This window comes from Microvirga yunnanensis (genome assembly GCF_025460875.1).
The window spans coordinates 1-56,140 of sequence record NZ_JAMXFI010000045.1; the positions used below are offsets into that span (position 1 = coordinate 1).

At 66.9% G+C, this 56,140-nt stretch carries 53 protein-coding genes and 1 tRNA gene (1 of these 54 cut by a window edge); 28 read left to right on the forward strand and 26 right to left on the reverse strand.

The annotated features are described in order from the left end of the window. Positions 1-1,043 (forward strand): ATP-dependent helicase C-terminal domain-containing protein (locus tag NF876_RS21315; protein ID WP_315975061.1); only part of this gene is annotated, 1,043 nt, incomplete at its 5' end. Positions 1,044-1,248: 205 nt separating this feature from the next. Here NF876_RS21315 and NF876_RS21320 read toward each other — a convergent pair. The 4 genes from NF876_RS21320 to aroA all read right to left on the reverse strand — a co-directional run bounded on the left by NF876_RS21320 (position 1,249) and on the right by aroA (position 4,900). Beyond that, positions 1,249-1,626 (reverse strand): methylglyoxal synthase, encoded by a 378-nt coding sequence (locus NF876_RS21320; protein WP_262270644.1) that lies wholly within the window; start codon positions 1,624-1,626, stop codon positions 1,249-1,251. Between the two features lie 12 nt (positions 1,627-1,638). Continuing rightward, positions 1,639-2,442, reverse strand: coding sequence for a DUF1194 domain-containing protein (locus tag NF876_RS21325; protein ID WP_262270645.1), 804 nt, complete (start codon positions 2,440-2,442; stop codon positions 1,639-1,641). A gap of 458 nt (positions 2,443-2,900) precedes the next feature. Next, the gene (gene cmk, locus NF876_RS21330) at positions 2,901-3,542 is read right to left on the reverse strand and encodes a (d)CMP kinase (protein WP_262270646.1); all 642 of its coding nucleotides are present in this window, start codon (positions 3,540-3,542) and stop codon (positions 2,901-2,903) included. 8 nt (positions 3,543-3,550) lie between these two features. Then, complete coding sequence (gene aroA / locus NF876_RS21335) at positions 3,551-4,900, reverse strand: 3-phosphoshikimate 1-carboxyvinyltransferase (RefSeq protein ID WP_262270647.1); 1,350 nt, start codon at positions 4,898-4,900, stop codon at positions 3,551-3,553. A 185-nt stretch (positions 4,901-5,085) separates the two neighbouring features. Here aroA and NF876_RS21340 point away from each other — a divergent pair, with 185 nt between their 5' ends. From NF876_RS21340 to NF876_RS21350, 3 genes are all read left to right on the forward strand, one after another. Continuing rightward, positions 5,086-5,472 (forward strand): TIGR02300 family protein, encoded by a 387-nt coding sequence (locus NF876_RS21340; protein WP_262270648.1) that lies wholly within the window; start codon positions 5,086-5,088, stop codon positions 5,470-5,472. 80 nt (positions 5,473-5,552) lie between these two features. Further along, a tRNA-Ala gene (locus NF876_RS21345) sits at positions 5,553-5,628 on the forward strand. A gap of 194 nt (positions 5,629-5,822) precedes the next feature. After that, entirely contained in the window at positions 5,823-8,030 is a 2,208-nt protein-coding gene (locus NF876_RS21350; protein WP_262270649.1) for a malate synthase G, read from the forward strand. 37 nt (positions 8,031-8,067) lie between these two features. On the opposite strand, the gene NF876_RS21355 is transcribed toward NF876_RS21350, so the two are convergent. Next, positions 8,068-9,102: a 5-oxoprolinase subunit C family protein gene (locus NF876_RS21355; protein ID WP_262270650.1), complete on the reverse strand. Its 1,035-nt coding sequence runs from the start codon at positions 9,100-9,102 to the stop codon at positions 8,068-8,070. Continuing rightward, positions 9,099-9,860 carry a 5-oxoprolinase subunit PxpB gene (gene pxpB / locus NF876_RS21360; protein ID WP_262270690.1) on the reverse strand — a complete coding sequence of 254 codons (762 nt, stop codon included), beginning with the start codon at positions 9,858-9,860 and terminating at the stop codon, positions 9,099-9,101. The genes NF876_RS21355 and pxpB overlap by 4 nt, the downstream gene beginning before the upstream one ends. Before the next feature lie 343 nt (positions 9,861-10,203). Here pxpB and NF876_RS21365 point away from each other — a divergent pair, with 343 nt between their 5' ends. Then, positions 10,204-10,989: a 3-hydroxybutyrate dehydrogenase gene (locus NF876_RS21365; protein WP_262270651.1), complete on the forward strand. Its 786-nt coding sequence runs from the start codon at positions 10,204-10,206 to the stop codon at positions 10,987-10,989. Positions 10,990-11,201: 212 nt separating this feature from the next. Here NF876_RS21365 and pip read toward each other — a convergent pair whose 3' ends face one another. Continuing rightward, positions 11,202-12,146 carry a prolyl aminopeptidase gene (pip, locus tag NF876_RS21370; RefSeq protein WP_262270652.1) on the reverse strand — a complete coding sequence of 315 codons (945 nt, stop codon included), beginning with the start codon at positions 12,144-12,146 and terminating at the stop codon, positions 11,202-11,204. 171 nt (positions 12,147-12,317) lie between these two features. On the opposite strand from pip, the gene NF876_RS21375 reads away from it, so the two are divergent. The 4 genes from NF876_RS21375 (at position 12,318) to NF876_RS21390 (ending at position 16,368) form a co-directional block, all read left to right on the forward strand. Further along, positions 12,318-13,391, forward strand: coding sequence for an extracellular solute-binding protein (locus NF876_RS21375; RefSeq protein ID WP_262270653.1), 1,074 nt, complete (start codon positions 12,318-12,320; stop codon positions 13,389-13,391). A gap of 169 nt (positions 13,392-13,560) precedes the next feature. Continuing rightward, entirely contained in the window at positions 13,561-14,658 is a 1,098-nt protein-coding gene (locus NF876_RS21380) for an ABC transporter ATP-binding protein (RefSeq protein ID WP_262270654.1), read from the forward strand. Then, a complete protein-coding gene (locus tag NF876_RS21385) occupies positions 14,655-15,524 on the forward strand; it encodes an ABC transporter permease (protein ID WP_262270655.1) in 870 nt (289 codons plus the stop codon). Before NF876_RS21380 ends, NF876_RS21385 begins: the two co-directional genes overlap by 4 nt. Before the next feature lie 4 nt (positions 15,525-15,528). Further along, positions 15,529-16,368, forward strand: a complete 840-nt coding sequence (locus tag NF876_RS21390) for an ABC transporter permease (RefSeq protein ID WP_262270656.1) — start codon at positions 15,529-15,531, stop codon at positions 16,366-16,368. A gap of 144 nt (positions 16,369-16,512) precedes the next feature. On the opposite strand, the gene NF876_RS21395 is transcribed toward NF876_RS21390, so the two are convergent. The 6 genes from NF876_RS21395 to NF876_RS21420 are packed head-to-tail and all read right to left on the reverse strand — an operon-like array spanning position 16,513 to position 22,843. Next, positions 16,513-17,580 (reverse strand): dipeptidase, encoded by a 1,068-nt coding sequence (locus NF876_RS21395; protein ID WP_262270657.1) that lies wholly within the window; start codon positions 17,578-17,580, stop codon positions 16,513-16,515. Between the two features lie 35 nt (positions 17,581-17,615). Beyond that, positions 17,616-18,395, reverse strand: a complete 780-nt coding sequence (locus tag NF876_RS21400; RefSeq protein WP_262270658.1) for an ABC transporter ATP-binding protein — start codon at positions 18,393-18,395, stop codon at positions 17,616-17,618. Positions 18,396-18,410: 15 nt separating this feature from the next. Next, on the reverse strand, positions 18,411-19,247 hold the full coding sequence (locus NF876_RS21405; RefSeq protein ID WP_262270659.1) for an ABC transporter ATP-binding protein: 837 nt from the start codon (positions 19,245-19,247) through the stop codon (positions 18,411-18,413). Next, entirely contained in the window at positions 19,244-20,176 is a 933-nt protein-coding gene (locus NF876_RS21410) for an ABC transporter permease (RefSeq protein ID WP_262270660.1), read from the reverse strand. Before NF876_RS21410 ends, NF876_RS21405 begins: the two co-directional genes overlap by 4 nt. Then, positions 20,176-21,234, reverse strand: a complete 1,059-nt coding sequence (locus NF876_RS21415; protein ID WP_373696700.1) for an ABC transporter permease — start codon at positions 21,232-21,234, stop codon at positions 20,176-20,178. Before NF876_RS21415 ends, NF876_RS21410 begins: the two co-directional genes overlap by 1 nt. A gap of 7 nt (positions 21,235-21,241) precedes the next feature. Then, complete coding sequence (locus NF876_RS21420) at positions 21,242-22,843, reverse strand: ABC transporter substrate-binding protein (protein WP_262270661.1); 1,602 nt, start codon at positions 22,841-22,843, stop codon at positions 21,242-21,244. Positions 22,844-23,077: 234 nt separating this feature from the next. Here NF876_RS21420 and argH point away from each other — a divergent pair, with 234 nt between their 5' ends. The 3 genes from argH (at position 23,078) to NF876_RS21435 (ending at position 25,343) form a co-directional block, all read left to right on the forward strand. Continuing rightward, complete coding sequence (gene argH, locus NF876_RS21425) at positions 23,078-24,442, forward strand: argininosuccinate lyase (RefSeq protein WP_262270692.1); 1,365 nt, start codon at positions 23,078-23,080, stop codon at positions 24,440-24,442. Positions 24,443-24,616: 174 nt separating this feature from the next. Continuing rightward, entirely contained in the window at positions 24,617-25,051 is a 435-nt protein-coding gene (locus NF876_RS21430) for an Hsp20 family protein (protein ID WP_262029997.1), read from the forward strand. 25 nt (positions 25,052-25,076) lie between these two features. Beyond that, positions 25,077-25,343 (forward strand): BQ00720 family protein, encoded by a 267-nt coding sequence (locus tag NF876_RS21435; RefSeq protein WP_262270662.1) that lies wholly within the window; start codon positions 25,077-25,079, stop codon positions 25,341-25,343. Positions 25,344-25,364: 21 nt separating this feature from the next. On the opposite strand, the gene NF876_RS21440 is transcribed toward NF876_RS21435, so the two are convergent. Beyond that, a complete protein-coding gene (locus NF876_RS21440) occupies positions 25,365-26,120 on the reverse strand; it encodes an alpha/beta hydrolase (protein ID WP_262270663.1) in 756 nt (251 codons plus the stop codon). 121 nt (positions 26,121-26,241) lie between these two features. On the opposite strand from NF876_RS21440, the gene NF876_RS21445 reads away from it, so the two are divergent. The 6 genes from NF876_RS21445 to pheT all read left to right on the forward strand — a co-directional run bounded on the left by NF876_RS21445 (position 26,242) and on the right by pheT (position 32,593). Then, positions 26,242-27,435, forward strand: coding sequence for a glycosyltransferase family 4 protein (locus tag NF876_RS21445; protein WP_262270664.1), 1,194 nt, complete (start codon positions 26,242-26,244; stop codon positions 27,433-27,435). A 136-nt stretch (positions 27,436-27,571) separates the two neighbouring features. Then, a complete protein-coding gene (infC, locus tag NF876_RS21450; RefSeq protein ID WP_245435431.1) occupies positions 27,572-28,093 on the forward strand; it encodes a translation initiation factor IF-3 in 522 nt (173 codons plus the stop codon). A gap of 200 nt (positions 28,094-28,293) precedes the next feature. After that, positions 28,294-28,494 carry a 50S ribosomal protein L35 gene (rpmI, locus tag NF876_RS21455; RefSeq protein WP_047187697.1) on the forward strand — a complete coding sequence of 67 codons (201 nt, stop codon included), beginning with the start codon at positions 28,294-28,296 and terminating at the stop codon, positions 28,492-28,494. A 43-nt stretch (positions 28,495-28,537) separates the two neighbouring features. Further along, entirely contained in the window at positions 28,538-28,906 is a 369-nt protein-coding gene (rplT, locus tag NF876_RS21460; protein WP_009494554.1) for a 50S ribosomal protein L20, read from the forward strand. 179 nt (positions 28,907-29,085) lie between these two features. Then, on the forward strand, positions 29,086-30,168 hold the full coding sequence (gene pheS / locus NF876_RS21465; RefSeq protein WP_262270665.1) for a phenylalanine--tRNA ligase subunit alpha: 1,083 nt from the start codon (positions 29,086-29,088) through the stop codon (positions 30,166-30,168). 13 nt (positions 30,169-30,181) lie between these two features. Continuing rightward, on the forward strand, positions 30,182-32,593 hold the full coding sequence (pheT, locus tag NF876_RS21470; protein WP_262270666.1) for a phenylalanine--tRNA ligase subunit beta: 2,412 nt from the start codon (positions 30,182-30,184) through the stop codon (positions 32,591-32,593). 23 nt (positions 32,594-32,616) lie between these two features. On the opposite strand, the gene NF876_RS21475 is transcribed toward pheT, so the two are convergent. Beyond that, positions 32,617-33,405 (reverse strand): HesA/MoeB/ThiF family protein, encoded by a 789-nt coding sequence (locus tag NF876_RS21475; RefSeq protein WP_262270667.1) that lies wholly within the window; start codon positions 33,403-33,405, stop codon positions 32,617-32,619. A gap of 152 nt (positions 33,406-33,557) precedes the next feature. Between NF876_RS21475 and NF876_RS21480 the strand changes: the two genes are divergently transcribed. From NF876_RS21480 to NF876_RS21525, 10 genes are all read left to right on the forward strand, one after another. Further along, positions 33,558-34,562, forward strand: coding sequence for a BMP family lipoprotein (locus NF876_RS21480; RefSeq protein ID WP_262270668.1), 1,005 nt, complete (start codon positions 33,558-33,560; stop codon positions 34,560-34,562). 123 nt (positions 34,563-34,685) lie between these two features. Beyond that, positions 34,686-36,209, forward strand: a complete 1,524-nt coding sequence (locus tag NF876_RS21485) for an ABC transporter ATP-binding protein (RefSeq protein WP_262270669.1) — start codon at positions 34,686-34,688, stop codon at positions 36,207-36,209. Then, entirely contained in the window at positions 36,209-36,643 is a 435-nt protein-coding gene (locus NF876_RS21490; RefSeq protein ID WP_262270670.1) for a VOC family protein, read from the forward strand. The genes NF876_RS21485 and NF876_RS21490 overlap by 1 nt, the downstream gene beginning before the upstream one ends. Further along, a complete protein-coding gene (locus NF876_RS21495) occupies positions 36,640-37,743 on the forward strand; it encodes an ABC transporter permease (protein ID WP_262270671.1) in 1,104 nt (367 codons plus the stop codon). The genes NF876_RS21490 and NF876_RS21495 overlap by 4 nt, the downstream gene beginning before the upstream one ends. 3 nt (positions 37,744-37,746) lie before the next feature. Further along, positions 37,747-38,652 (forward strand): ABC transporter permease, encoded by a 906-nt coding sequence (locus tag NF876_RS21500; RefSeq protein ID WP_262270672.1) that lies wholly within the window; start codon positions 37,747-37,749, stop codon positions 38,650-38,652. Between the two features lie 2 nt (positions 38,653-38,654). Continuing rightward, positions 38,655-39,059, forward strand: a complete 405-nt coding sequence (locus tag NF876_RS21505) for a cytidine deaminase (RefSeq protein ID WP_262270673.1) — start codon at positions 38,655-38,657, stop codon at positions 39,057-39,059. Between the two features lie 59 nt (positions 39,060-39,118). After that, the gene (locus NF876_RS21510; RefSeq protein ID WP_262270674.1) at positions 39,119-39,940 is read left to right on the forward strand and encodes a purine-nucleoside phosphorylase; all 822 of its coding nucleotides are present in this window, start codon (positions 39,119-39,121) and stop codon (positions 39,938-39,940) included. Next, on the forward strand, positions 39,933-40,694 hold the full coding sequence (deoC, locus tag NF876_RS21515; protein WP_262270675.1) for a deoxyribose-phosphate aldolase: 762 nt from the start codon (positions 39,933-39,935) through the stop codon (positions 40,692-40,694). The genes NF876_RS21510 and deoC overlap by 8 nt, the downstream gene beginning before the upstream one ends. A gap of 1 nt (position 40,695) precedes the next feature. Next, positions 40,696-42,018 carry a thymidine phosphorylase gene (deoA, locus tag NF876_RS21520; RefSeq protein WP_262270676.1) on the forward strand — a complete coding sequence of 441 codons (1,323 nt, stop codon included), beginning with the start codon at positions 40,696-40,698 and terminating at the stop codon, positions 42,016-42,018. Further along, the gene (locus tag NF876_RS21525; protein ID WP_262270677.1) at positions 42,015-42,956 is read left to right on the forward strand and encodes a 2-hydroxyacid dehydrogenase; all 942 of its coding nucleotides are present in this window, start codon (positions 42,015-42,017) and stop codon (positions 42,954-42,956) included. The genes deoA and NF876_RS21525 overlap by 4 nt, the downstream gene beginning before the upstream one ends. A gap of 241 nt (positions 42,957-43,197) precedes the next feature. Here the strand turns inward: NF876_RS21525 and NF876_RS21530 are convergent, their stop codons facing one another. The 11 genes from NF876_RS21530 to NF876_RS21580 all read right to left on the reverse strand — a co-directional run. After that, positions 43,198-44,049, reverse strand: a complete 852-nt coding sequence (locus NF876_RS21530; protein WP_262270678.1) for a C40 family peptidase — start codon at positions 44,047-44,049, stop codon at positions 43,198-43,200. A 62-nt stretch (positions 44,050-44,111) separates the two neighbouring features. Then, positions 44,112-45,494, reverse strand: coding sequence for a leucyl aminopeptidase family protein (locus NF876_RS21535; RefSeq protein WP_262270679.1), 1,383 nt, complete (start codon positions 45,492-45,494; stop codon positions 44,112-44,114). Between the two features lie 358 nt (positions 45,495-45,852). Continuing rightward, complete coding sequence (locus NF876_RS21540; RefSeq protein ID WP_262270680.1) at positions 45,853-46,755, reverse strand: 2-dehydro-3-deoxygalactonokinase; 903 nt, start codon at positions 46,753-46,755, stop codon at positions 45,853-45,855. Between the two features lie 16 nt (positions 46,756-46,771). Beyond that, positions 46,772-47,401 (reverse strand): uracil phosphoribosyltransferase, encoded by a 630-nt coding sequence (gene upp / locus NF876_RS21545; protein ID WP_262270693.1) that lies wholly within the window; start codon positions 47,399-47,401, stop codon positions 46,772-46,774. 36 nt (positions 47,402-47,437) lie between these two features. Next, positions 47,438-48,691 (reverse strand): URC4/urg3 family protein, encoded by a 1,254-nt coding sequence (locus NF876_RS21550; protein WP_262270681.1) that lies wholly within the window; start codon positions 48,689-48,691, stop codon positions 47,438-47,440. Between the two features lie 101 nt (positions 48,692-48,792). After that, positions 48,793-50,055, reverse strand: a complete 1,263-nt coding sequence (locus tag NF876_RS21555; protein ID WP_262270682.1) for a GTP cyclohydrolase II — start codon at positions 50,053-50,055, stop codon at positions 48,793-48,795. 275 nt (positions 50,056-50,330) lie between these two features. Next, complete coding sequence (locus NF876_RS21560) at positions 50,331-51,551, reverse strand: phosphopentomutase (RefSeq protein WP_262270683.1); 1,221 nt, start codon at positions 51,549-51,551, stop codon at positions 50,331-50,333. A 68-nt stretch (positions 51,552-51,619) separates the two neighbouring features. Next, positions 51,620-52,630: a cation diffusion facilitator family transporter gene (locus tag NF876_RS21565; protein WP_262270684.1), complete on the reverse strand. Its 1,011-nt coding sequence runs from the start codon at positions 52,628-52,630 to the stop codon at positions 51,620-51,622. 19 nt (positions 52,631-52,649) lie between these two features. Next, entirely contained in the window at positions 52,650-54,278 is a 1,629-nt protein-coding gene (locus tag NF876_RS21570; protein ID WP_262270685.1) for an ABC transporter ATP-binding protein, read from the reverse strand. Continuing rightward, positions 54,275-55,438 carry an ABC transporter permease gene (locus tag NF876_RS21575; RefSeq protein ID WP_262270686.1) on the reverse strand — a complete coding sequence of 388 codons (1,164 nt, stop codon included), beginning with the start codon at positions 55,436-55,438 and terminating at the stop codon, positions 54,275-54,277. The genes NF876_RS21570 and NF876_RS21575 overlap by 4 nt, the downstream gene beginning before the upstream one ends. Position 55,439: 1 nt before the next feature. After that, positions 55,440-56,140, reverse strand: the 3' portion of a protein-coding gene (locus tag NF876_RS21580; RefSeq protein ID WP_262270687.1) for a microcin C ABC transporter permease YejB. Its footprint extends 409 nt past the window's final position; the window shows 701 of its 1,110 coding nt (coding positions 410-1,110); its start codon lies off the right edge, out of view; its stop codon occupies positions 55,440-55,442.

Below are 56,140 nucleotides of genomic sequence, written 5' to 3' on the forward strand. Positions count from 1 at the left end.
AAGGGGACCCGGCTTTCGGGAGCAATTCGAAGCCGAGCAAACCGAGCGGCGTGGCACGGCCCTCGGACGAGCCGCATTCTCTCGGCGCCCTGCTGACGCTGGCTTTTCCCGACCGGATCGCGAAGGCGCGGGGCAAGCCGGGCGAGTACCTCATGGCCAATGGGCGCGGCGCCGCGCTCGAGGCGCATGAGCGGCTGGCCCGGGAGCCTTATCTCGCCGTTGCCGAAATCGCCGGCGGCGCCGCGTCGGCGCGCATTCTGGCGGCCGCCGCCCTGTCGCCCGAAGAGATCGAGAGCCTGTTCGGCGAGACGATCGAGCAGCGCGACGAGGTCGCCTTCGACCGGCAGGCCAGGGCCCTGCGAGCGCGCGGCGTCCGCCGTCTCGGGGCCCTGCTCCTGAACGAACGGCCTCTGAAAGTACCGGCGACCGACGAGGCGGCACGGGCCCTGGCCGAAGGTCTCGCGTCCCTGGGGCTCGATGCCCTGCCGTGGTCGAAGGCGCTCGCGCAATGGCGCGAACGCGTGATGTTCCTCCGCAAGGCCGAGGGCGAGGAATGGCCCGATCTGTCCGACGAAGCCCTGATCCGGACGGCCGAGGAGTGGCTGGCTCCCCATCTCATCGGCAGAACCGGCTTGAACGACATCGGTCCCGATCTCCTGAGCGAGGCCCTGCGCGCGCTCCTGCCCTGGAACCTGCAGCGGCGTCTCGACACGGAGGCCCCGACCCATGTGGAAGTGCCGACCGGATCGCAGATCCCGATCGATTACGGAGCCGAGGAAGGGCCCGTTCTGGCCGTGCGCGTACAGGAGCTGTTCGGCCTCGACAAGCATCCGACCATCGCGGCCGGGCGGGCGCCGCTCATCCTGCACCTGCTGTCGCCGGCCCAACGCCCGATTCAGATCACCCGTGACCTGCCGGGCTTCTGGCGCGGCTCCTGGGCGGCCGTGCGCGCGGACATGCGCGGGCAGTATCCCAAGCATCCCTGGCCCGAGGATCCGCTGACGGCTCCGCCGACGCGGCGCGCCAAGCCGCGCGGGACCTAAAGCATCGGACCCAAAAGTGGACTTGCACTTTTGGGATCCATCCGATGCATTCTTCTTGAATGAGAGCATCGGTCAGAACGGAAAACCGGATCCACTTTTCACTGGCGTGGCCCTTCGGGTCGCTGACGCGGCCCTCTGGGTCCGTCCGATGCTCTAGAGCATCGATCCCAAAAGGGGACCCACATTTGGGGTCGGATCCGGTGCTCTAATGCCGGAACGACTCGATCAGCCGCTCCGCCGTGGCGGGGTTCAGCGCCATGGGGATGTTGTAGACGAGGGCGAGGCGCATCAACGCCTTCACGTCCACGTCGTGGGGATGGGGCGAGAGCGGATCGACGAAGAAGAAGAGGGCGTCGATCTTTCCCTCGGCGATCAGGGCGCCGATCTGCTGGTCGCCGCCGAGCGGGCCGCTCTTCAACCGCGTGACCGAGAGGGATGGGCAGCGCTCCATGACACGCCCGCCGGTGGTGCCGGTGGCGAACAGGACGAAGGGCCGGATGTCGTTCTCATACCTGGCCACGAAATCGGCCATGGCGTCCTTCTTGGCGTCGTGGGCCACGAGCGCCAGCGTCAGTTGCTTCATGGGCAGGGCCGCTCAATTGCTCCAGCGGTCACGCCACTGCATCTCGCCGGCCATGCAGTTGGTGCGCGGAGGGGACTGGATACGCTCGATCAGCGGCTGGGCGGGCATCAGGTTGGCAACTTCCAGCAGGATCTTGGTCTTGATCGCCTCGATGAACTGGTCGCGCTCCCGCACCGGAACGGTGAACGAGCCCTGGCCGCCGATGACGCAGTCCCTGTAATAGATGTCGAGATCCGGAATGTCGAGATAGCCGGGCTGGCGCAGCATGATCGGCAGGCCGTTGATGGTGATGCCCTTGGCGAGGGCCGCGTCCCGTGCCTCGATCACGAGCCGCCCCTGATTGTTGGGGCCGTCCCCCGACACGTCGATGACCCGCCGGGTCGCGTTGAGGCCGCTCTCCTCGAGAAGCTTCACGCTGAAATCGATGGCGCTCGAGATCGAGGTCCTCTGCGCCCGGCGCAGGGGCGTGGACGAGATCCTGTCCGCAAAGGCCATCAGGCTCTCGGAATTGTCGAGAACCGTCCAGGGAACGATCACCTTCTGGTCCGGCGAGCCGGCCCATTCCATGTAGGTGACGGCGATCCTGCCCAGCATCCCGCCGCGGATCGCATCATGGACGAGCTTGGACCGGAACGCCTGGGCGAAGCCCTCCCGCTGCAGGGCCTGCTCGTCCGTATCCATGGAGAAGGAGATGTCGACGGCCAGAACGAGGGCCAGGTCGACCTCGGTCTCCGGCTGCGCCCGGGCCGGAAGAGCCAGAAACGCGCAGAGACAGGCCAGCCCTGCGGCGAGGCGGATGAAGCCGGAACGAACCATCGGTGTCTCCTTCTCGGAGCCGGATTGGTCATGAAAGTGTGCCAGCTTCTGAAAGTAAGGCAAGGGCGGGCCCGGACCAGAGGTCGGACTTGGGCATGACGTGGAGGGTGGCGTCACCCGGTGATGGCAGCCTCCACGTCATGGCCGGCCGGCTATCACTCGCCTCGTGCCGGCCATCCCGATGGCTTGAAGCGCGGCGCCTCTCAAAAGCGGGATCACCGGGACGAGCCCGGTGATGACGTGGTGTGTATGTGACCCGCTCCTGCCACCCTCCGCACGTCATGGCCGGCCAGTCATCGCCCGGCTCTCGCCGGCCATCCCGATCTTTTGGGGCGCGGCGCTTCACCGTATCGGGATCACCGGGACAAGCCCGGTGATGACGTGGAGGGTGTGTGACCTAGTGATGCCACCCCCTCACGTCATGGCCGGCCTTGGGCCGGTGATGACACGGGACGGGCTTATGCGCGGGTCGTCGACGCTCGCCGGCTCTCCACCAGGTCAAGGGCGGCCTGGAAGGCGCCATCGGCATCCAGATGCGTCGTGTCCAGGGTCATGGCGTCGGCGGCCGCCTTCAGGGGGGCGGTGCTGCGGTTCATGTCCCGCTCGTCCCGGCGGCGGATATCCACCAGGATCGTCTCGTATTCCGCCTGCTCGCCCCGGCCCAGCAGCTCCCGGTGACGCCGCCGCGCCCGCTCCTCGGGGGTGGCCGTGATGAAGAGCTTCACGTCCGCGTCGGGGCAGACCACGGTGCCGATGTCCCGGCCGTCGAGCACCGCACCCGGCTCCTTTGCGCCGAACTGGCGCTGGAAGGCCAGCAGGGCATCCCGGACCGGCTGGTAGGCCGACACCACGGAGGCGGATTCGCCCATGGCGGCGCCGCGCAGGCGGGCATCGTCCTCCAGGTGACCGACGTCGAGGTTGCGGGCCACCTCCGCGGCCGCGTCCCGGTCGGTGAGCGGGATGTCCCGGTCCATGAGCACGCGGGCGACCGCCCGGTAGAGGAGGCCGGTGTCGAGATGGGCGAAGCCGTAATGCTCGGCCAGGCGCCGGCCCAGGGTTCCCTTGCCCGAGGCGGCGGGGCCGTCGATGGCGATGATCATGGGCTCCCTCAATCCTGGATCGTGGCGCCGAGCTCGCGCATGAGCGGGATGAAGGAGGGGAAGCTCGTCGCGATCATGGCGCCGTCGTCCACGGTCACCGGCTGGGCCGTCGCCAGGCCCATGACCAGGAACGCCATGGCGATGCGATGATCGAGATGGGTCGCCACCGGATTGCCGCCGCCGCGGACCTTGCCGTTCGAGCCGTGAACGAGGAGGTCGTCGCCCTGGATCTCGTGCTCGACCCCGGCCTCCGCGAGGCCTGCGGCCACGGCCGCGAGCCGGTCGGATTCCTTGACGCGCAGCTCGTGCAGCCCCTGCATCCGGGTCGTGCCCTGGGCAAAGGAGGCCGCGACCGCCAGGATCGGGTACTCGTCGATCATGGCCGGCGCGCGGGCATGGGGGACCGTGACGCCGGTGAGGCGGCTGTGGCGGACGCGCAGGTCCGCAACCGTCTCGCCGCCCTCGTCGCGCTCGTTCAGGCGCTCGATGGAGGCGCCCATCTCGATCAGGGTCGTGATGAGGCCGGTGCGCAGGGGGTTCATCATCACGCCCTCGAGCACCACGTCCGAACCCGGCGTGATCAGGGCCGCCACCAGGGGGAAGGCCGCCGAGGAGGGGTCGGCCGGCACCACGATGTCGGTGCCCCGCAGCTCCGGCTGGCCCTGGAGCGTGATGGCGCGGCCGTCGGCCCCGTGAGGGGTGATTTCGACGCTCGCCCCGAAATGGCCCAGCATCCGTTCCGTGTGGTCGCGGGTCGCCTCGCACTCGATCACCGTGGTCCGGCCGGGCGAGTTGAGGCCGGCGAGCAGGACCGCCGACTTGATCTGGGCCGAGGCCGCCGGGGTCTCGTAGGTGATCGGGATCGTCTCCCGCGGGCCGCGCAGGGTCAGCGGGACCCGCCCGCCCTCGGCCTCGCTCACCACGGTCACGCCCATCTGGACGAGCGGATCGAGAATTCGGCGCATGGGACGCTTGCGCAGGGAGGCGTCGCCGTCGAAGGTCGAGGTGATCGGGTGGCTTCCGGCCACGCCCATCATCAGGCGCGAGCCGGTGCCCGCATTGCCGAAATCGAGCACGTCCTTGGGTTCGGTCAGGCCGCCGACCCCCACGCCCGTGATCCGCCACCGGCCGGGCGCCTCGCGGGTGATGGCGGCTCCGAGCACCCGGCAGGCTTCCGCGGTGCGCAGCACGTCGTCGCCCTCGAGCAGCCCCTCGACCCGGGTCTCGCCGATGGACAGGAGGCCGAAGATCATGGAGCGGTGGGAGATCGACTTGTCGCCCGGAACGCGGATGCGCCCCTTCAGGGGCGTTCCAGGCCTGCTGGCGACCGGTGACGGCGATCCGTGCGCGTGCGACATTCTCGGTTCCTTGCTCGGGTTCCTTGAGACTTCTGATCAGGGCGGGCTCCTAACACGCGGTTTTCCCGCCGTCACGCGCAAGCTGGCGCGGGCCCGGGGCTCTCTTGCAATTTCCTATTTGACAAGGCATCCCCTCACGACTAACGGAGCGTTCCCGACCATTCACACTCACAAGGCAATCACCCGTGGCCAAACCGGAACTCGGCTTGAAGCGCCAGTGCATGAGCTGCGGCGCGAAATTCTACGATCTCAACAAGGACCCGGCCGTCTGCCCGAAATGCGGCACCGTCTTCCAGGCCGTGGCCATGAGCCGGGTGGCCGCTCCCGTGGTGGCGCGCGCCGCCGCACCCGATGACGACGACGAGACCGAGCTCGAGGCGACCGGGCCGGAGATGGTCTCCCTCGACGAGGTCGAGGCCGGCGAGAACGAGAAGGACATCCCGGTCGACGACGACATCGACGTGGGCGACGACGTGGCCGACGACGACACCTTCCTCGAGGATGAGGAAGAGGGCGACGACGACGTGTCGGATCTGATCGACAGCGATCTGGAAGACGACGAAGAGGCTTGAACCTCGCAGCAGAGGCGACTATAGAGACGCCTCTGCCGAACACGGCAGACCCCGCGGTGCCCGGCACCGCGGATCGAGATGGGGCCATAGCTCAGCTGGGAGAGCGCTTGCATGGCATGCAAGAGGTCGGCGGTTCGATCCCGCCTGGCTCCACCAATTCCCCAAAACAGCCGCCGCCCAGGCGGCTTTTTTGTTGCGGGACCGGCCCGGATCGCCGGCATCTACATCTAAAGCATAGGAATCGGGGCCGATTCTTCGCCCTTTTTCTCATGGATGTGGCGGCGATCTTCATTTTTAGTCGCAGTGCCTTAAGCTAAGGCAATGTCCTTTTGCCACCGAAAGCGGGAACGATGACGCGCGTCCAGACGAACGGCCTCCAGGTTGCATCGGTTCTTCACGATTTCATCGAGCGGGAGGCGATTGCCGGCACGGGCCTGTCGAGCGCCGTCTTCTGGGGCGGCCTGGCCGGGCTCGTCCGGGACTTCGCGCCCCGCGACCGCGAGCTGCTCGCAATCCGGGACAGGATCCAGGGACAGATCGACGAATATCACCGGGACCGGGCCGGCAAGGCCTTCGACCAGGCGGATTACGAGCGCTTCCTGCGCGACATCGGCTACCTGCTGCCCGAGCCCGAGGATTTCACCGTCCAGACCCAGCACGTGGACGACGAGATCGCCCGGATCGCCGGGCCGCAACTGGTGGTGCCGGTCTCCAACGCCCGCTATGCGCTCAACGCCGCCAATGCCCGCTGGGGCAGCCTCTATGACGCGCTCTACGGCACCGACGCCATCCCGGAGGAGGACGGAGCGACCCGGTCCGGCGGCTACAACAAGGCCCGCGGCGCCAAGGTGGTCGAGCGCGCCCGCGAGGTGCTGGACCGGGCCGCACCGCTCGCCGCCGGCAGCCACCGGGATGCGGTCTCCTATGCCGACCAGGGCGGGGCCCTCGTCGTCACCCTGCAGGACGGCACCGAGACCGGCCTGATCGATCCGACCCAGTTCATCGGCTACCAGGGCGAGGCCGCCAGCCCGACCTCCGTGCTCCTGCGCCACAACAACCTGCACCTGGACATCCGCATCGACCGCTCGCATCCGATCGGCGCCGAGGACCCGGCCGGCATCGCCGACGTGGTGATGGAATCGGCCGTCTCCACCATCATGGACCTGGAGGACTCGGTCGCCGCGGTGGACGCCGAGGACAAGGTGCAGGTCTATCGCACCTGGCTCGGGCTGATGAAGGGCGACCTCGTGGAGAGCTTCGAGAAGGGGGGCAGGACCGTCGAGCGCCGTCTCAATCCGGACCGGGTCTACAGGATGCCCAACAGCGGCGAACTGCGCCTGCACGGGCGCAGCCTCATGCTGGTGCGCAATGTCGGCCACCACATGTTCACCGATGCGGTGCTCGACGAGGAAGGCCGCGAGATCCCCGAGACCATCCTCGACGCGGCCGTCACGTCGCTGATCGCCATCCACGACCTCAAGGGCTCCGGGCCGATCCGCAACAGCCGCGCGGGCTCGGTCTATATCGTGAAGCCCAAGATGCACGGGCCCGACGAGGTGGCCTTCGCGAACGACCTCTTCGGCGCCGTCGAGGACATGCTGAATCTCTCCCGCAACACGCTGAAAATGGGCATCATGGACGAGGAGCGGCGCACCACCGTCAACCTCAAGGCCTGCATCAAGGCGGCGGCCGAGCGCATCGTGTTCATCAACACGGGCTTCCTCGATCGCACCGGCGACGAGATCCATACCTCGATGGAAGCCGGCCCGATGGTCCGCAAGAACGACATGAAGGCGACCGCCTGGATCAAGGCCTACGAGGACAACAACGTCGATGTGGGCCTCCTCTGCGGCCTGCCCGGCAAGGCGCAGATCGGCAAGGGCATGTGGGCGGCGCCCGACAAGATGGCCGACATGCTGGCGCAGAAGATCGGTCATCCGCAGGCCGGCGCCAACACCGCCTGGGTGCCGTCGCCCACGGCCGCGACGCTCCATGCGCTGCATTACCACGAGATCGACGTTCCCGTGCGCCAGGAGGAGCTGAGGGAGCGTCCGCGCGCGAAGCTCACCGACATCCTGACCATTCCGGTCTCGCAATCGAACTGGGCGCCCGACGCGGTGCAGCAGGAGCTCGACAACAACTGCCAGGGCATTCTCGGATACGTGGTGCGCTGGATCGACCAAGGCGTCGGCTGCTCCAAGGTGCCGGACATCCACGATGTCGGCCTGATGGAGGACCGCGCCACCCTGCGCATCTCGAGCCAGCACATCGCCAACTGGCTGCGTCACAGCATCGTGTCGAAGGACCAGGTGATGGAGACCCTGCGCCGCATGGCTGCCGTGGTGGACCGGCAGAACGGGGGCGATCCGCTCTACCGTCCGATGACGCCGAAATTCGAGGGTCCGGCCTGGAACGCGGCCTGCGACCTGATCTTCAAGGGCGCCGAGCAGCCCAACGGCTATACCGAATGGATCCTGCACGCCCGTCGTCGCGAGGCGAAGGCCGGTGGAGCACCCGACCGCAGCGAGGAAAGCGGCGTCAAGACAAAAGCCAAATAAGAGGAACCGGGCGTCGCGGGTGCGGCGCCCCGTTCGTTCAATCGTCCCGGTCGGCCGGGCCAAGCGCGAGCGCGTTGACCGTGCCGCCGATCAGGTTGCGGCTCAACAGGTGCTCGGTCGTGAGCGCGAAGCGCACAGGCGTCAGGCTCGCCGGCAGGGCCGCGATCCAGTCCTTGAGCCGGCGTGCGGCCGCGACGGCCTCGTCCCGCTCGACCGCCTTGAAGCGCAGGCTCATGCCCGGGCGCAGCTGCGCGAAACGGGCGAGATCGGCGCTGATCACCGTGGCGATCTTCGGGTAGCCCCCGGCCGTCTGCCGGTCGCGCATCAGCACGATGGGCTGGCCGCTGCCCGGCACCTGGATATGGCCGTCCACGATCCCGTCCGACACGATGTTGAATCCCCGGGCATGCGCGAGGCGCGGCCCGGTGAGCTGGAAGCCCATGCGGTCGGCCTGCGGGCTGACGGTGAATTCACTTTCCAGGAGCAACGAAATGGTTTCCGGCGTGAAGTAATCGTCCTGCGGGCCGAGCATGACCCGGATCGGCCCCGCCTCCTCGAGGGGGTCGAGACCGAGCTGCATGGGCTCGCGGTCCTGCGCTTCGGGGCGGCAGGGAAGGCGGTCGCCGGCCTTCAGCGGAGCGCCTTTCAGCCCGCCGAGCCGCGAGCGGAGATGGAACGAGAGGCTTCCGAGTTCAGGCTCGACGGCGATTCCTCCGGCGATGGCGAGATACGCGAAGGTGCCGGTGCGCGGATGCCCCACCTCGAGGCTCTGCCCCTCCTTGAGCACGACGGAAGTCTGCGGGGCGACGGGCGTCCCGTCGATGCTCAGCGAGCATCCGGCGCCCGCGAGCGCCACGTGCAGGTCCCCGCCCTCGCAGGTGAACGCGCCGCCGAGGTTCATGAACTCGATGGCCGCCATGTCGGGCGGGTTGCCGACGAGGGCGTTCGCCATGGCCAGGGCGCGCCGGTCCATGGCTCCGGACGGAGAGACGCCGAAGCCCTGATAGCCGATGCGTCCGCGATCCTGCAGGGACGTCATGGGGCCGCAGGACGTGATGACGAGATCGCTCATGGGCTCACCTCCTCGGCGACCGGTTCTCCGGCCCGGACGGCCTTCTCGAGAGCCTCCCAGCGCGAGGCGTCGACGGGCTCGAACACGATCTCGTCGCCGGCCGCGAACAGGAAGACCGGATCGCGCCCGGGCGCATAGGGCCGGACGGGCGTCAGGCCGAGATTGTGCCAGCCGCTCGGCATGTCCATGGGGGCGATCCCCGCCTGCTCGCCGCCGATCATGATCGTGCCGGCCGGGATCTTGGCCCGGGGATGGAGCCGCCGCGACGTGGCGATCCGCTTGTCGAGGCCGCCGAGATAGGTGAAGCCCGGCAGGAAGCCGATCATGTAGATCCGGTAGACGGCCGAGGAATGGATCTCGATCACCTGGTTGGGAGTCAGGCCGTGCAGGCTCGCCACCTCGTCGAGATCGACGCCGTACTCGCCGCCGTAGACCACCGGCACGCGCCAGCGCCGTCCGACCGCCCTGCGCGGGGCCAGATCCTTCGTCGCCTCGCCCAGGAGCCCGGTGAGGGCGTCATAATCCATCGTCGCGGGATCGAACTGGATCGTGAGGGAGCGGTAGGTCGGCACCGTCTCGATCAGGCCGGCCGGAGCCTGCGCCCGCACGATGGCGTCCAGCGCCAGAACCATCCCGTTGATGTCCGGGTCGATCGTCTCTCCGAACTCGACGGTCACGGCGCTGTCGCCGCAGGGGAGTATTTTCGGTGTCGGCACAAGGCACCTGTTGACAATCCGGGACGGCCAGACAACCCGCATCTCATATTGCAGCCGATCCGGCAACGGGGCGGCGATCCCCGGCGCCATGCGCCGGAAGCAGACGAGGGCCTTGCCCGGGGATCATCCCGGCATGCTTCTTTTTGCTAAAGCATTGGACGTGAAAAGTGGACTTGCACTTTTGGGATCCATCCGATGCTTTCTTCTTGAATGAGAGCATCGGTCAGAACGGAAAACCGGGGCCACTTTTCACTGGCGTGGCCCTTCGGGTCGCTGACGCGGCCCTCTGGGTCCGTCCGATGCTCTAGGCTCACCCTCACGGCGCCCTCCGTGGTATGCCACCCTTGCAATGATGCCTGGAGCCCAGGCTTTGATGGAGGAGATCATGACTTTGACATCCAGGACGGCCGTCGTGACCGGCTCGACCAGCGGCATCGGCCTCGCCATCGCCCGGGCCTTCGCCAAGGAAGGCGCCAACGTGGTTATCAACGGCTTCGGCGACGCGGAGGCCATCGAGAAGGAGCGCGCCGGCATCGAGCGCGAGTTCGGCGTCAAGGCGATCCATTCGCCGGCCGACATGTCGAAGCCGCACGAGATCGAGGAGATGATCCGGCTTGCCGAGCGGACCTTCGGGGGCGTCGACATCCTGGTCAACAATGCGGGCATCCAGTTCGTCTCGCCGGTGGAGAACTTCCCGGTCGAGAAATGGGACCAGATCATCGCGATCAACCTCTCGTCCGCCTTCCATGCCATCCGGGCCGCCGTGCCCGGCATGAAGGCGCGCCGATGGGGCCGCATCATCAACACGGCCTCGGCCCATTCCCTGGTCGCCTCGCCGTTCAAGTCGGCCTATGTGGCGGCCAAGCACGGCATCGCGGGCCTCACCAAGACGGTGGCCCTGGAGGTGGCCACCGACGGCATCACGGTCAACTGCATCAGCCCCGGCTATGTCTGGACGCCGCTGGTCGAGAAGCAGATTCCCGACACCATGAAGGCGCGCAACCTGACCAAGGAGCAGGTGATCAACGACGTGCTTCTGGAGGCCCAGCCCACCAAGCAGTTCGTCACCGTCGATCAGGTGGCGGCGCTCGCCGTCTTCCTGTGCTCGGACGCGGCGAGCCAGATCTCGGGCGCCAACCTGTCCATGGATGGCGGCTGGACGGCGAAGTAAGGGCAGCAATGCCCTTCCGGGTCTCGCTTCGCTCCGCCCGACCCGTCCCGTCATCACCGGGCTTGTCCCGGTGATCCCGCTGGCTTGAGATGCCGCGCTCTTCCGATCGAGATGGCCGGCACGAGGCCGGCCATGACGGGAGAGGGTGCGCGAATGGCCCCGACGGGCCAGGCCATGACGGGAAGGCCGCATCCCCTCGGACGGTGTCCGCCCTAAGCTCGCGCGAACGCGTCGGTCGCTTCGATGAGATGATGCGTGATGCCCGGCTCGCTCACCGCGTGGCCGGCATCCGGCACCATGATGAACCGGGCTTCCGGCCAGGCCTTGTGCAGCTCCCAGGCGGTCTTTGGCGGCGTGGCGATGTCGTAGCGGCCCTGGACGATCACGCCGGGAATGTCTTTCAGGCGGTGGGCGTTGCGGATGAGCTGCCCGTCCTCGAACCAGCCCTCATGGACGAAGTAGTGGTTCTCGATCCGGGCGAACGCGACCGCGTAATGCTCGTCGCCGAACTGGTCGCTGTACTCCTGGTTGTGCAGGAGCGTGATCGTCTCGCCCTCCCACAGGCTCCAGGCCCGGGCGGCCTTCGCCCGGACGGCGGGGTCGGGATCGACCAGGCGCCTGCGGTAGGCGGCCATCAGGTCGCCGCGCTCCTCTTCCGGGATCGGCGCCAGGAAGCCCTCCCACTTGTCCGGGAAGATCCAGGAGGCGCCCTCCTGGTAGTACCAGAGCAGCTCCGGGCGACGCAGGGTGAAGATCCCGCGCAGCACCAGCTCGGTCACGCGGTCCGGATGGGTCTCCGCATAGGCGAGCGCCAGGGTCGAGCCCCAGGAGCCGCCGAACACCATCCACTTGTCCACACCGATCATGGCGCGCAGGCGCTCGATATCGGCCACGAGATGCCAGGTGGTGTTGGCCTCCAGGCTCGCATAGGGGGTCGAGCGGCCGCAGCCGCGCTGGTCGAAGAGCAGGATCCGGTATTTCTCCGGGTCGAACAGCCGGCGCTGAGTCGGCGTGCAGCCGCCGCCCGGCCCGCCGTGCAGGAAAACCACGGGTTTCCCTTTCGGATTTCCGCACAATTCCCAATAGACCCGGTGGCCGTCGCCGACATCGAGCATGCCGTGATCGTAGGGTTCTATTTCGGGGTAGAAGGTGCGCATCGCGAGAGCTCCATCAAGGGAAGCCTCACCCATAGCCGGGCGAGGGGAGGCTGTCAGCCGTCGAAGGGTTTGTGAGCCGGCTTCGAACCCCCTAGCGCGTCGTTCAACTGTCATATAGTTTTGCAACTGGGGAACAAGGGTAAAAATGCCCAACCACATTGGAGGACGAGGATGTTGACGAAACGCGCCAGCCTGAAGCTGGCTACGGCACTGGCCGCTCTCATGGTCGTCGGTTCGGCTCAGGCCGCCGAGAAGCTGCGGCTCCTGACCTGGGCCGATTACGTCCCGAAGGACGTGATGGATCAGTTCACCAAGGAAACCGGCATTGAGGTCGAGGTCACGCTCTCGAACAACGAGGAGATGATCTCGAAGCTGCGCGCCACGCAGGGCGCCGGGTTCGATCTCGTCCAGCCGAGCCAGGACCGCATCGCCGGCCCGCAGGCGGAGTTCGGCATCTACAAGCCGCTCGACCTGTCCAAGCTCAAGTCGGACCAATTCATCGCATCCATGCTGGAAGCGACCAAGAAGAACACCACCGTCGAGGGCAAGGTCTACGGCGTTCCCCACATCTGGGGCACGGATGGTCTCATCGTGAACACCAAGGCCGCCCCGAAGGTCGCCGATTACAACGATCTCTGCGATCAGGCGCTTGCCGGCAAGACCAGCTTCCGCGCCAAGCGCCCGGCGCTCATCGCCTTCGCGTTCGCCAACGGCATGGACCCCTTCGCGTCCTACAACGACCCGAAGGCCTACACGGCCATGATGGAGAAGGTCGGCGCCAAGCTCGCCGAGTGCAAGAAGAGCGTGAAGTTCTTCTGGGACGGCAAGGACCAGCTCCTCAACGCCCTGCGGTCCGGCGAAGTGGTGGCCGCCATGGCCTGGGACACGGGCGGCTGGAAGCTCAACTCCGAGAACCCCGACATCAAGTTCATCGCGCCCAAGTCCGGCGCCCTGGGCTGGGTCGACACCTTCGCGATCCCGGCCAAGGGCCGCAACGACGACGCGGCCTACAAGTGGATCAACTTCAACATGAAGCCCGAGGTGGCCGCGAAGGTCGCCGCATCGGCGGGCAACTTCACGGCGTCCAACGGGGCCGACAAGCTCATGCAGGGTAAGCTGAAGGACCAGTTCGCCGAGAGCTTCCCCAAGGCCGCCATCGACAACATCAAGTGGTATCCGGCGGTGCCGGCCGGCATCGAGGAGATCGAGGGCAAGATCCTCGACCGCCTGAAGGCCGGTTCGTAAAAGCCCATCCCGGAGTATCGTCATCCCCCGGCGAGCACCGGATCCAAATGTGGCAGCCACTTTTGGATCCGGTGCTTGTTTCCAAAGCGCGTCGTTCGAGGCGGAGAACCGGTTTCACGCTTCCGCCCGATGCGCTTGACCGGGGGATGACCTTTTGCGCGGCAGCGTCATGGCAGATTCAACCCATCCAGCGAACGACCTCGACATCGTCGGCGTCACCAAGCGCTTCGGCGGCCATGCGGCCGTCGACGACGTGACGTTCGGCGTCGCTCCCGGGGAGTTCTTCTCGATCCTCGGGCCGTCGGGCTGCGGCAAGACCACCCTGATGCGCATGATCGCCGGGTTCGAGCATCCGACCTCCGGCGACATCCGCATCCGCGGGCAGTCGATGATCGGCGTTCCGGCCAACCGGCGCCCGGTCAACATGGTGTTCCAGAGCCTGGCGCTCTTTCCCATGATGAGCGTGGGCGAGAACGTGGCCTACGGGCTCGTCTGCCGGGGCATGCCGCGCGAGGACGCGCAGGCGCGCGCCGAGCGCATGCTGGAGCGCGTCGGCCTCAAGGGATTCGGCGGGCGCCGCGTGACGGCCCTGTCGGGCGGCCAGCGGCAGCGCGTCGCCATCGCCCGCTGCCTCGTGCTGGAGCCGACGCTCGTGCTCCTCGACGAACCGCTCGGGGCGCTCGATCTCAAGCTGCGCGAGCACATGAAGATCGAGCTGAAGCAGCTGCAGAGCACCTTCAACACCACCTTCGTGTACATCACGCACGACCAGTCCGAAGCGCTCGTCATGTCCGACCGCATCGCGGTGATGAACCAGGGACAATTCGAGCAGGTGGGAAGCCCGCGCGAGCTCTATCACAGCCCGGCCACGCCCTTCGTGGCGAGCTTCGTGGGCGAGACGAACCGCCTCCAGGGCGAGATCGTGTCGTCGTCGGACGGAACCGTCGCCCTCCAGCTGCCCTCGGGCACGGTGACGCGAGGCACGGGCCGCGCCCCGCAGAAGGCCGCGGTCGCCTTCGTGCGGCCCGAATCCATCGCCCTGGCGCCGAGCCAGCCGGCCTTGCGCGATCTCCCGAACCGCTTCGAGGGCCGCGTCTCGGCGGTTCTCTTCGACGGCGCCAATTCGAGCCTTCTCATCGACACCCTGGGCTTCGACCAGCCGGTGCGGGCCGTGCTGCCGCAGGCGGGGCCGCTCGCGGGCATCGAGGTCGGGGCGCCGATCCATGTGGGCTGGGCGGCGGACGCCATGAAGGTCTTTTCCGCATGATGACCAGGCAAGCCTCGCGCCTCACGCTCTTCCTGCTGCTCGCGCCCGCGATCCTGTGGCTCGGGCTCCTCATCGTGCTGCCGCACGTGGAGATCCTCGTCCTGTCCTTCAGCGAGCGGGTGGCCCCGCGGGTCTATGCCTTCGGGCTCGGAAACTATCTCGAGTTCTTCACCGAGCCGCTCTACTGGCGCACCTTCGCGCGCACCGCCTTCATGTCGATCCTGGTCACGGCCCTGACCCTGGTGCTCGCCTTCCCGATCGCGCTCTACATCGCCCGGGTGGCGCAGGGACGCGTCAAGGCGATGCTGCTGCTGCTCTGCCTCCTGCCGTTCTGGGTGTCGGAGCTGGTGCGCACCCTCGGCTGGATGATGCTTTTGCGCGAGACCGGCGTCGTCTCCTACGCGCTGCGGGCCGTCGGCCTCGCCGACCAGCCGGTGGAGCTGCTCTACAACGACGGCGCCGTGATCCTCGGCCTCGTCTATGGCGGGCTGCTGTTCATGATCGTGCCGCTCGCCAACGCGCTGGAAAGCCTGGAGCCCGCCGTCGTGGAAGCAGGCTTCGATCTCGGCGGCAGCCGCTGGACGGTGCTGCGCCGGATCGTCATTCCCCACGCGATGCCTGGCATCGTGGCGGGCTCGATCATCGTGTTCATGCTCACCGTGGGCAACTTCGCCACCTCGGTGCTGCTCGGGGGCAAGAACGGCCTGTGGTTCACCGAGCAGATCTATGCGCAGTTCATCACGCGCTTCAACTGGCCCCAGGGCGCGGCTTTCGGCATGCTGCTCCTGCTGCTCTCGTCCGCCATCGTGTGGCTGGGCCTGCGCCTCACCGGCCAGAGCCTGGGCTCCACCCTGAAGCAGGCGTGATCCCATGAACCGACCGTCCCTCGCCTGGAAGCTCTACATCGCGGCGTTCTACCTCTTCCTGTTCGCGCCGCTGCTGGTCGTGGCGATCTTCGCCTTCAACGCGAGCCCGTTCCCGTCGCCGCCCTGGCGTGGTTTCACCCTCGAATGGTTCACCGGCTCCGGGGCGGTCTTCGGCAAGCCGGGCGTGCTGGCCGATCCGATCTGGCTGGACAGCATCGGCAACAGCTTCAAGGTCGCGATCCCGGTGGCGCTCCTCGCCGTGGCCCTCGGCACGGTCAATGCCTGGGTGCTGGAGCGGGCCGAGTTCCGCGGCAAGACCCTGCTCGCCATGATGATGCTCTGGCCGCTGGTGATCCCGGGCGTGGTGCTCGGCATCTCGATCCTCGCCTTCTTCTCGCGCGTGGCGAACGGGCTCGAGGATTTCTTCCAGACCGATCTCGATCTCCTCCGCCCCGGGCTCCCGCTCGTGATCCTGGGGCAGCTCTCGTTCATCCTCACGATCGCGACGCTCATCATCGCGGCGCGCCTGCGCAAGTTCGACCGGTCGCTTGAGGAAGCCGCCTTAGATCTCGGGGCGAGCCGCGCCAGGGTGCTGCGCACGATCACGCTGCCGTTCCTGAGCCCCGCGCTCATCGGCGCCGGGCTCGTGGCGCTGCTGATGTCGTTCGAGAACTTCAACACCACCCTGATGCTCGTCGGCTCCGAGCCGCCGCTGCCGATCACCATGTACGGCCAGATGCGCGAGGGCGCGACGCCGGCGATCAACGCGGTGAGCCTCATGCTGATGCTCGGCGTCGGCGGCATCGCGAGCCTCTTCGCGCTCACGTCGAAGGCGGAGCGGTAATTTTTCTTCGCCGTCATCACCGGCCTTGTGCCGGTGATCCCGATCAAAAGAGCGCCGAACTCAAAGCAATCGGGATGGCCGGCACAAGGTCCGGCCATGACGGAGACGGATGATCCCAGGGGCGAGCCGACGATCCCGGGGCGCTCACCGGCCCCAGGTGCGCTCCAGGACGTTGACCCAGTTCTCGTAGCAGAGCTTGCGCAGGGTCGCATCGTCGTAGCCGTGGCGGCGCATGGCGTCGACGAGGCGGGGCAGGCCGCGCACGTCGCCGATCTCGGCCGGGATCGTCGCCCCGTCGAAGTCGGAGCCCAGGCCGACGCCGTCGACCCCCACATGCTCGATCAGGTGGTCCATGTGGCGGATCATCTCCTCGAGCGGCGTGTCGTCGTTGCGCTGACCATCGGGGCGGATGAACGAGGTGGCGAAGTTCACCCCCACCATGCCGCGGCTCTCGCGGATGGCCGCGAGCTGCTTGTCGGTGAGGTTGCGCGAGTGCTGGCAGATCTCCCACGCGTTGGAATGGGTGGCGACGAGCGGCGCGTCCGAGAGCCGGGCCACGTCCCAGAATCCCTTCTCGTTCAGGTGCGAGAGGTCGATCATGATCTTGAGCCGGTTGCACGCGCGCACCAGGGCGAGCCCGCGATCCGTGAGGCCCGGTCCCGTGTCCGGCGTCGAGGGGTAGCTGAACGGAACCCCATGGCCGAAGATGTTGGGGCGGCTCCAGACCGGCCCGATGGAGCGCAGGCCGCTCTCGTGGAGCACGTCGAGCAGGTGCAGGTCCGGGTCGATGCCCTCCGCGCCCTCGATGTGCAGGACCGCCGCGAGCCTGCCGGCGTCGAGGCACTGGCGGATATCGGCCGCGCTGCGGCAGATCTTCATCTCGCCCTTCGAGGCGCGCTCGATCCGGATCAGCAGCGAGGCCATGTGCACGGTGACCTGCTGGCTCGCCGCCAGGGACAGCTGCGGCGGCAGGGGCACGTCGTAGCGCGACTGGGTCATCAGCGCGTCCACGTCGACGCCGACGCTGTCGGACGGCACGTAGACGGCGAAGAACCCGCCGACGAAGCCGCCTTCCTTCATGCGCGGCCAGTCGAGGTGCCCGATATTGTCGCCTTCGAGAAAGGCCTGTTCCGGCTGGATCTTGCCGCGCATCAGGCGGAGGAGGACATCGTTGTGGCCGTCGAAGACCGGCATCAGGGGGGAGCGGGACATGGGTTCGTGCCGAGCGGTTGGGGTGAATGTCAGGATCAGCCGGCCAGGGAGCGGACCGGCTCTTTCGCGTCTCTCGTGAAGCCCTGGCTCGCCTGGATCAGGGACTGGGTATACGCGTTCGAGGCCACTCCCGAGCGCAGGGCCTCGGAGGTGGTCTCCTCGACGGCCTCGCCGTGGCGCATGACCAGGAGACGTTCGCACAGATGGGCCACGACCGCGAGGTCGTGGCTCACCAGGATATAGGTCAGCCCCATCTTGCGGCGCAGATCGTCGAGCAGGTTCAGGATCTCCGCCTGCACGGAGGCGTCGAGCGCCGAGGTCGGCTCGTCGAGGAGCAGAACCTTCGGGCGCAGGATCAGCGCGCGCGCGATGGCGATGCGCTGGCGCTGCCCGCCGGAGAGCTGGTGCGGATAGCGGAACCGGAACGAGGGGCCCAGGCCCACCTCGCGCAGGGCCTGGAGGATGCGGGCCTCCTGGTCCTTCTCGCCGTGGATGGCGAGCGGTTCGGACAAGGTGCGGTCGACCGTGTGGCGCGGGTGAAGCGACGCATAGGGGTCCTGGAACACCATCTGGACCGTGCGGTAGAAGTCCTTGCCGCGCGGCGTGGTGACGGCCCGACCCTCGACCAGGACGCGCCCGGCGGTGATCGGCGCCAGGCCGCAGATGGCGCGCAGGACCGTCGACTTGCCCGAGCCGGACTCGCCCACGAGCCCGTAGGCGGCGCCGGGCTCCACATGGAAGCTCACGTCCTTGACCGCGTCGACCCTCAGGCGGCCCGTGCCGAAGACGACTTGAAGATTCTGAATATCGAGCATCGGATCTGTCACCGGTCACTGCGCCCAGGCGGGATCGCGGTTCAGGGTGGGAAGCGGACGGACGTCGTCCTTCAGGGTCGGCAGGCAGCGCATCAGCCCCTGCGTATAGGGGTGCTGCGCCTCGCGCAGGTTCTTCGCCTCGAGCTCCTCGACCACGCGGCCGGCATACATCACCAGCACCCGGTCGCAGAAGGAGGAGACGAGCTTGAGATCGTGCGAGATGAAGATCAGCCCCATGCCGCGCTCCGTGACGAGCTCGTCCAGGATGCGCAGCACCTCCATGGACACGGTCACGTCGAGGGCCGAGGTCGGCTCGTCGGCGATGAGCAGGTCGGGGTCGGTCACCAGCATCATGGCGATCATGGCGCGCTGGCCCATGCCGCCCGACACCTCGTGCGGGTAGAGCGAGAAGACGCGGGCCGGATCTCGCATCTTCACCGCCTCCAGCATGGCGAGCGCCCTGTCGCGCGCTTCCCCGCGACCGGCCTTGGCGTGGGCCCGATAGGCCTCGATGATCTGCTCGCCGATGGTCATGACCGGGTTCAGCGAATATTTCGGGTCCTGCATCACCATGCTGATGCGCCCGCCGCGCAGGGTGCGCAAGGTCCGCTTCGAGGCGGTGAGCAGGTCGATGCCGTCAAAGGCGAGGCGCTTGGCCGTGACCTCGCCCGGAGGCGGGGTGAGGCCCAGGATGGCGCGCCCGGTCTGCGACTTGCCGGACCCTGACTCGCCCACGATGCCGAGGCGCTCGCGGCCGAGCTGGAAGGACACGCCGCGCACCGCCTTCACGGTGCCGGTGCGCAGGTGGAAGCGGACGCGCAGATCGTCGACGTCGAGAAGCGGCTTGGTCATTTGGCGGCCTTCGGATCGAGAACGTCACGCAGGCCGTCGCCGAGCAGGTTGAAGCCGAGGCTCACCACGAAGATGGCCAGGCCCGGCATGGCGGCGACCCACCATTGGTCGATGAGGTAGTTGCGCCCGGTGGCGACCATCGCGCCCCATTCTGGCATCGGCGGCTGCGCTCCGAGGCCGAGGAAGCCGAGGCCCGCCGCCGTCAGGATGATGCCCGCCATGTCGAGCGTCACGCGCACGATGAGCGAGGAGAGGCAGAGCGGCACCACGTGACCCAGGATGATGCGCGGCGTCGCGGCGCCCTGCAGCTTCACGGCTGCGATGAAGTCGCTGTTGCGGATCATCAGGGTCTCGGCACGCGCGATGCGGGCATAAGGAGGCCAGGAGGTGATCGCGATGGCGATGATGGCGTTCTCGATACCGGGGCCCAGGGCCGCCACGAAGGCGAGGGCCAGGACGAGGCGCGGGAAGGCCAGGAAGATGTCGGTGATCCGCATCAGCACCGTGTCGACCCAGCCGCCGAGATAGCCCGACACGGTCCCGACCAGGAGCCCGATGGGGGTTGCGATCAGGGCCACCAGCACCACGACGAACAGGGTGATGCGCGAGCCGTAGATGATGCGCGAGAAGATGTCCCGCGCCTGGTCGTCCGTGCCGAGCCAGAAGGTCTCGCTCGGCGGCAGCAGCCGCTGCGTGCGCAGGTCGCCGCCGGCGATGGGCGAATAGGGCGCGATCACGTCGGCGAAGATCGCCACCAGGATCAGCAGGATCACGATGGCGAGGCCGATGACGGCGAGCGGGTTGCGGGTGAAGGACCGCCAGCCGAGATAGAACCGGCCGAGGCGGGCCTGCCAGCGCGAATGCGGCTCGGCGGATAGCAGCCAGGCGCGCCAGCCGGTCGGTTCGGAGAGAGCAGGGGAGCCGGCCATCAGCGGGTCCTCGGATCGAGCAGGCGGTAGAGCAGGTCGGACACGAGATTGAGCAGCACGAAGGCCGCCCCGATCACGAGGGTTCCGCCGAGCACCGCGTTCATGTCGGCGTTCTGCAGGGAATTGGTGATGTACTGGCCGAGCCCCGGCCAGGCGAAGACCGTTTCGGTGAGCACGGAACCTTCGAGCAGGTTGGCGTAGGAGAGGGCGATCACGGTGATCAGGGGCACGGCCGCGTTGCGCAGGGCGTGGCGCCAGATCACCCTGGCCTCCGACAGACCCTTCACCCGCGCGGCGATCACGTATTCCTGCGCCAGCTCGTTGAGCATGAACGAGCGCGTCATGCGGCTGATATAGGCAAGCGAGAAATAGCCGAGCAGGCAGGCCGGCAGGATGATGTGCGAGACCGCGTCCCAGAACGCGTCCCACTGGCCCTGCATGGCCGTGTCGAGCAGCACGATGTTGGTGACCGGCGTATAGAGATAGGAATAGGTCACGTCGATGCGGCCCGGGCCCGCCACCCAGCCGAGCTTGGCGTAGAACAGCAGCAGGCCCATGAGGCCGAGCCAGAAGATCGGGATCGAGTAGCCGGCGAGGCCGAGCACGCGCACGAACTGGTCGACGAGGCTGCCGCGCTTGACCGCCGCGAGCACGCCGAGCGGAATGCCGACGATCACGCCGATCAGCGTGCCGAGCGTTGCGAGTTCCAGGGTGGCCGGAAACGCGTTGGCGATGTCCGTCAGCACCGGATTGGTGGTGAGGACCGAATTGCCGAAATCACCCGTGACGGCCTTCTTCAGATAGATCCAGAACTGCTGGATCAGCGGCAGGTCGAGGCCGAGTTCCTGGCGGACCCGCTCATAGACCTGCGGAGAAGCCCGGTCGCCCACGATGGCGATCACGGGATCGATCGGCACGACGCGGCCGATAAAGAACGTGACGGCCACGAGGCCGAGAAGGGTCGTCGCCAGGACGATGACGAACTGGACGACTTTCTTAAGGAAGGAGCGGAGGGCACCGACGTGCCCTCCGCCCCCGTTCATGACTGCTGAAACCATCGAAGCGTCAGTTCTTCTTCGCCTGGGATACGTCGTTGTCGCTGAAGGACGGTCCGAGGACGAAGTTGTCCACGTTCTTGCGCACGGCCGCCACTTCGACCTGCTGCAGGAAGATCACGAGCGGACCGTCGTCGAGAACCGACTTCTGGAGTTCCTTGTACATCTGCGCACGCTTCTCCGTGTCGCGCTCCATCACGGCCGCGCGGGTTTTGGCGGTCAGCGGACCCGGATCCCAGGCGTTGCGCCAGGCGAGTGGCTTGGCCTTCGCGTTGTCCGAGTTGTCGTCGTTGGCCGCGAAGGTGTCCGCGTTGGAGTTCGGGTCCTGATAATCCGAGCCCCAGTTGCCGATGTAGATGTCCTGCTGGCGGGCCCGGTACTTGGTCAGGGCCTGCTTGGAATCCATTGGCAGGATCTCGAGCTTGATGCCGGCCTGGGCGAAGGTCCCCTGCATGGCCTGGGCGATGCCCATGATCTGGGCGGTGGAACGGGTGTCCATAGTGACCGAGAACCCGTCCTTCAGGCCGGCCTTGGCGAGCAACTCCTTCGCCTTGGCGACGTCCAGCTTGTAGGGGTTGTTGGTCTCGGCGCCGAGGAAGCCTTTGGGCAGGAAGTTCTGGTGCACCTCGCCCTGGTTCTTCATAATGGTGTCGGCGATCGCCTGGTAGTCGACCAGGTACTTCAGTGCCTGCCGGACCTCGGGCTTGGCCAGATTCGGGTTCTTCTGGTTCAGGCCGAGATAATAGATCGTGCCCTTGGGCGCGCTCGTGATCTTGATGTCCTGGTTTTTGGACAGCGCGGCGATCTCTTCCGGGTTGAGATTGCGCGCCACGTCGATGTCGCCCTTCTCGAGCAGGAGGCGCTGGCTCGCGGTCTCCTTGATATGGCGGAAGATCACGCGGGCGAGGGGCGTCTTCTGCTCGTAGTTCGGGTTGCGCTCGAGGACCAGGACCTCGTTGGCCTTCCAGTCGCGCATGATGTACGGGCCGGAGCCGGCATACTTGGTCTTCAGCCAGTTATAGCCCCAGTCGCCGTCCTTCTCGTTCTGGACGAGGAGCTTCTTGTCGACAATCGACGCGACCGAGTTGCCGAGGCAGTAGAGGACGAGCGTCGGCGCGTAGGGCTTGTCGACCTCGATGGTGAGTTCGAGCGGGCCGGTCTGCTTGATCTTGTCCTTCACGTTGTCCTTCGTGAAGCCGAACTGGCCCAGGATGAAGGCGGGCGATTTGTCGAGCGACACGGCGCGGTGGAGCGAGTAGACCACGTCCTCGGCGGTGATCGCGTTGCCGGACGCGAACTTCCGGTTGGGCTTCAGCTTGAACGTATAGGTCTTGCCGTCCGGCGAGACGGTCCAGGATTCCGCCACCTGCCCGTAGATCTTGGACACGTCCTTCACGTCGTAGGCGACCAAGCGTTCATAGGTGTTGCCCATGATCTCGGACGCGCTGAACTCGAACACTTCCGCCGGGTCGAGCGAGATGATGTCGTCGCTCTGCCAGGCCTGAACCAGGGTGTCCGGCGGGGTCGCCGCCATGACGGCGGTGAACGAGGTCGCCATGGTGGCAACCAAGGCGGCAGATAGGAGAAATTTCGGAAGTCGCTTCATGGCCATTCCCTTCGGCGCTCGGAGCGCCTGTTGTTGCGCCAATATGAATGCAAATCACACAACAGCTGTCGAGTCCAGCAACTGGTTTTAAACTGGCAAACGTTGCGCAGTCTGCCCAACGGGCGGGCAGATGCCGATCCGGGTTGGCCTCCGGGGACAAAGTGTGGCAAAGGCGAGCCCGAGTCTCTTTCTGGGTGAACGACCGTGTCTGAAGAAGCCAAGAAATCCGGTGCCAACACCATGTGGGGCGGGCGGTTCTCGTCCTCGCCCAGCGCGCTCATGGAAGCCATCAACGCGTCCATCGATTTCGACAAGCGCCTGGCTTCCCAGGACATCCAGGGCTCCATCGCCCACAGCGCCATGCTGGCCAAGCAAGGAATCATCGCCGAGAGCGACCGGGACGCCATCCATCAGGGGCTCCAGCGGGTCCTGGGCGAGATCGAGTCCGGCTCCTTCACCTTCTCGACGGCGCTCGAAGACATCCACATGAACGTGGAAAGCCGGCTGCGCGAGATCGTCGGCGATCCGGCGGCCCGCCTGCACACGGCCCGCAGCCGCAACGACCAGGTCGCCACCGACACCCGGCTGTGGGTGCGCGAGGCCCATGACCGGACCGACGAGCAGCTGACCATCCTGATCAAGGCCCTCCTCGACAAGGCCGAGGCGCACGCCGCCACGGTGATGCCGGGCTTCACCCACCTCCAGAGCGCCCAGCCGGTGACCTTCGGACACCACCTGATGGCCTATGTGGAGATGTTCGGCCGGGACCGGGGCCGGTTCCGGGATTCCCGCCGGCGCCTGAACGAGTGCCCCCTCGGGGCCGGGGCGCTCGCCGGCACGTCCTTCCCCATCGACCGGCACATGACCGCCAGGGCGCTCGGCTTCGACGGTCCGACCCGCAATTCGCTGGATACAGTCTCGGACCGCGACAGCCTGCTGGAGTTCATGGCGGCGGCTTCCATCTGCGCCGTCCATCTGTCGCGTCTGGCGGAAGAAATCATCATCTGGATGTCAGCCCCCTTCGGCTTCGTGCGCCTGCCGGACCGTTGGACCACCGGGTCCAGCATGATGCCGCAGAAGCGCAACCCCGACGCCGCCGAGCTGGTGCGCGGCAAGAGCGGCCGGGTCGTCGGCTCGCTGGTCTCGCTTCTGACCGTCATGAAGGGGCTGCCGCTCGCCTATGCGAAGGACACCCAGGAGGACAAGGAGCCGCTCTTCGACGCCGCCGACACCATCGAGATCGTCCTGGCCGCCATGACCGGCATGATCCAGGACCTGGAGCCGGTGCCCGAGCGCATGGCCGCGGTGGCCGGGGCGGGCTTCTCCACGGCGACCGATCTCGCCGATTGGCTGGTGCGCAGCCTCAACATCCCGTTCCGGGACGCCCATCACGTCACGGGCCGCATCGTCTCGGAGGCGGAGAAGCGCGGCTGCACCCTCGAGGAGCTGCCCCTGGACGCCATGCAGGCCATCGAGCCCAAGATCCACCAGGGCATCTACGACGTGCTGGGGGTCGAAAACTCCGTCCGCTCCCGCACGAGCTTCGGCGGAACCTCTCCGGTCCGGGTCGCCGAGCAGGTCGCCTGGTGGCGGGAGCGGGTCTGACCGGCTCGCCTGTTAACCCTTGTCATTCCGGCCCTGGCGGAAGGGTCCCGCGGGCCCTTGATAGGCCGGGACACCATCGCCATATTGCCGACAGCGGCTCCGTCCGGAGCCACTTGAGTGCCGCATCGGCGGGCTCAAAACCAACCGAAGTGCCTCTAACCTTGGGCTTCGAACATGTCGCGTCAGTCGCCCTTTGGGCATCCGTTCCTGCTGGGCTTCGATGAGATCGAGCAGGCCCTCGACCGTGTCGCCAAGGCGGCGGGAGACGGCTATCCGCCCTACAACATCGAGCGCCTGGCCCGCACGGAGCACGCTCCCGAGCGCCTCCGCATCACCCTGGCCGTCGCCGGTTTCACCCGGGACCAGCTGGAGGTGACCCTGGAAGAGAACCAGCTCGTGATCCGGGGCCGACAGTCCGACGACAAGACAAGGCACTTCCTTCATCGCGGCATCGCCGCCCGTCAGTTCCAGCGCACCTTCCTCCTTGTCGACGGCATGGAGGTCATGGGCGCGGACCTGTCCAACGGGTTGTTGTCGATCGATCTCGTCCGGCCCGAGCCGGAACGGATCGTCCGCAAGATCGACATCATCGCGTCGGACAAGGTGTGACGGCATCCGCAACAAGGAGATGTCCATGAACTTCGATATCAAACACCATGCCGAGCCGGTTCTCGGGGTCGCCGAACTGGCCTCCCTGGGCGTGGGGCAGATGGCTTACGTGAAGCCGCTCGAATCCGACGAGGTGGCGCGGCTGTTCCCCCAGGCTCCCAAGCTCGAGCCCGGCATGCGCCTCTTCGCCCTCCTGTCCGCCAGCGGCGAGCCGATCCTGCTGACCGACAACCACGACGCCGCCGTGGCCAATGCCTGGGCGCATGACCTGACGACGGTGAGCCTGCATTAGGGCTCACCGTCTCCCCTGGCATCAGGCAATCCCCTCCACCGCAGCGATCAGCCGTTCGATGTCCTCCGGCCGGGAGAGCCGGTGGTCGCCGTCCTTGATCAGGGTCAGCGACACGCTGTCTCCCGGCAGGTGCTCGACGAGTTCGAGGGCGTGGCTCGACGGCACGTCCGGATCCTCCATGCCCTGCAGGATATGGACCGGGCAACCGGTCCGGATCGGACCTTCGAGGAGGAGATGCCGGCGCCCGTCCTCGATCAGCTTCCAGGTGATCGGGTACGGATCGTCGGAATAGGCCGAGGGCCGGTGATAGACCCCGGTGTCCTGCACGCTCTTTTTGAGATCCTCGGGGAAACGCCGCCACATCAGCCGCTCGGTCATGTCGACCGCCGGGGCGATGAGAACGATCCCCGCGGGAGCGATCTCTGGCCGCTTTTCCATGAGGTGCCGGGCTGCGAGCAGGCTGATCCACCCGCCCATGGAGGAGCCGACGAGGACGGGGCGCTCCTTCACGAACCGCTCGATGACGGTCAGGGCATCCTCGAGCCAGCGGGAGATGGTCCCGTCCTCGAAGGCTCCTCCCGACTCGCCATGGCCGCTATAATCGAAGCGCAGGAAGGCGCGGCCATTCGCCTCCGCCCAGGTGTCCAGGGCGGTCGCCTTGGTCGCGCGCATGTCGGACTTGAAGCCCCCGAGCCAGACGACGGGCGGGCCCTTGCCCTCCCGGAACAGGACGGCGATGGGGCGGGCATCCTGGCCAGCCGTGACGCTTTGCGGCATGGTTAACTCATCCTCAACTGCTTTGAAGCAACCGTTTCTAGACGATTCTTTTGAGAAGGCTCTTACATCCGTGAGTTTTTCAGCGCGACCCGGCGGAGGGACGGCTTTTCCATCGTCCCATATGCACCCGCTCGAGGGCCGGACCATCCTGCAGATCGTGCCCGAACTGGAGGCCGGCGGAGCCGAGCGGACCACCGTCGACATTGCCGAGGGGCTGGTGCATGCCGGGGCCCGCGCCCTCGTGGCCACCGAGGGCGGGCGGCTCGTCGGCGAGCTTCAGACCAAGGGAGGGGTGTGGATCCCGTTCCCGGCGGCGACGAAGAACCCGTTCTCCATGCTCCTCAACGTGCGCAAGCTCGCCCGCATCTGCCACAACGAGCGGGTGTCCCTGGTGCATGCCCGGTCGCGGGCGCCGGCCTGGGTGGGCCTGGGCGCTGCGCGCTCGCTCAACATTCCGTTCGTCACGACCTATCACGGCAGTTATTCCGGCCGCTCCTCGGTCAAGGTCCTCTACAATTCCGTCATGGCCCGGGGGGACGCGGTCATCGCCAATTCCGAGTACACGGGCGAGTTGATCCGCTCTGTCTATCCGCAGGCCGGAGAGCGAATCCGGGTCATCCACCGGGGGACGGATTTCGCCGTGTTCTCCCCGCAGGCCGTGGCGCCGGAGCGGATCGAGGCCCTGCGAAAGGCCTGGGAGGTCTCGCCCCACGAGCGCGTGGTGCTGCTCGCCGCCCGTCTGACCGGGTGGAAGGGCCAGAAGGTGCTGATCGAGGCCGCCGCCAGGCTGCGGGACGCGGGCCTGACGGACGTGGCCTACATCCTCGCCGGCGATCCGCAGGGGCGGGATTCCTACGTGAAGGATCTCGACGGCCTGATCGAGGCCCGGAGGCTGAAGGGCGTCGTGCGCCGGGTCGGGCACTGCACCGACATGCCGGCGGCCTTCCTGGCGGCCTCCGTGGTCACCGTGCCCTCGACCGAGCCCGAGGCCTTCGGCCGCTCGGCCGTGGAGGCGCAGGCCATGGGAACCCCCGTGGTCGTGTCCGATCTCGGGGCTGTGCCCGAGACCGTTCTGTCCCCGCCGGCCGTACCGCCGCACGAGCGCACGGGCTGGCGGATTCCGGCGGGCGATCCCGATGCGCTCGCCGAGGCGGTCGGGGCGGCGCTGAGCCTGGGGGCCAGCGCCAGAATCGCCCTCGGCGCCAGGGCCCGGTCCCATGTGGAGCGTCATTTCTCGCTCGAGCGCATGGTATCGAGCACCCTCGATGTGTATTCGGACCTTCTGACAGGCCGTTTTACCCATAGAACAAGTTGACTTCCCGCGCATTTGCGCGAAATGTCAGTTCATTCGTGGCAAGGCTGAGCATGCACCGCAGGGATTCCTTGGAATCTCCGATCCTCGGCCTAGCCCTCAACAGGAGATACGAGCCATTCGCAGACCAATGAGAGCCATGCCGGTGCCGCAAAAGGACGGACCGCGCGCCAACCGAGACATTCGCGGTGTTCGCGAAGTGCAGCTGATCGACGATGCAGGGCAGAACCGGGGCGTCGTCCCCTTCTTCGATGCCCTCAAGGTGGCCGAAGAGGCCGGCCTCGATCTCGTGGAGATCTCGCCGAACGCCAATCCTCCCGTCTGCAAGATCCTCGATTACGGCAAATTCCGCTTTCTCGAGCAGAAGAAGGCCGCCGAGGCCCGCAAGAAGCAGAAGACGGTCGAGGTTAAGGAAATCAAGCTGCGTCCCGGCATCGACGACCACGATTACGAGGTCAAGATGAAGGCGATGAAGGGCTTCTTCGAGGAAGGCAACAAGGTGAAGATCACCCTGCGCTTCCGCGGCCGCGAGATGGCGCACCAGTCCCTGGGCCTGAAGGTCCTCGATCGGGTCAAGGCCGATGTGGGCGATCTCGCCAAGGTCGAGATGGAGCCGAACTTCGAGGGCCGTCAGGTCGTCATGGTCCTGGCACCGCGGTAAGCGGTTCCTCCGTCAGAGAAATTCATGTCCGTCGGGGTTCCGGCGGCCATTGCTTTTTGGGCGCGCTTCTGCCATAAGCCGCCCTTCATCGAACCGCCCGGCTGTGAGGGCTGCCGTGGCGGTTCGTTTTGCTCAAGCAGCAAGACTGGGCCTGCAAGGCGGTGAGAACCGCCCCGTCGGCCTGACCAAAGGAGAGCCAAATGCCCAAGCTTAAGACGAAGTCTGGCGCGAAAAAGCGCTTCAAGATCACTGGCACCGGCAAGGTCGTCTACGCCCAGGCCGGCAAGCGCCACGGGATGATCAAGCGGTCGAACAAGCAGATCCGCAACCTGCGTGGCACGACCACCCTGTTCGAGGGCGATGCCTACAACGTGAAGAAGTACTTCCTGCCGAACGGCTAAGGCGGTTCTTCCCCCACATCCCGGATTTTGAAGGAGTTTTTCCATGGCCCGCGTCAAACGGGGCGTTACCGCCCACGCCAAGCACAAGAAGGTTTTCAAGGCCGCCAAGGGTTTCTACGGCCGCCGCAAGAACACCATCCGCATCGCCAAGCAGGCGGTCGAGAAGAGCATGCAATATGCCACTCGCGACCGTCGCAACAAGAAGCGCACCTTCCGCGCTCTCTGGATCCAGCGCCTCAACGCTGCCGTCCGCACGCATGGCTTGACCTATTCCCGATTTATCGACGGTCTCGGCAAGGCCGGGATCGAGGTCGATCGCAAGGTCCTGTCCGAAATGGCCATCCACGAGCCGGCGGCTTTCGCCGCCTATGTGGACGCCGCCAAGGCCGCCCTGCCGCAGCAGGCCGCCTAACGGTCGGATAGACCAGCTTCGGTGCGGCTGAACTGTCAGCCGCACCGCCTGACTCCCCCTTCTCCGAGACCATTCGCGCTGACGGCCAGAGGGCTGTCGGTCGCCACCACGCGGCTCGGAAGACTTGACGGTTCCCGCGCCGCGCCTCACTCAAAGCGCTTGCATCTGGCAAGGGACCGATGACTGACCTCAATCAACTCGAACGTGACCTGCTTTCCCAGGTCGATGCCGCCGGCGACGAAGTGGCCCTGGAAACCGTGCGCGTGTCTGCGCTCGGCAAGAAGGGCTCCGTCTCCGAACTGCTGAAAACCCTCGGCGCCATGACGCCGGAGGAGCGCAAGGAACGCGGACCGCTCATCAACGGCCTGCGCGACAAGGTTCAGGGCGCCATTGTCGCCAAGAAGGAAACCCTCGCTGAGGCCGCGCTCGAAGCGCGCCTTGCCGCCGAGCGCATCGACGTGACGCTGCCGGTCCCGGAAGCTCCCGAGGTTCGCGGGCGCGTCCATCCGATCAGCCAGGTGATCGAGGAACTGACCGCGATCTTCGCCGATATGGGCTTCTCCGTGGCCGAGGGGCCGGACATCGAGACGGATTACCTCAACTTCACGGCGCTCAACTTCCCCGAGGGGCATCCGGCCCGCGAGATGCACGACACCTTCTTCCTCGCCCCAGACGAGAAGGGCGAGCGCAAGGTGCTGCGCACGCACACCTCGCCGGTCCAGATCCGCACCATGACCTCGCAGAAGCCGCCGATCCGGGTGATCATCCCGGGCCGGACCTATCGCCACGACTCGGATCAGACCCACACGCCGATGTTCCACCAGGTGGAAGGCCTCGTCATCGACAAGCAGGCCAACATCGCGCACATGAAGTGGATCCTGGAAGAGTTCTGCAAGGCCTTCTTCGAGGTCGAGCAGGTGAAGATGCGGTTCCGCCCGTCCTTCTTCCCCTTCACGGAACCCTCCGCCGAGGTCGACATCCAGTGCTCGCGCAAGGGCGGCGAAATCCGCTTCGGCGAAGGCACGGACTGGCTCGAGATCCTCGGCTGCGGCATGGTCCATCCAAACGTGCTCCGCAATTGCGGGCTCGATCCGGACGAGTATCAGGGCTTCGCCTGGGGCATGGGCATCGACCGCATCGCCATGCTCAAATACGGCATGCCGGACCTGCGCCCCTTCTTCGAGGCCGATGTGCGCTGGCTGAACCATTACGGCTTCCGCCCGCTCGACATTCCGTCGCTGGTCAGCGGCCTGACTTCCTAAGCGGAGAGCACCCATGAAATTCACCCTCTCCTGGCTGAAGGATCATCTCGAGACCACAGCCTCCCTCGACGAGATCGTCGAGACGCTCACCCGCATCGGCCTCGAGGTCGAAGGGGTCGAGGACAAGGCGAAGTCCCTGGCGCCCTACACGGTGGCCTATGTGATCTCCGCCGAGCAGCACCCGAACGCCGATCGCCTGCGGGTGTGCATGGTCGATACCGGCGCGGGCGCCCCGATCCAGGTGGTCTGCGGCGCGCCGAACGCCCGCACCGGCATGAAGAGCGTGTTCGCGCCGCCCGGCACCTACATTCCGGGCAAGAACATCACGCTCGGCGTCGGCACCATCCGGGGCGTCGAGAGCGCCGGCATGCTGTGCTCGGGATCGGAGCTCGAGATCTCGGACGACCACGACGGCATCATCGATCTGCCCGAGGATGCACCGGTCGGTCAGCCCTATGCGGCCTATGCGGGCCTCGACGACCCGGTGATCGAGATCAATCTCACGCCGAACCGCCCCGACTGCACGTCGATCCACGGCATCGCCCGGGACTTGGCGGCGGCCGGTCTCGGGACGCTCAAGTCCGATGCCGTCGCGCCCGTCGAGGGCAGGGGGCCCTGCCCGGTCTCCGTGACGATCGAGGACGAGACGCTCTGCCCGGCCTTCGCGCTCCGCCTCGTGCGTGGCGTGAAGAACGGCCCGTCGCCGGACTGGATGCAGCGTCGCCTGCTCTCCATCGGCCTCCGTCCGATCAACGCGCTCGTCGACATCACCAACTACATGACCTTCGATCGGGGCCGTCCGCTCCATGTGTTCGACGCCAGGAAGGTGAAGGGCAACCTGACCGTCCGTCGCGCCAGGGACGGCGAGGAGGTGCTGGCCCTCGACACCCGCACCTACAGGCTCGACCCCGGCGTCGTGGTGATCGCCGACGAGAACGGCGTCGAGTCCATCGGCGGCATCATGGGCGGCGAGCATTCGGGCTGCGACGAGAATACGACCGAGGTGTTGATCGAATCGGCTCTCTGGGACCCGCTCAACATCGCGCAGACCGGCCGCAAGCTCGGCATCATCACCGATGCGCGCTACCGCTTCGAGCGCGGGGTCGATCCGGCCTTCACGGTGCCGGGCCTCGATCTCGCCACCAGGCTCGTCATCGACCTGTGCGGCGGCGAAGCGAGCGAGGCCATGGTGGCCGGACAGGTGCCCGAGAACAAGCGCGTGATCGATTTCCCATGGAGCGAGGTCCCGCGCCTGTCGGGGCTCGACGTCAAGCCTGCCGAGTCCGAGCAGATCCTCGCGAAGCTCGGCTTCGGCGTTCAGGGTTCGGGAGAGCGCGTCAGCGTGACGGCGCCGTCCTGGCGCCCGGATATCGAGGGCAAGGCGGATCTCGTCGAGGAGGTCATCCGCATCGCCGGCCTCGACCGCATCGAGTCGAAACCCCTTCCGCGCCTGGAGGATACGGTCGCCAAGCCCATCCTGACCCTCATCCAGAAGCGCACGCGGCTTGCCCGCCGGGCCTTGGCCGTACGGGGGCTGGTGGAGGCCGTGACCTGGTCGTTCATTGCCAGGAGCGAGGCGGAGCTTTTCGGCGGCGGCGACGGCCGGCTGGCGCTCGCCAACCCGATCACGGCCGAGCTCTCCGACATGCGTCCGAGCCTGCTGCCGGGTCTCCTGAAGGCGGCGCAGCGCAATGCGGACCGGGGCTTTAGCGACGTGGCGCTCTTCGAGGTCGGCCAGACCTTCGCGTCCGACGAGCCGGAGGGCCAGTCGATCAAGGCCGCAGCCGTCCGTCGCGGGACGGCCCGGGCGGAGGGCGTCGGCCGCCATTGGGACGGCGGCGCGCAGAGCGTCGACGCTTTCGACGCCAAGGCGGACGTGCTGGCTCTGCTCGCGGCGTTGGGGATCCCTGCCGGGGGGCTCCAGATCGTCGCCGGTGGTCCGGCCTGGTTCCATCCGGGCCGTTCGGCCACGCTGCAGTTCGGACCCAAGAACGTGGTCGGGGCCTTCGGCGAGGTGCATCCGAAGATCCTGAAGGCGCTGGACCTGAAGGGCCCGCTGGTGGCCTTCGAGCTCAATCTCAACGCGCTGCCGCCGCCCAAGGCCAAGCCGACCAAGATGAAGCCGAAGCTGAGCCTGCCCGATTTCCAGCCGCTCACCCGCGACTTCGCCTTCGTGGTCGGCCGCAACGTGGCCGCGGGCGACATCGTGAAGGCCGCGCAGGGAGCCGAGCGCCAGCTGATCGTGGGCGTCGACGTGTTCGACATCTACGAGGGCACCGGCATCGATCCGGACAAGAAGTCCGTCGCCATCGCGGTCACCCTTCAGCCCACCGAGAAGACGCTCACCGACGTGGAGATCGAGGCCGTGTCGGCCAAGATCGTCGGCGAGGTGTCCAAGAAGACCGGCGCAGTGCTGCGCGGGTAAGGAAAGATCCGCCCGGACGCGGCTCAGGCCGTGTCCGGGCGTTCCGTTCCGCTCAGCGGGTTCGCCTCGTCCCATGCATAGCGAACGGCGTCGAACCGCATCGCGCGCGCATCGACCATCAGCAGGCGCCCGACGAGGCTGTCGCCGAAGCCGACGATCTCGCGGATCACCTCCATGGCCATCAGGCTGCCCATCACTCCGGCAAGAGCACCGAGAACTCCGGCTTCCGCGCAGGTCGGAATGGCGCCGGCCGGAGGCGGGGAGGGGAAGAGACAGCGATAGGTGGGGTTCGGCTTGCCGTCCTGGCCGGTCTCATGGGCCCGGATCGTGGTGAGCGACCCGTCGAACTGCCCGAGCGCCGCCGTCACCAGGGGCTTCTTCTCGAAAAAGCATGCGTCTGACACCGCGTAGCGGGTGTCGAAATTGTCCGACCCGTCGGCCACGATGTCGTAGCGGCGGATGAGATCCCGCGCGTTCTCCCCCGTCAGACGGACGGGGTGAGGCTCGACCCTCACATGCGGGTTGAGCCGTTCAATCGCCCCGACGGCGCTCTCCACCTTGGGGCGGCCGAGATCCGGCGTGCCATGGATCACCTGCCGCTGCAGGTTTGACAGGCTCACCACGTCGTCGTCCACGACCCCGATGGTGCCGATTCCGGCGGCGGCGAGGTACTGGAGCAGGGGCGCGCCCAGGCCGCCGGCCCCGATCACGAGCACGCGAGCGGCCTTCAGTTTCAGCTGGCCTGGCCCGCCCACGTCGCGCAGGACGAGGTGTCGGGCATAGCGGTCGATTTCGTCCGATGCGAGAGCCATGTCATGACCTTACGGGAATTGGTTTAGCTATCAACTATTCCTTGAAGGAAGTCACATGCCGCCTTGACAGGGGCCTTGGCGTCGTGACCCTTGCCGTGCCATCGTCAGGGGGCAACCGGCAGAAAGCCGGCGTCTAACAGGGAACAAAGCCGATGACAGTTACCAAGTTCGGCCTCGCGCTCGCGGGGCTCGCCTTTTCCGCCTCGGCTGCCTTCGCGCAGCAGGCCGCCTTCAAGCCCGCCGTCGTCTACGATCTGGGCGGCAAGTTCGACAAATCCTTCAACGAGGGCGTTCACACGGGCGCCGAGAAGTTCAAGAAGGACACGGGCACCGACTACCGCGATTTCGAGCCGCAGAACGACGCTCAGCGCGAGCAGGCCCTGCGCCGCTTCGCCCGTGACGGCTTCTCGCCCATCGTGGCCGTCGGCTTCTCCCAGGAGACCGCGCTGAAGAAGGTCGCCGAGGAGTTCCCGAAGACCCAGTTCGCCATCATCGATGCCGTGGTCGAGAAGCCCAACGTGCAGTCCATCGTGTTCAAGGAGCACGAGGGCTCGTTCCTGGTCGGGCTCCTGGCCGCTCAGGCGTCCAAGTCGGGCAAGGTCGGCTTCGTGGGCGGCATGGACATTCCGCTCATCCGCAAGTTCGCCTGCGGCTACGTCCAGGGCGTGAAATACGCCAAGAAGGACGGCGAGGTGTTCCAGAACATGACCGGCACCACGGGGGCGGCCTGGAACGATCCCGTGAAGGGCGGCGAGCTCGCCAAGAGCCAGATCGATCGCGGCGCCGACGTGATCTATCACGCGGCTGGCGGCACCGGGGTGGGTGTCCTGCGCGCCACCGCCGACGCGGGCAAGCTCGGCATCGGCGTGGACTCGAACCAGAACGGCCTGCATCCGGGCAAGATCCTGACCTCCATGGTCAAGCGCGTGGACGTGGCGACCTACAACGCCTTCGATCAGGCGAAGAAGGGCGCGTTCAAGGCCGGCGTGGCAGTTCTGGGTCTGGCCGAGGACGGCGTCGCCTGGGCGCTCGACGACAACAACAAGTCGCTGATCACCGCCGACATGAAGGCCGCCGCCGACAAGGCCGCCGCCGACATCAAGTCCGGCGCCATCAAGGTGCACGACTACATGTCGGACTCCAAGTGCCCGATGTAAGATGAACCTCGTTTCGGCCGCAGGCCCGCAAAGGCCTGCGGCCGAATCTTTTTCGACCGGGTTCTGTTTTTCCGATAAGATCCGGCATTCATGTCCCCATTGCCGGCAGATCAATCGAGGCCGATGTCACCAGCCATTGAACTCATTGCCATCAACAAGAGCTTCGGCGCCGTTCACGCCAACCGGGACGTGAACCTGCGCGTGGAGCGCGGCACGATCCACGGCATCGTCGGCGAGAACGGCGCGGGCAAATCGACCCTGATGTCGATCCTGTACGGCTTCTACGAGGCCGATACCGGGGAGATCCACGTCAACGGCAAGAGAATTTCCATCCGCACGCCGAACGACGCCATTCATGCCGGAATCGGCATGGTCCACCAGCATTTCATGCTGGTCGAGCCCCTGAGCGTCGTCGACAACGTGATGCTCGGCGCCGAAGGCGGCGCCATGCTGCGCGCAGGCGAGGCCAGGGCCCGCGCCGAGCTCGCGCGGCTCGCCAGGGATTACGGCCTCGAGATCGACGTGGACGCGACCGTCGGCGACCTCTCGGTCGGCCTGCAGCAGCGCGTGGAGATCCTCAAGGCCCTCTATCGCGGAGCCGATATCCTGATCCTCGACGAGCCCACCGCCGTGCTGACGCCGGCCGAGGCCGATGCGCTGTTCGTCCTGCTCCGCTCCCTCAAGGAGCAGGGCAAGACCGTCATCCTCATCACGCACAAGCTGCGCGAGATCATGGCGATCACCGATCGGGTCTCGGTCATGCGGCGCGGCGAGATGGTCGCGAGCGTCGAGACGGCCGACACCTCGCCCCCGGAGCTGGCCGAGCTGATGGTCGGTCGTCGCGTGCTCCTGCGCGTCGAGAAGGCGGACAAGACGCCCGGTGCGCCGCTGCTCGAGGTCAAGGACCTCTCGGTCGTCGATTCCCGCGGCGTGGTGCGGGTGGCCAACGCGACCTTCGCCGTGCGCGCGGGGGAGATCGTCGGCATCGCGGGCGTGGCCGGCAACGGCCAGAGCGAGCTGATGGAAGCGATCGCCGGCATGCGCCATCCCGCGTTCGGCTCGGTCCGGCTCGAGGGACGGGACATTCCGGCCTCGGAGCACAATCCCCACCGCATGCGCCAGCTCGGACTGCTGCACGTGCCCGAGGACCGGCTGCGCATGGGCCTCGTCCCGGCCTTCCCGGCTTTCGAGAGCGCCATCCTGGGCTTCAGCGACGAGCCCCATCTCGGCCGCGGGCCGATCCTCGACCATGACCGCCTGATCGCGGATCTGGCGAAGAAGATGGAGCAGTACGACGTGCGCCCGCCGGCCCCGCGGCTGAAATCCTCGAAATTTTCCGGCGGCAACCAGCAGAAGATCGTGCTGGCGCGCGAGATCGAGCGTAACCCGAAGGTGCTGCTCGTCGGCCAGCCGACCCGCGGCGTCGACATCGGGGCCATCGAGTTCATCCACCGGCGCCTCATCGGCCTGCGCGACGCGGGCGTCGCCATCCTCCTCGTGTCCGTGGAACTCGACGAGATCATGAATCTGTCCGACCGCATCCTCACCATGTGCGGCGGCAGGATCACCGGCGAGCGCCGGGCCTCCGAGACGAACGAGCAGGAGCTCGGCCTGCTCATGGCCGGCGTGACGGACGAGGCGGCGTGATGCAACCACGGCTGACCCTCGTCACGCTCGGCGTCTCCGATCTCGCGAAGTCCCGCGCATTCTATGAGTCCTGGGGCTGGACGGCTTCGAACGCCAGTCAGCCCACCGTTGTATTTTTCCAGGCGAATGGGTTGGCGCTGGCTTTGTTCGGGCGCGCTGCGCTCGCCGAAGACGCGCATGTCGAGGACAAGCCCACGGGCTTTGCCGCCATCACGCTCGCCTACAACGCGCATTCCAGGCAAGAGGCCGACGAGGTCTTCGCCCTTGCCGTGAAAGCGGGCGCGACGCCCATCAAGCCGTTGCAGGACGTGTTCTGGGGCGGTTATTCGGGCTATGTCGCCGATCCCGACGGGCACCTCTGGGAAATCGCCTGGAACCCGTTCTTTCCTCTCGATGAGCAGGGGCACCTGTTCCTGCCGGATAGTCAGACGTGAGCGCTCCACTCGACCTGCCCAAATGGGCCGACACGGTTCTCGTGCCCGCCATCTCCGTGGTGGCGGCTTTCCTCGTCGCCGGCCTCGTCGTGCTCGGCATCGGCGAGAACCCGCTCTCGGCCACCCGCTATCTCATCCAGGGCAGCCTCGGCACCGGGGAGGGGCTCGGCTTCACCCTGTTCTACATGACCGATTTCATCTTCGTCGGACTGGCGGTCGCGGTGGCCTACCATGCCGGGCTGTTCAACATCGGCGGCGAAGGGCAGGCGACCCTGGCGGGTCTGGGCATCGCGCTCGTGCTCAACAACCTGACCTTTCTGCCGGGCTTCCTGCTCATCCCGCTCGGCATTCTCGGGGCCGCGGCCTTCGGGGCGGCCTGGGCGGCCGTTCCCGGCTATCTCCAGGCGAAGCGCGGCAGCCACATCGTCATCACGACGATCATGTTCAACTGGCTGGCCAGCGTGCTCATCGTCTACCTCCTGGTGAACGTGCTGCGCGAGCCGCAATCCATGAACCCGGAAACCCGCGCCTTCCCTGAACAGTCCTATATTCCGTTCATGCACGACGTCTTCGCCGCGTTCGGCATCGAGATCCCGGCCTCGCAGCTCAATCTGACGCTCGTGGTCGCCCTGGCCGCGTCCTACTTCGTCTGGCTCCTCATCTACCGCTCGCGCCTGGGCTACGCGATCCGCGTCGTCGGATCGAACCCGACGGCGGCCGTCTATGCGGGCATCTCGCCCGCGCGCATCATTATCGTCGCGATGGTCATCTCCGGTGCGCTGGCGGGAGGCCTCGCGGTCAACGAGCTCATGGGCTATCAGCATCGCCTGCTGCTGGAATTCACCTCCGGCTACGGCTTCGTCGGCATCGCCGTGGCCCTCATGGGGCGGGCGCATCCCGTCGGCATCATCCTGGCCTCGCTCCTCTTCGGCATTCTCTACCAGGGCGGCGCCGAACTGGCCTTCGAGCAGCCGGCCATCACCCGCGACATGGTAGTGGTGATCGGCGGCATCATCATCCTGTTCGCGGGCGCCCTCGATGGGCTCTTCCGGCGCGTCGTGGCGCATCTGTTCACGCGCCAGAAGCTGGCGAGGGCCTGAGCCATGGATCTCAGCTCTCTCGTCACGGTCTTCGACTCGGCCCTGCGGCTCTCGATCCCGCTTCTCGCCGCGTGCCTGGCCGGGCTCTGGTCCGAACGCTCCGGCGTGGTGGATATCGGCCTCGAGGGCAAGATGCTGGTGGCGGCTTTTGCCGCGGCGGCGGCAGCCTATGCCTTCGGGTCTGCCTGGATCGGGCTTGTCGCCGGGATCGGCGCATCGGTGGTCTTCGGTCTCATCCACGGCTTCGCCTCCATCAGCCAGCGCGGCAACCAGATCGTCTCCGGCGTCGCCATCAACATGCTAGCCGCAGGGCTGACGGCCATCGTGGGCAATGCCTGGTACGGCCAGGGCGGGCGCACGCCGCCGCTGGAGGGCGTGCAGCGGTTCGGCGATGCGATCTTCGGCCATTCGGCCCTGGTCTACATCGTGCTGCTGGCCGTGCCGCTCACCTGGTTCGTGCTGGGGCGGACCCGCTTCGGTCTTCGCCTGCGCGCGGTCGGCGAGAACCCGGCCGCGGTCGATACGGCGGGCATCTCGGTGACCGGCCTGCGCTATACCGCCGTGATCATCGGCGGCGTCCTCTGCGGCATCGGCGGAACCTATCTCTCGGTCGGCCAATCGGCGGGCTTCCTGCCCAACATGACGGCCGGCAAGGGCTTCATTGCGCTCGCGGCCCTGATCTTCGCCAAGTGGCGGGCCTGGCCGGCGCTCGGTGCGTGCTTCCTGTTCGGGCTGCTCGATGCCATCGCGATCCGCCTGCAGGGAATCTCGCTGCCCGGCATCGGCGAGGTTCCGGTCCAGGCGATCCAGGCGCTGCCCTATCTCATGACCGTCATCCTGCTCGCCGGGGTCATCGGCAAGGCGATCCCGCCCCGGGCCGCGGGCGTGCCCTATGTGAAGGAGCGCTGACCATGGCATCGCTGGACACTCTGTTCGAGGCCGCCAAGGCGATTCAGGCCAGGGCCTATGCGCCCTATTCGCGCTTCAAGGTCGGGGCTGCGATCGCCACGCCCGGAGGTCAGGTCTTCACCGGATGCAACGTGGAGAACGCAGCCTATCCGGTCGGCTCCTGCGCGGAAGCCGGAGCCATCTCGGCCATGATCGCGGCCGGGGAAGGCCGCATCGCCGAAATCGTGGTGATGGGCGAGGGCGAGCACCTCGTCACGCCCTGCGGAGGCTGCCGCCAGCGCATCCGCGAGTTCGCCGCGCCCGACACGCCCATTCACATTGCCGGTCCCGAGGGAATCCGGAAGCGCTTCACGCTCGACCAGCTGTTGCCCTTTTCCTTCGGGCCCGACAACCTGACGGATCGCTAGATCGGATCCGAAGCCTTTTGCGACGATGAAAGGATGGCCTGCCGTTCAGGCCTGAAACGATGACGATGCACCAGATGATTCAGGAAGCGGCCGAATTTGTCCGTGCCCGTGGCTTCGACGGCCATTTCGACGCGGCATTCGTGCTCGGCACGGGGCTCGGAACCCTCGTCGACGAGCTGAGCGATGCGGTCGGCCTCCCATACGCTGAGATCCCGCATTTTCCGGGAAGCGGGGTTTCCGGCCATGCCGGCAAGCTCGTGACCGGATCCCTCGAAGGCAAGCGGGTGCTCCTGTTCCAGGGCCGCGCTCATTACTACGAAACGGGCGATGCAGGGGCGATGCGCATTCCGGTCGCCCTCGTGAAGGAGCTTGGCATTCCGGTTTTCGTGGCCACCAATGCCGCAGGATCGGTGCGCGCCGATATTCGTCCGGGAAGCCTCGTGGCGATCAGCGATCACCTGAACCTCTCGGGCGGCAATCCGCTCCTGCGGGATCACTCCGAGGGCCGCTTCGTCTCGCTCACCAACGCCTACGACTCGGACCTGCGCCAGATCCTGCAGCGCGCCGCGCGTAAGAGCGGCATCGACCTGCCCGAAGGCGTCTATGCGTGGCTCTCCGGCCCGAGCTTCGAGACCCCGGCCGAAATCAGGATGGTGCAGATCCTCGGCGGTGACCTGGTCGGCATGTCGACGGTGCCGGAGGTGATCCTCGCGCGCTATCACGGCCTGAAGGTCGCGGCCGTCTCGGTCGTCACGAACCTTGCCGCCGGCATCGAAGGCGCTTCGCCCTCCCATCAGGAAACCAAGGATACGGCGGCGGAAGCGTCAGAGAAGTTCAAGCGTCTCATCCGGTCCTTCGTTGCGGAGCTGCCCCATGTCTGATGCGACCATCGCAAGCCGCGCCCTGCGCAGTCTCGATCTCACCGACCTGACGGAGACCTGCACCGATCAGGCCATCGACGCGCTCTGCAGGAGGGCAGTCGACCCGCATGGGCCGGTGGCGGCCGTCTGCGTGTGGCCGCAATTCGTGAAGCGTTCGCAGGAAAACCTGCGGGGATCGCCCGTGCGCATCGCCACGGTGGTGAATTTCCCCGCCGGCGGCGAGGACGTGAGCCGCGTCACCGACGATACGCAGGAAGCCCTTTCCGACGGCGCCAACGAGATCGACCTCGTGCTGCCTTACGATGCCGTGCGCCGCGGTGACTTGGCCGTGGCGACCGAGATGGTGGAGGCGGTGCGCGATCTCGTCGATCAAGGACGCCTGCTGAAGGTGATCCTTGAAACGGGCGAGCTGAAGGATCCGCACCTGATCGAGACCGCAAGCCGCATCGCCATCGCGGCGGGAGCGGACTTCATCAAGACGTCGACCGGCAAGACGCCTGTTTCGGCGACGCCCGAGGCCGCCGAGATCATGCTCAATGCGATCAAGGCGTCAGGCCGGTCCGTCGGGCTCAAGCCCTCCGGGGGCATCCGCACGGTTGCGGACGCGAAGATCTATCTCGACCTCGCCGACCGCGTCATGGGCCCGGGCTGGGCGACGCCGCGGACATTCCGCATCGGCGCGAGCAGCGTCTACGACGCGCTCATCGCCGCCATCGAAGGACGGGCCGGCACGGCGGCCACCGGAACCTACTGACATGACGCTTCTGCCCCAGGAAATCATCCGCCACAAGCGCGACGGCGGCACGCTCGATCCCGAGCACATCGAGCACTTCATCGAGGGCCTCACGGCAGGCCGCGTCACCGAAGGGCAGGCGGCGTCCTTCGCCATGGCGATCTTCTTTCAGGGGCTGTCCGTGCCGGAGCGCGTGGCCCTGACGCGCGCGATGATGCATTCGGGCACGGTGCTCACCTGGGATCTGCCGGGCCCGGTTCTCGACAAGCATTCGACGGGAGGCGTCGGCGACACGGTGAGCCTCGCGCTCGGTCCCGCGGTCGCGGCCTGCGGCGGCTATGTGCCGATGATTTCCGGACGCGGCCTCGGCCATACGGGCGGCACGCTCGACAAGTTCGACTCCATCCCGGGCTATGTCACGCAGCCCGATATCGACACGTTCAGGCGCGTCACGCGGGAGGTCGGCTGCGCCATCATCGGCCAGACGGCCGATCTCGCGCCGGCCGACAAGCGCCTCTACGCCATCCGTGACGTGACCGCGACGGTCGAGTCGATCGATCTCATCACCGCGTCGATCCTCTCGAAGAAGCTGGCGGCAGGCCTCCAGGGCCTCGTGATGGATGTTAAGTTCGGCACCGGCGCCTTCATGGACAATGCCGAGGATGCGCGCAAGCTCGCCGAGAGCCTCGTGCTCGTGGCCAATGGGGCGGGCCTTCCCACCAGCGCGCTTCTCACCGACATGAACGAGTCGCTGGCTTCTGCGGCCGGCAATGCGGTGGAGATGGCCTATGCGGTCGATTACCTGACGGGGCGGCGCCGCGAGAAGCGCTTCCACGAGGTGACGGTGGAACTCTCCGCCGAGATGCTGCTGCTCGGCAAGCTTGCCGCCACCATCGAGGAGGCGCGCGACAGGATCGAACGCGCGATCTCGTCCGGGAAAGCGGCAGAAGTGTTCCAGCGCATGGTGGCCGCTCTCGGCGGTCCTGGCGATTTCCTGGAAAGGCACAAGAGCCATCTGCAGGCTGCGCCGGTCGTTCGTGACATCCACGCCGAGCATGCCGGAGTCGTGCAGATGGTTGCCGCGCGCGGCATCGGCGTCGCCGTCGTGGCCCTCGGCGGAGGCCGCACCCGTCCGCAGGATCCGATCGATCACGCAGTGGGCCTCACTTACCTCGCGGCCATCGGCGAGACGGTCGACGCCCATCGCCCGATCGCTATCGTGCATGCCCGCACTGAAGCAGCGGCAGACGCGGCCGCGCGGGCAGTGCGCGCCGCCTACGTGATCGGCGAGGGCAAGGCTGCCCCCGGTCCCACGATTCTCGACCGGATCGGAGCGAGCGCATGAGCCTTCTTGTCGCCGTCACCTGGGAGACGCAGCCCTGGGTCGAGCGCTTCCGGCGCCACCTGCCGGATCGGGACATCGCCGTGCTGGGCGAGGATTTCGACAGGAGCGCCATCCGCTATGTGGCGACCTGGGGCCCGAAGCCCGGGAGCCTGTCCAACCTGCCGGCCCTCGAGGCGATCTTCTCGCTCGGAGCCGGAGTCGACCACCTGATGAGCTATCCGGATCTGCCCGACGTGCCCATCGTGCGCGTGGCGCAGGACGATCTCACCCATCGCATGAGCGAGTACATGGTGCTCCATTGCCTCATGCACCTGCGCGAGCAGCGCCGCTTCGACGAGGACCAGAAGGCGAAGCGCTGGAACCCCGACCGGGCGCCGCCGATCGCCGGCGACGTGCGCGTCGGCATCATGGGGTTCGGGGTGCTGGGGCAGGATTCCGCGCGCAAGCTGACGATGATGGGCTTCGATGTGGCCGGCTGGAGCCGCACGCCGAAAGCCGTCGAAGGCTTCGAGGTCTATGCGGGCGAGGGGGGATTGACCCCGTTCCTGAACCGAACCGACATCCTCATCGCGCTCATGCCGCTCACGCCGGACACGAAGGGCATCCTCAATCGCTCCCTGTTCGAGAAACTCCCACGCGACGGCAGGCTCGGCGGCCCGATCCTGATCAATGCGGGGCGCGGCAAGCTGCAAGTCGAGGCGGACATCCTCTCCTGCCTCGACGACGGCACGCTGATGGCGGCGACCCTCGACGTGTTCGAGACGGAGCCCCTGCCGGAGGCATCACCCCTCTGGTCGCATCCGCGCGTGACGATCACCCCGCACAACTCGGCGACGAGCGAGCCGGAAGCGACGGCGCGCTACATCGCGCGGCAGATCCGCCGCCATGAGGCCGGGGAGGCGTTCGAGAATGTCGTTGATCGGACGCGGGGCTATTAGAGCATTTTTCGGTGAAGTGGATCCGGTTCACCGTCAAAAAATGCGGCTCGGCAAAGACAAGAGATGATTCCACGTGAGTGGAAACAGCTCTAATGAAGGCCCGTGACGTCAACGTCATCACCGGCCTTGTGCCGGTGATCCCGATTGGTTGTCGCGCCGCGCCTTTCCGTAGCGGGATGGCCGGGACAGGCCCGGCCATGACGAGAGAAATCGCCGAGAGGACAGTCGCGGCTGCGAGAGTTCAGCCGAGCCGCTTGATCGAGCTGATCGGCCCGTAGCTCGTCCGGCGGATACGCTCCTCGGCGACCGCGAGCGGCTCGATCATCACGGTCATGCTGTGGCCGGTGGCGTGGATGAAGTTCGTGGCGTCCATCATCAGCCCCACATGGCCCTTCCAGAACACGAGATCGCCGCGCTGGAGGCCGCTGAGGCCCGGTGTCACCGCGACGGGCGTCCCGAGTGCGCGCTCCTGCATGTCGCTGTCGCGCGGAGCCTCGATGCCGGCGGCAGCCAGCACGGTCTGGGCCAGTCCCGAGCAGTCGATGCCGAGGCTCGTCTTGCCGCCCCAGAGATAGGGCGTGTGCAGGAAGCGCTCGGCGACGCTCACGTAATCGTCTTCGAACGCGTCGAGCCCGTCCAGGTGCGGGGCGAAGACCCAGCCGCCGGTGGCAAGCCGCGCGTAATCGCCCTGTGTTTCCGTCACGGCCACCGTGGAGTTCAGCGTCAGGTAGTCCTGAAAAGGCAGCTTCAGGTTGGGGCCCGGGTAGATGAAGGTCCGGATCGCCCGGACCCTGTGGGTTGGCGCGTCTCTGGCTTCCCCTAGAGCAACGCTCGACAGATAGCCCACATAGCCGTCGCCATGGAGCTGCACCCAGGCCCAGCCCTCGTGCTCGTCGTAGACGGTCACGCTTTCCCCAAAGATCGCCTGCGTGTCGACGGGCGCTTCGCGGGAGGGATGGCGGTGCAGGGGCGAGAACGGGGAGACGATGCGCCTGACCGTCCCGGTGGTGAAACGTTCGGCCTCGACCTGCCCGCGCAGGCGTTCATCGGCCAGGTCTGCGCGGACGGGCGTGATGCGGCGGTCGAAACTCATCGGGACGGCTCCGGAACGATCATGCAATCTTCTACCCTGTTCGAGGCATTTCTGCCATCCGGTCAGACGCCATAGCGCTCCTTCAGGAGAGCATACATGGCGCGGGCCGCCTGAACCTCGCCGCCTTCGGGCCGCGCGGGCCTGGTGGAATTGTTCCAGGCGAAGATGTCGAAATGCACGTGCGCCTGCGCGGACGACACGAAGCGCCGCAGGAACAGGGCCGCCGTGATGGAGCCGCCCATGGGCCCGCCGGTGTTGTTCATGTCGGCGAACTTGGAATCGAGCTGGCTCTGGTAGGGCGCCCAGAGCGGCATGCGCCATACGGGATCGTTCACCGCCATGCCGTGGCGGGCGATGTCGGCGGCCAGCGCATCGTCATCGGTGTAGAAGGGCGGCAGCTCGGGCCCCAGCGCCACGCGGGCAGCCCCCGTGAGGGTGGCGAAATCGACCAGGAGGTCGGGGCTCTCCTCGTCCGCGAGCGCCAGGGCATCGGCCAGGATGAGCCGGCCTTCCGCATCGGTGTTGCCGATCTCCACCGTGATGCCCTTGCGGCTCGGCAGAATGTCTCCCGGCCGGAACGCGTTACCGGAGATGGAGTTCTCGACCGCCGGAATCAGCACGCGCAGGCGCACGGGCAGCCCGGCATCCATGATCATCGAGGCGAGCGCGAGGGTGGCGGCCGCACCGCCCATGTCCTTGCGCATGAGCAGCATCGAGGAGGCGGGCTTGATGTCGAGACCGCCGGTATCGAAAGCGACGCCCTTGCCCACCAGGGTGACGCGCGGCGCATCGGCCTTGCCCCAGGTGAAATCGATCAGGCGCGGCGGCGTGATCGAGGCACGGCCGACCGCATGGATCATCGGGAAGTTTCGCGCCAGAAGATCGTCGCCCACGATGCTGGTGAAGGCGGCGCCGTGCCGCTCGGCCAGTTCCCGTGCGGCCGCCTCGATGCCGTCAGGGCCGAGATCGCTGGTGGGCGTATTGACGAGGTCACGGCTGGCATAGACCGCGTCCGCGATGTGCGAGACCTCGTCGGCCTCGACGCCCTTCGGCGTCACGAGGCGAACCGACTTCTCGCCGCGCTTGCGATAGCGGTCGAAGCTGTAGCTGCCCAGAAGCCACGCGAGGGTCGCGAGCGTCGGGTTCGGCGGGTCGGTCTCGAAGCGGTAGACCCCGTCGGGCAAAAGGGTCGGGAGCTTGCCGACGAGGAACGGATCGTTGTGCCTGGCATCCGTGCCGCTCAGGCCGAAGACGACGCCCGCGAGGCCGCCGTCCGTGTCGGGGAGCAGGCAGTGGCTCCCGGCCTTGCCCTCGAAGCCCTGCGCCTTCGCAAAACCCCGAGCGATCGGCGGGAGCTGCCCGGCGATCTCCGGCCAGGTCCGTTCGTTCACGAGCCAGATGGGCGTCGAGGCGTCACTTGCGGAGACGAGGAGGGGATGGGGCATGAGGTTCGACCTGGACCGTTGAGAACGATGGTTTGGGATGAGGTTTTAAGTGTGGAAGCGACCCGTGTCACCCCGGAGGGCTTCTGACGCCTTCGTGGGTGAGCGCCAGGCACGGGAGCGGCGTAACCGGGTGAGACCAGCCCGTCACACCCGTCCCGTCATGGCCGGGCTTGCCCAGGCCATCCCGATCCGCTGGGGCTCGGCGCCTTTCCGCATCGGGATCACCGGCGCAAGGCCGGTGATGACGCGGGGGAACGATTGGCCGGGAATCCTGCAAGCACATCGCTCCGACCGTGCGGCCTCCACCCTTCATGCCGCCGCAAGGGGGCAGGATCCCTGTCCGGGACGACCGGAAGCGTCACCCCAGGGCGTGCTGGCGCACGATCCGGGCCAAGCCGGCGATGAGGGCCTGCTGCGTGTCCTTGGTCCTGGTCTCGATGCCGTGCCGCTTGAGCGCGTGGGCGTAGAGCTCGGCACGCTCCGGCGCGGCCAGGATCGTCACGGAGGCAGGGCGGCCGAACTGCGCCAGCGCGCCGTTGATCTCGTCGCCGGTCAGCAAACCGGAGAGATAAGGCGCCAGGAGGTTGCTGTTCATCCGCCCCGACACCACGGAGGCGCGGGCGCTGAACAGGAGGTGGAGCAGGCCGACCCTGGTCTCGCCGCTGTTGCGCTCGGCGGCATCCAGGCCGAGGTCGAAGCCTGCCGGGTCTTCCGGCGCGGTGGCCGGTCGCCCGATCATGGAGTGCTCGCGCAGGAGAGCGTACATCTCGCCGGTCATATAGGTGGCGAAGCGCTCGATGCGCCCGTCCCTCATCTCGATCCATTTCGGGTGGGTGCCCGCCGAGCAGATCAACCCGTTCTCGATTCCGGCGCCGAGGACCAGCGTCTCCTCGCCGCGCATCACGTCGGCGGCGCCGGGAGCGGGCTCGCAGAACAGGCCGGGAATGATGTAGCCCCGGCGGCTGTTCTCCAGATCCACCGGCACGAGCGCCCGGGCGATCTCGGCCGGGCCGGCCGGGCAGGTGGCGTAAGGCGCCTCGACCCAGCCCTCGCGGCTTCCCACCATGCCGACGAGCAGCACCGGCGCATCCGGCTCGGCCTTCAGCCAATGCCCGCACTGGCGCAGGAACACGTCCCGGTGCTGGCCTTGTCGGAGGGCCGAGACGCCCTCGTTCGACGAGACCTGATCGAGAATGGTCTCGTCCTCGATCAGATAGCCACGAAAGCGGGTCGTTCCCCAATCGGCGACGATGAAGCGCAAGATGGACGATCCTTGATTAGCGCGTTCCGTACATCCGGTCGCCGGCATCGCCGAGGCCCGGCACGATGTAGCCGTGATCGTTCAGCCGCTCGTCGATGGACGCGGTCCAGATATGCACGTCCGGATGCGCGCCGCGCAGCTTCTCGATGCCCTCCGGCGCCGCGAGCAGGCAGACGAAGCGCAGGTCCTTGGCGCCGCGCTCCTTCAGCCGGTCGATGGCCGCCACCGCGGAGTTGGCCGTCGCCAGCATCGGGTCGAGCACCAGCACCATGCGGTCGGCGAGGTCGCTGGGAGCCTTGAAGTAGTATTCCACCGCCTGGAGTGATTCCGGATCACGGTAGAGGCCGATATGGGCGACGCGGGCGGCAGGAACCAGGGTGAGCATGCCGTCGAGGAAGCCGACGCCCGCGCGCAGGATGGGGGCGAAAACGAGCTTCTTGCCGGCGATCTGCGCGCCTTCCATGGTGGTGAGCGGCGTCTCGATCTGGATGCGCTCCATGGGCAGGTCTCGGGTGACCTCGTAGCAGAGCAGCATGCCGATTTCATTGAGGAGCTGGCGGAAGCCCTTCGTCGAGCGCTCCCTGTCCCGCATCAGGGTCAGCTTGTGCTGAACCAGCGGATGATCGACCACCGTGACGCCCTGCATGCTTTTTCCCTCTTTGATCGTCGTCTGCTGATTCATCTAAAACACTGTCCCGTCACTGATCACGCTGAGAGGGGGCGAGCCGTCGCCGCGCTTCTCCTTCGCCAGTCTCCGCCCCGTCGCCCAGGTGCCGCCTTCCAGCACCTTGGCCAGGGGAAAATCTCCCGCGGCGAATCCTAGCTTCGCCCGGATGGGTTCGGCAATGCGGTCGAGAAGAGCGACGGTCAAGGCCCGCCATTCCACCACGAGCCTGGAATCCACCGCGTGGGCGCGGTCGGCATCGGCCGGATCCTTCAGGGCGATCACGCCCGTGTCGAGGAAGAGGCCGCCGTTGCGGTATTCGGGCAGGCCCGTGAGGCCATCGATGGCGACGACCGTGAAGCCCGCCCATTCGAGCGGCTCGATCAGCGAATAGGACAGCCACTGGGACAGCTTGTGGAACGGGATCAATCCGTTCGTGGCATCCGGCGCCTCCACCAGGGGATGGCGCCAGGTGTCGCCGAGATCGATCCCGCCCAGGCTGATCCGTCCCGGCCAGATCGGTCCGAGATGGGTGAGCAGCGCCTCGAGAATGGATGTGGCCCTGATCTCGTCGTTCTCGGCGGTCGCCGCGATCACGTCGAACAGCCCGCCGGGCCTCGGATCGTCGACCTGCCCGAAGATGTCCGGATTCGTCGCGACGACGCGGCCCAGGCGGTTGAGCAGGGCGGCGCGGCCTTCGAGCCCGACCAGCGGATTGTCACCCGAGACCTGGAAGCCTTCCGCCAGATCGTCGGGCGTGAGGGTCATCAGCACGTCCGCGTCCACGCGGAACGGATCTTCCGGCCTGCTGGAGAAGGCGCCGCTCACGAACAGGTCGAAGCTTGCCACCGCGAGGCCTTCGGAACGGATATAGGTCTCGCCCGTGCGGCCCTCCTCGTAGCGCCATTGCGCGCCCGCGCCCGCGTCGAGCAGGACGGACACGATGGCGAGGTCGAAGGCCGAGCGGGCCATGTCGGCGGCGGTTTCCCAGGGAGCGCCGTGCATCACCGCATCCCAGCGCTCGTGGCCGCCGGCGGCGAAATGGCGCCAGCGGGCGTGGAAGGGAATGTCGAGGGACGGGTAGGCGTCGCGGATCGTCGCCACGACCTCGTCGGCGCAGGGCTCTAGGCGGTCGAGATCGACCGTGAAATGACCGAGGCGTCCCTCGAGCCCGGCTCGCAGGAGCTGGTGCGAGCGGTCGCGCACCGCGGCGGCGGTCAGCAGGCTTCGGGCGGCTTTGGTCTCTGAATACAGGTCAGGCTGGTCCGTCACGCAGGGCTCCGGTGCTCTCGGGTCGGGAGCGATAGCATAGTCTTTCGGCCGCGCAGCATCCCGGCGCGCGACCGTTTGACGAGAAGGTTAAGATGCCGGCGTCAGAACCGCTCCAGATCGCGGCCCTTCACGCGCTCGAGTTCCGATGCATCCGGCGCGCCGTCGGGCGTGTAATAGCCGGCGGCCTTCTTGGCCTCCAGTTCCACCTGCGCGTCCGGCGGCACCAGCTCGGCCGGGATCGGCACGCGCTCGACCACCTCGATGCCCGATCCGGTGATGGCGTCGTATTTCATGTTCGACATGGACATGAGCCGGTCGATGCGCCGAATGCCGAGCCAGTGCAGAACGTCCGGCATCAGCTGCTGGAAGCGCGCATCCTGGACGCCGGCCACGCATTCGGTGCGCTCGAAATAGGTGGAGGCCTGGTCGCCGCCTTCCTGCCGCTTGCGGGCATTGTAGACGAGGAACTTGGTGACCTCGCCGAGCGCCCGGCCTTCCTTGCGGTTATAGGCGATCACGCCGACGCCGCCCTCCTGCGCCTCCCGCACGCATTCCTCGATGCCGTGCACGAGGTAGGGGCGGCAGGTGCAGATGTCGGAGCCGAACACGTCCGAGCCGTTGCATTCGTCGTGAACCCGGCAGGCAATGCGGGTCTTCGGGTCGCTCAGGCGCGACACGTCGCCGACCACGTAGACCGTGATGTTGCCGATGGGCGGCAGGAACACGCTCATGTCGGGCCGGGTGACGAGTTCCGGGAACATGCCGCCGGTCTGCTCGAACAGGGTGCGGCGCAACTCGCCCTCGGAGCAGCCGAAGCGCTGCGCGATGCCGGGCAGGTACCAGACCGGATCGACCGCGATCTTCGTGACCGAGATGTCGCCGGATTCGTGCAGGAAGCCGCCGTCGGCCTTGAGGCGCTTCGCCCCCATGGCGCCGAGGATCTCGGGCATGTTGAGGCGTGCCTTGGTGACCGCGATGCTCGGGCGGATGTCGAGCCCGCCGGCGATCTCGTCCTTGTAGACCTCGCCGACCAGATGGCCCCAGGGGTCGAGGGACACGATCCGGCCCGGCTCCGACCATTGCGGATGCGGGCCGATCTCGGCGGTCGGGTGCGTGTTGTGAAGATCGGGCCGCGCCAGAGGATTGAGCGCCCGGGCCGAGATGGCGAGCGCCCGGTAGAGGGAATAGGAGCCGCCATGGGCGCCGATCACGTTGCGGTCGGCCGGATTGGTCACGGTTCCGATGATCGGGCCGCGCTCCCGGGGATCTGTCGCCCCCCACTTGATCGGATGCTTGATGGTGCCTGCGTTCGGCTCGGGATGGGAGGTGAGCCGGATATGGGTCGAGCGGTTAGGCGAGGTCATGAACGATCTTCCACGCAAAAACGGGAAGACTCCCTCGACCGATCGTCGGAGAGCCTCCATACGATCCTTGGCAGACTGATCCAAAGTTTCGGTGCCGTCAATGGCGGCAGGCGAAGGTGCGGCAGCTTGGCCTTTTCCCAGGACCGATGCCGCTGTTCATCCGTCGTCACCGGCCTCGTGCCGGTGATCCCGATGCGAGAAGCGCCGCCGTTCACCGGAACGGCATGGCCTGGACCGACCCCGGATCGAGTCCGGGGCGGCCATGACGCGGCGGATCAGAGCCATGGGGTGCCTTTGCCGGCGCGGGGCACGGCCAGATGGGCCAGCACGCTCGCGCCGATATCGGCAAAGCTGTCGCGCCGGCCGATCGGACCCTGGGGCACGCCCGTCCCGAAGCTGAGAATCGGCACGTGCTCGCGGGTGTGGTCGGAGCCCCGCCAGGAGGGATCGTTGCCGTGGTCGGCGGTGATGACCACGAGGTCGCCGTCCTTGAGAGCGGCCTCGATCTCCGGGATGCGCCGGTCGAAGGCCTCGAGGGCGGCGGCATAGCCGGGAATGTCACGGCGGTGACCGAACTCGCTGTCGAAATCCACCAGGTTGGCGAAGACGAAGCCGCCGTCGGGCAGATCGTTCATCGCCGCGATGGCGGCGGACAGGCAGGCGTCGTTGCCGTTGGGCTTGACCTCCCGGCCGGTGCCGCGATGGGCGAAGATGTCGCCGATCTTGCCGACCGTGACCACCGGGCGCCCGGCCTTCGTCAATGTGTCGAGGATGGTGTCGGCCGGCGGCGGCGTGGCGAAGTCCTTGCGGTTGCCGGTGCGCTTGAAGCCCGCTTCCGACGAGCCGACGAAGGGCCGGGCGATCACGCGGCCGATCTTGTAGGGGTCGCAGAGCTCGCGCCCGATCCGGCAGAGCTCGTAGAGCCGCTCCAGCCCGAAGGTTTCCTCGTGGGCGGCGATCTGCAGCACGCTGTCGACGGAGGTGTAGAAGATCGGCTTGCCGGTGCGCATGTGCTCGGCGCCGAACTCGTCGATGATGGCGGTGCCGGAGGCGTGCTTGTTCCCGAGAACGCCCGGTAGCGCGCCGCGCGCGATGAACGCCGCAATCAGCTCCTCCGGGAAGGTCGGGACGGTATCGGGGAAGTAGCCCCAGTCGAAGGTGACGGGAACGCCCGCGATCTCCCAATGGCCCGAGGGCGTGTCCTTGCCCTTCGAGGTCTCGACGCCGTAGCCCCAAGAACCCTTGAGGGAGCCCTGGGGCGCGAGGTTCGGCGGTATGCGCCCCGTCGAGGCTTCGCAGGCGAGGCCGAGGCCGAGCGCCGTCATGTGCGGCAGCCGCAGCGGCCCCGCGCGCAGGCCGGCCTGGTCGCCCCGTCCGGCCGCGCAGGCCTCGGCGATGTGCCCGACCGTGTCGGCGCCGGCGTCGCCATAGGCGTCCGCATCCTCGGCTCCGCCGATACCGACCGAATCGAGCACGATGAGAAGAGCGCGAGGCATGTCGTCCTGTCCTTCAAGCCACGAGAATCACGATTGATACGGCATCGCGGGGAAAGATGCGATGCTCTCTAAGGGTGGGGGTGCCCCCCATGATCGTGCCCCTCATGATCGTGCCCCTCATGATCGTGCCCCCCGTGGATCTCGACATGATCATCGAGCGGACATTCCGGGCCGTGATTGTCGGTGCCCGGCCGGTGAACCTCGATCTGCAGGGTCGCATGTCCGATGCCGAAATGGGCTTTCAGCTCCCGCTGCGCCTCGGCCAGGAACCGGTCGCCCGGGTGCCCGCCGGGCATGACGAGATGGGCCGTCATCGCCGTCTCGGTGGTGCTCACCGCCCAGACATGGAGGTGATGGACCCGGGCGACCCCGGGCATGGCCTCCAGGGCATTCCGGACATCGGGCATGGCGATCCCGCGCGGCACGCCGTGAAGGGACAGCGCCAGGGACTGCTTCAGCAATCCCCAGGTGCCCCAGACGATGACGGCCGCGATGACGAGGCTGAGCGCCGGGTCGATCCAGTCGGCGCCGGTCCAGAGGATCGCGAGGCCGCCGAGAACGACCCCGAGGGACACGGCCGCGTCCGCCACCATGTGCAGGAATGCGCCGCGGATGTTCAAATCGTGCTGGCCGCCCATGAAGAGAAAGGCCGTGAACCCGTTCACCACGATGCCGATGCCGGCCACGATCATCATGGCGCCCGCCGCGACCGGCGTCGGCGCGATGAGCCTCTGGATGGATTCCCACACGATGCCGCCCACCGCGACCAGCAGGAGGACGGCATTGAACAGGGCGGCCAGGATGGAGCTCGAGCGCAGCCCGTAGGTGAAGCGCTCCGTGGGCGCGCGACGTGCGAGCAGGGCCGCCCCCCAGGCGATGGCGAGGCCGAGCACGTCGCTCAGGTTGTGGCCGGCATCGGAGAGCAGGGCCATGGAATCGGCCCAGAAGCCGTAGCCCGCCTCGATGGCCACGAAGGCGAGGTTGAGCGCGATCCCGATCGCGAAGGCGCGTCCATGGCCGGCCTGAGGGGCATGGAAATGCCCGTGATGATGGCCGCCTGAATGGTGGTGCGCATGCATGACGGAGAACGTTTGAACCCTATTCTCGAACGGCGTTCGAGGCGGCCGTCTCCAGATTGAAGGCGGCGGCGAAGAGCGCCTTGGTGTAATCGGTGCGGGGCGCGGCGAAGATGCTCTCGGCCGATCCTTCCTCGACGATCTTGCCGTTCTGCATCACCACCACATGGTTCGCGAGCGCCCGCACCACCTTGAGATCGTGGCTGATGAACATGTAGGCAAGATTGCGCCGCTTCTGGAGGTCGCGCAGCAACTCCACGATCTGCGCCTGCACGGACATGTCGAGGGCCGAGGTCGGCTCGTCGAGCATGATGAATTGCGGTTCGAGCGCCATGGCGCGCGCGATGGCGATGCGCTGGCGCTGGCCGCCGGAGAACTCGTGCGGATAGCGGTCCATGGTCGACGGGTCGAGGCCGACATCCTGAAGCGCCTTGGCGACGATCTCGCGGCGCTGGGCGTAGGAGAGCCCCTTGTCCTGGACGAGCAGTCCCTCCTCGACGATCTCGGCCACGGACATTCGCGGCGACAGGGAGCCGTAGGGGTCCTGGAACACCACCTGCAGGTCCTTGCGCATCGGGCGGATCGCCGTTCCGCGCATGCCGTCGATGCGGTTGCCGAGGAAGACGATCGGACCTTCCGACTGCACGAGACGCAGGATGGCGAGGCCGAGCGTGGTCTTGCCCGAGCCGGATTCGCCCACCACCCCGACGGTCTCGCCCCGGCGCACCCGCACGGATACGCCGTCGACCGCTTTCACGTGGCCGACGGTCTTCTGGAAGAAGCCGCGCTTGATCGGGAACCAGACCTTGATCGGCCCGGCTTCGACGATGACCGGGGCGTCGTTCGGAACCGGGTTGGCGCGGCCTTTCGGTTCGGCCGCCAGGAGCCTCTGCGTGTAGGGATGCTGCGGGTTGCCGAACACTTCCGCAATCGTGCCCTGCTCGACGATCTTGCCTTTGAGCATCACGCAGACACGGTCGGCCACCTTTCGCACGATGCCGAGATCGTGCGTGATGAACAGCATCGACATGTTGAGCCTGCTCTTCAGTTCGGCGAGCAGTTTGAGGATCTGCGCCTGCACCGTCACGTCGAGCGCGGTCGTCGGCTCGTCGGCGATGAAGAGGTCGGGTTCGTTGGCGAGCGCCATGGCGATCATCACGCGCTGGCGCTGGCCGCCGGAGAGCTGGTGCGGATAGGCGTCGAGGCGGCTTTCCGCATCGCGGATGCCCACGAGGGTGAGGAGCTCGAGCGTGCGGGCGCGGGCCTGGCGGTCGGAGAGGCCGCGATGAAGCTTGAGGATCTCGCCGACCTGCCGCTCGATGGTGTGGAGCGGGTTGAGCGACGTCATCGGCTCCTGGAACACCATGGTGATGTCGTCGCCCCGGACCTTGCGCATCTCGTTCTCGTCCGCGGCGATCAGGTCCTTGCCCTTAAACAGGATGCGGCCGGACGGATGATGGGCGGACGGGTAGGGCAGGAGCTTGAGGGCCGACAGGGCCGTGACGGACTTGCCGGAGCCGGACTCGCCCACCAGCGCCACCGTTTCGCCCGGCATGACGTCGAACGACACCCGGTCGACCGCCAGCATGTCGCCCGCGCCCTGGCGGAACGCGACGGAGAGGTCCTGGACGGAGAGGAGGGGCTCGGTCATCGGAACGTCTTCCGCGGGTCGAAGGCGTCGCGCACCGCTTCGCCTATGAAGATGAGGAGGCTGAGCATGATGGCGATCACGAAGAAGCCGGCGAGGCCGAGCCACGGCGCCTGAAGGTTGGCCTTGCCCTGCGCCAGCAATTCGCCAAGGGACGGCGAGCCGGGCGGCAGGCCGAAGCCGAGGAAGTCGAGGGAGGTGAGCGTGCTGATCGAGCCGTTGATGATGAACGGCATGAAGGTCAGGGTCGCCACCATGGCGTTCGGCAGGAGGTGCTTGAACATGATGGTGCCGTTGGACAGGCCCAGGGCCCGGGCGGCGCGCACATATTCGAAGTTCCTGGCCCGCAGGAACTCGGCGCGCACCACGCCCACCAGCGACACCCAGGAGAACAGCAGCAGGATGCCGAGCAGCACGAAGAAGCTCGGCGTGATGACGGCCGAGATGATGATCAGGAGATAGAGCGACGGGATCGCCGTCCAGATCTCGATGAAGCGCTGGAACAGGAGGTCGGTCCAGCCGCCGTAATAGCCCTGCACGGCGCCGGCAAGAATGCCCACGATGGATGAAATGCCGGCCAGCGTGAGGCCGAACAGAACCGAGATGCGGAAGCCGTAGATCAGGCGGGCGACGACGTCGCGGCCCTGGTCGTCGGTGCCGAGCCAGTTCCACTCGATGTCGCGGCAACCGGTGCCGCCGGTGCGCTCGGCGATGGGGCGGCATTGCGCATCGGTGAGCATCCAGGTGGGCGGTGCCGGCGCTGGAACGGGAAGGTCGAGATTGTGCGTGTTGTAGGAGAAGCGGATCGGCGCCCAGAGCAGCCAGCCGTTCTCCTGGATCTCCTTGGCGATGACCGGATCGCGGTAATCGGTCTGCGCCAGGAAGCCGCCGAACTTCTCCTCCGGATAATCCACGAAGGCCGGATAGAGCAGCTCGCCCTTGTAGGAGGCGAGGATCGGCTTGTCGTTGGCGATCAGCTCCGCAAAGAGGCTCAAGCCGAACAGGATCAGGAAGATCCAGAACGACCAGTAGCCGCGCCGGTTGGCCTTGAAGTTCTGCAGCCGCCGCCGGTTCAGCGGCGAGAGCCTGATGAAGCCCTCTTTCGGCAGGGGCGGGGCGACCGGCGAGGAGGCCGGCGAGACCAGGGGCACGTTCTCGTTCATCTCACGCCTCCCGGGTCTCGAAGTCGATCCGCGGATCGATCCAGGTATAGGTGAGGTCCGAGAGCAGGTTCACTGCCAGGCCCACCAGGGAGAAGATGTAGAGGTTGGCGAACACCACCGGATAGTCGCGGTTCACGATGGACTCGAAGGAGAGGAGCCCGAGGCCGTCGAGGGAGAAGATCGTCTCGATGAGCAGCGCGCCGGCGAAGAAGGCGCCGATGAAGGCTCCCGGGAAGCCCGCGATGACGATCAGCATCGCATTGCGGAACACGTGGCCGTACAGCACCTGTCGCTCGGACAGGCCCTTCATGCGGGCGGTCAGCACGTATTGCTTGCGGATCTCGTCGAGGAACGAGTTCTTGGTGAGAAGCGTCGAGGTGGCGAAGGCGCCGAGCGCCATGGCGGTGATCGGCAGCACCAGGTGCCAGAAGTAATCGGCGATCTGGCTGTACCAGGGCATGAAGGCCCAGTTCTCGGACGTGAGGCCCCGCAGGGGGAAGATCTGCCAGAACGAGCCGCCGGCGAAGAGCACGATCAGCAGGATCGCGAAGAGGAAGCCCGGAATGGCGTAGCCGATGATGACGATGGCGGAGGTCCAGATATCGAAGGAGGAGCCGTCCCGCACGGCCTTCTTGATGCCCAGCGGAATGGAGATCGCATAGGAGAGAAGGGTCATCCACAGGCCCAGGCTGATCGAGACCG

Coding starts and splice junctions, on each gene's coding strand:
- argH (WP_262270692.1), top strand. CDS start 23,078: ATGTGGGGCGGGCGGTTCTCGTCCTCGCCCAGCGCGCTCATGGAAGCC.
- NF876_RS21570 (WP_262270685.1), bottom strand. CDS start 54,278: ATGACCGAGCCCCTCCTCTCCGTCCAGGACCTCTCCGTCGCGTTCCGC.
- NF876_RS21355 (WP_262270650.1), bottom strand. CDS start 9,102: ATGAGCGATCTCGTCATCACGTCCTGCGGCCCCATGACGTCCCTGCAG.
- pheS (WP_262270665.1), top strand. CDS start 29,086: ATGACTGACCTCAATCAACTCGAACGTGACCTGCTTTCCCAGGTCGAT.
- cmk (WP_262270646.1), bottom strand. CDS start 3,542: ATGATCATCGCCATCGACGGCCCCGCCGCCTCGGGCAAGGGAACCCTG.
- NF876_RS21505 (WP_262270673.1), top strand. CDS start 38,655: ATGGCATCGCTGGACACTCTGTTCGAGGCCGCCAAGGCGATTCAGGCC.
- NF876_RS21415 (WP_373696700.1), bottom strand. CDS start 21,234: ATGGTTTCAGCAGTCATGAACGGGGGCGGAGGGCACGTCGGTGCCCTC.
- NF876_RS21440 (WP_262270663.1), bottom strand. CDS start 26,120: ATGCCGCAAAGCGTCACGGCTGGCCAGGATGCCCGCCCCATCGCCGTC.
- NF876_RS21380 (WP_262270654.1), top strand. CDS start 13,561: ATGGCAGATTCAACCCATCCAGCGAACGACCTCGACATCGTCGGCGTC.
- NF876_RS21485 (WP_262270669.1), top strand. CDS start 34,686: ATGTCACCAGCCATTGAACTCATTGCCATCAACAAGAGCTTCGGCGCC.
- deoA (WP_262270676.1), top strand. CDS start 40,696: ATGACGCTTCTGCCCCAGGAAATCATCCGCCACAAGCGCGACGGCGGC.
- NF876_RS21475 (WP_262270667.1), bottom strand. CDS start 33,405: ATGGCTCTCGCATCGGACGAAATCGACCGCTATGCCCGACACCTCGTC.
- NF876_RS21420 (WP_262270661.1), bottom strand. CDS start 22,843: ATGGCCATGAAGCGACTTCCGAAATTTCTCCTATCTGCCGCCTTGGTT.
- rpmI (WP_047187697.1), top strand. CDS start 28,294: ATGCCCAAGCTTAAGACGAAGTCTGGCGCGAAAAAGCGCTTCAAGATC.
- NF876_RS21320 (WP_262270644.1), bottom strand. CDS start 1,626: ATGAAGCAACTGACGCTGGCGCTCGTGGCCCACGACGCCAAGAAGGAC.
- NF876_RS21530 (WP_262270678.1), bottom strand. CDS start 44,049: ATGAGTTTCGACCGCCGCATCACGCCCGTCCGCGCAGACCTGGCCGAT.
- deoC (WP_262270675.1), top strand. CDS start 39,933: ATGTCTGATGCGACCATCGCAAGCCGCGCCCTGCGCAGTCTCGATCTC.
- NF876_RS21395 (WP_262270657.1), bottom strand. CDS start 17,580: ATGTCCCGCTCCCCCCTGATGCCGGTCTTCGACGGCCACAACGATGTC.
- NF876_RS21405 (WP_262270659.1), bottom strand. CDS start 19,247: ATGACCAAGCCGCTTCTCGACGTCGACGATCTGCGCGTCCGCTTCCAC.
- NF876_RS21400 (WP_262270658.1), bottom strand. CDS start 18,395: ATGCTCGATATTCAGAATCTTCAAGTCGTCTTCGGCACGGGCCGCCTG.
- aroA (WP_262270647.1), bottom strand. CDS start 4,900: ATGTCGCACGCGCACGGATCGCCGTCACCGGTCGCCAGCAGGCCTGGA.
- NF876_RS21500 (WP_262270672.1), top strand. CDS start 37,747: ATGGATCTCAGCTCTCTCGTCACGGTCTTCGACTCGGCCCTGCGGCTC.
- NF876_RS21535 (WP_262270679.1), bottom strand. CDS start 45,494: ATGCCCCATCCCCTCCTCGTCTCCGCAAGTGACGCCTCGACGCCCATC.
- NF876_RS21490 (WP_262270670.1), top strand. CDS start 36,209: ATGCAACCACGGCTGACCCTCGTCACGCTCGGCGTCTCCGATCTCGCG.
- NF876_RS21565 (WP_262270684.1), bottom strand. CDS start 52,630: ATGCATGCGCACCACCATTCAGGCGGCCATCATCACGGGCATTTCCAT.
- NF876_RS21575 (WP_262270686.1), bottom strand. CDS start 55,438: ATGAACGAGAACGTGCCCCTGGTCTCGCCGGCCTCCTCGCCGGTCGCC.
- rplT (WP_009494554.1), top strand. CDS start 28,538: ATGGCCCGCGTCAAACGGGGCGTTACCGCCCACGCCAAGCACAAGAAG.
- pxpB (WP_262270690.1), bottom strand. CDS start 9,860: ATGCGGGTTGTCTGGCCGTCCCGGATTGTCAACAGGTGCCTTGTGCCG.
- upp (WP_262270693.1), bottom strand. CDS start 47,401: ATGCAGGGCGTCACGGTGGTCGATCATCCGCTGGTTCAGCACAAGCTG.
- NF876_RS21375 (WP_262270653.1), top strand. CDS start 12,318: ATGTTGACGAAACGCGCCAGCCTGAAGCTGGCTACGGCACTGGCCGCT.
- NF876_RS21410 (WP_262270660.1), bottom strand. CDS start 20,176: ATGGCCGGCTCCCCTGCTCTCTCCGAACCGACCGGCTGGCGCGCCTGG.
- pheT (WP_262270666.1), top strand. CDS start 30,182: ATGAAATTCACCCTCTCCTGGCTGAAGGATCATCTCGAGACCACAGCC.
- NF876_RS21365 (WP_262270651.1), top strand. CDS start 10,204: ATGACTTTGACATCCAGGACGGCCGTCGTGACCGGCTCGACCAGCGGC.
- NF876_RS21480 (WP_262270668.1), top strand. CDS start 33,558: ATGACAGTTACCAAGTTCGGCCTCGCGCTCGCGGGGCTCGCCTTTTCC.
- NF876_RS21560 (WP_262270683.1), bottom strand. CDS start 51,551: ATGCCTCGCGCTCTTCTCATCGTGCTCGATTCGGTCGGTATCGGCGGA.
- NF876_RS21430 (WP_262029997.1), top strand. CDS start 24,617: ATGTCGCGTCAGTCGCCCTTTGGGCATCCGTTCCTGCTGGGCTTCGAT.
- NF876_RS21325 (WP_262270645.1), bottom strand. CDS start 2,442: ATGGTTCGTTCCGGCTTCATCCGCCTCGCCGCAGGGCTGGCCTGTCTC.
- NF876_RS21445 (WP_262270664.1), top strand. CDS start 26,242: ATGCACCCGCTCGAGGGCCGGACCATCCTGCAGATCGTGCCCGAACTG.
- infC (WP_245435431.1), top strand. CDS start 27,572: ATGCCGGTGCCGCAAAAGGACGGACCGCGCGCCAACCGAGACATTCGC.
- NF876_RS21555 (WP_262270682.1), bottom strand. CDS start 50,055: ATGACCTCGCCTAACCGCTCGACCCATATCCGGCTCACCTCCCATCCC.
- NF876_RS21435 (WP_262270662.1), top strand. CDS start 25,077: ATGAACTTCGATATCAAACACCATGCCGAGCCGGTTCTCGGGGTCGCC.
- NF876_RS21525 (WP_262270677.1), top strand. CDS start 42,015: ATGAGCCTTCTTGTCGCCGTCACCTGGGAGACGCAGCCCTGGGTCGAG.
- NF876_RS21510 (WP_262270674.1), top strand. CDS start 39,119: ATGACGATGCACCAGATGATTCAGGAAGCGGCCGAATTTGTCCGTGCC.
- NF876_RS21385 (WP_262270655.1), top strand. CDS start 14,655: ATGATGACCAGGCAAGCCTCGCGCCTCACGCTCTTCCTGCTGCTCGCG.
- pip (WP_262270652.1), bottom strand. CDS start 12,146: ATGCGCACCTTCTACCCCGAAATAGAACCCTACGATCACGGCATGCTC.
- NF876_RS21390 (WP_262270656.1), top strand. CDS start 15,529: ATGAACCGACCGTCCCTCGCCTGGAAGCTCTACATCGCGGCGTTCTAC.
- NF876_RS21350 (WP_262270649.1), top strand. CDS start 5,823: ATGACGCGCGTCCAGACGAACGGCCTCCAGGTTGCATCGGTTCTTCAC.